We start from the raw sequence: 57,671 nt of genomic DNA on the forward strand, positions 1-57,671 counted from the left end.
CGCTCAGCGCGGTTCTCGTGGTCGAGCCGGCGCCCTTGTTGCCGTGGCCCCCGCCCATCGGGCCCATGCCGCCGCCGCCCGCACCGACCGGGGCGAGTCCGGGTCCACCCGCTCCCGGCGCACCGGCACCGACCGGCAGGGTGTTGCCGACCAGGTTCGACAGCAACGGCGTACTGGGAGTGGTGCCGCCGAGGCCGGGCAGCGACGCGGCCCGCACCAGTCCGGCACCCGTGGACGGTCCCGACCCACCCGCCATCGGGTGGCTCGAGAACGGGTTGGCGCCGATCAACCCCATCTGCGCGACGGGCTTGTCGCCACCCGCGCCCATCTGACTGAACATCGACGTGACCTGTTGCAGCGGCTGGGTGATCTGCTGGATACCGCTGGAGACCTGCTGACCGAACTGCTGCGGCAGCGATGCCAGCTGCGAGCCCACCTGGGTGGCCATCTGCACGCCCTGCTGCATGACCTGCTGCGACATCTGGCTCTGCTGTGTGGCGTTGTCGGCCTGCTTGACCTGGCCGCCTGACTGCTCGGCGGCGTGCTTGCCCTGCGCCACGGCGCGGCCGCCGACCAACTTCCCGGACTGCAGGTGCGCGTGCGCCGACACCATCTCGACCGTCGCGTTGCGCAGCGCGCCCATGGGCGCCCTGGCCGCCGCCTGCGCGACGCCGGCGGCCGCCGTCGCCTCGCCGACCCCGGGCATGACGATCGGCTTCATCGGCATGATCGGCTCGAACAGCAGGTTCAGTGACGTCTCGGCCTGGTAGGCGGTCATCACCCCGGCGGCCTGGTTCCACATCCGCACGAAATAGTCGAACTCGTTCACCGCGATCGGCACGGTGTTGATCCCGAGGAAGTTCGTCGCGTTCAGCACCGCGTTGGTGACGTGGTTCTGCTCGATCTCCGGGATCGGCGGTGTGGTTGCCAAAGCCAGGCTGTAGGAGTTTGCCTGAGCCGTCGCCTGCATCGCCCGCTTCTGCGCCTGCATGGCGGTGGTCCGCAACCACATGATCATCGGCAGCGTCGCCGCGACCGCGCGTTGGCTCGCCGCGCCGCTCCACAGCCCCTGCAGGTTGTTCAGCGATGCGGCGAGTTCGTCGGCCTGGGTCTCCAGCAGGATCGCCAGCCCTTCCCACCCGCCCGCGGCCTGCAGCATCGGCGCGGGGCCTGCACCGAGCATCAAGCGCGCGGTGTTGACCTCGGGCGGAAGCGCAACCCAGGTGGGCGGAAGGGGGACGGGCACCATGACGAGTGCGGCTCTCCTGTCGTATTACGTGCGGCGAACTGCGGTTACAGGGTGCTGGCGTTGGCGGCGTCGACGGCGTCGTAGATGCCGGCGATCTCCATGTAGGCAGCGCCCGCGCGGGCCAGCTCCTCCTGCGCGAAGCCGTTGAGGGCGAGCGCCTCGGCACCCTCGACGGCGAACGACGCGGCGGCCATGGCCGACACCTCGTCTGCGCCTGCGGGCACCAGCGCGGTCACGGCGGCCGTCGCGGTGGTGCCACCTGCCAGGCCGCGGGCGGCGTTCGCGACGACCTGGCCGCCGACGCCGATGGCGCCGGGATTGTGCTGCAGCGGTTCCATGCGTCCTACTCCTTGCTGTCTACGTGATTTCGTTCTCGACTTGTTTGCTGGCGATTGATCGCCCACGTTGCTGTACTGCTCTGGGTCAAATCCTAACGGCCCCGCGGAGGGGTCACTTACACCAATTCCTCTGGGGGATCGACATACGCTGCCTGCACCACCTCCTTCCCGTCCGGTGAGACGAGAAGTGCCTGACCAGGGGGCCGTTTCCGGAGTTTGAACTCACTCGTCGGGAACTCCGACTTCTCCCCGGAAAGGAACAGCGTCGGCGAACCGGCGCCGTACGCCGCGCCGACGAATTTGTCCATCGTGGCGCGATGGGCCTGGCTCATCTGACAGGTCACCACCAGGTGCAGTCCGATGTCCGCCGCCGCGGGCAACAGCGGCGCCAGCGGCGCCGTCGGCGGCAACATGCCCGACGCTGCGACGATCATGTGCCAGTCGTCGACGAGCAGCACGACGTCCGGACCCGTCCACCACGACCGGGACCGCAGCTGTGCGGTGGTCAGGTCCGGCGGTGGCAGCCGCTTCTTCAGGTTGATCGCCAGCGCCTTGATCGACTCCTCGAGCGTCGCGTGGTTGCGGTTGACCGCGCCCGCATCGAGCAGGTGACTCTGCGGCACCGCGTCGAGCAGCGCCGACCGGTAGTCGGCCACCATGAAACGGACCTGCTGCGGGCTGTTGCGCTTGCAGATGGCCTGCGCGACCGCGTGGGCGATGGTCGTCTTGCCCGACTTCGGCGCACCGAAGATCAGCAGGTGCGGCGTCGCGCTCATCCGGTTGTGGGCCACCGTCAGGTCCGACTCCCGCACGCCGAGCGGAATCGTCCACCGCGTGCGGTAGTCGGTGTCGGGTCCCGGTGGATTCGGGTCGAGTTCGTGCAGATGGATCTTGTCGGGCAGCACTCGCACCTGCGGCGCGCTGTCGGTGTACTGGGCGGCGATGTGCTGCACTGCCGCCGAGATCGCCGGCACCATGTTCTCGGCGCTGTGCACGCCGTCGAGCCTCGGCACCCCGATCATCAGGTGGTGCTTCTCCATCGAGATCGCGCGGCCGGGCCGGTTCGACGGGATCTCCCGGGTGATGCGGTCGATCTGCGTCTCGTTGACGTCGCCGAGGCGGAACTCCACCTTGGTGCCCAGGTAGTCGCGGATGCGGGCCTTGAGCTCGGTCCAGCGCGGCGTCGAGATGACCACGTGCACACCGAAGGCCAGCCCCTGGCCGGCCAGATCCTGGACCACCGGCTCCAGGTCGGGGAACTCGCTGACGAACGCCGGCCAGCCGTCGATCACCAGGAACACGTCGCCGAACGGGTCGGCGGCCGCCGGGCTGTTCGGATCCTCACGCATCTCTCGATAGGAGGCGATGGAACCGACCCGGTACTGCTTGAACATCGCCTCGCGGGCCCTCAGGACGGCCTTCACCTCGGCCACCACCCGGTTCACCCGGTCCGGCTCGGCGCGAGTCGCCACACCGCCGACGTGCGGCAGGTCCTCGAGGTACATCAAACCGCCACCGCCGAGGTCGATGCAGTAGAACTGCACCTGGCGCGGCGTGTGGGTGGCCGCCGCCGAGAGCATCAACGTCTGCAGGAACGTCGACTTGCCCGTCTGCGGCGCCCCGCCCACGGCGATGTTGCCGCCCGCCGCGGAGACGTCGATACCCCAGATGTCCTGCCGGTGCCTGCGCGGCTCGTCCATGATGCCGAGACCGAACCGCAGCGGCTGACGCTGGTAGTCACGCTCCACCAATTCGTTCACCGGGGTCGGATCGGTCAGCGGCGGCAGCCACATCCGATAGGCGCGGATCTCGCCCGTCGTCAGCTGTCCGAGCACGACCTCGCGCAGCACCCGCTGTTCGGTTTCGCCGATGCTCATGAAGACGCACCTGCCGCATCGAGAATGGGCGCCGCGGTGAACTGGTGGATCCGCACCCGACTCTGCGTCCTGGCACGGGGTTTCGCCTCACCGTCGTCCTGCATGAGTGCCGTCGGCACGTAGTTGACGCCGGTGTACACACTGCGGAACTTGGCCGGATCCTCCATGCCGACCCGCAGGAACCCGACGCCGCTCTCCTTGTTGGTGATGTACTGCGCCTCCGGCGTGCCGATCACCGCCTTGGACTCGGCGGAACTGGTGGTGCGCAACGCGATCCGGTAGGTGAGGTTCGGTTCGAGCTTGTCGATCCGGACGCCGCCGGTGTTCAGCGACTGCGTGGCCAGCAGCAGGTGCACCCGCAGCGAGCGGCCCACGCGGCAGATCCGGTCGAACAACTGGATGAAGTCCGGATGGTTCTGCAGCAGCTCGGCGAACTCGTCGACCACCACGAACAGGGTCGGCAGCGGAGGCAGATCAGCCCCGCGCTCGCGGTGCTTCTCGTACTCGGCCACACCCGAGAGCGCGCCTGCGGCGCCGACCTGGATGCCGGCCTGCCGCAGGATCGACTGGCGCCGGTCGAGCTCGCCGGTGAGCACCTCGCCCATCCGGCTGACGAGCTCGGCTTCCTCCTCCATGTTGGTGACCACCGCCGCGGTGTGCGGCAGCTTCTCCATGCCCAGGAACGTGGAACCGCCCTTGAAGTCGGTGAGCAGCAGGTTGACCTGATCCGGGTGGTGCGTCGCGGCCAGTGACAGGATCAGCGTGCGCAGGAACTCCGACTTTCCCGAACCGGTTGTCCCGATGAGCATTCCGTGCGGACCGGCACCGAACTCGGCGCCCTCCTTGATGTCGAGGTACATGGTGTCGCCGGACTTCAGCTCGTGACCGAACGGGATCTTCAGCCGGTCTCGGTCGGTGTCGGCGTACATCCGCCACCGTGCCGGCGTCACCTCCTCGATGGTCTGCGCGCCCACCAGCTGGTGCCACTCGGTGGCCACCTTCTTCTGCACCCGGCTCTTGTCGACGATCGTCCCGGTGATCGACCAACCGGCCAGCTTGCGGGCCAACCGGCCGGCCTGGCCCGGCGTCATCCTGTCCGCGACACGGAGCACCGGGCGGAAATTCTGGTTGTGCATCTTGTCGTCCGCGCTGCCGTCGGGATTGACCTTGATGCGGTAGGAGGACTTGTGGGCGCCGAGGGTGATCACGGTGACACCGGCCCGCCCGTCGACCGGGAAGCCGGCCCGGCCACCGGTCAGGTCGACCACGATGATGTAGGGCCCGTTCGGCACGGCGTCCGCGGTGTGCGGGCCCCGGGCGGTCAGATCGCTGAGCCCGTCGGGGCGGGTGAACACCAACCGGGTGGCGCCGGCGGCGTCGGTGTCGCTCTGGTGCTGCACGTGCGGCAGCCACTTCAGCCAGGACCACTGCGGATCCTCGGGGTTGTCCGTCAGCACGCGGATCTGGAGCAGGTCCGGCGGGTGGAAGACCGCGAGGTGGCAGATCATCGCGGTCAGCAGACTCGCCGCACCCGCGAGATCTCCACCGACGGCGATCGTGGGAAAGGTGCGCGTCTGCAACAGCTTCGGGCAATCGTGGATGAGGCCGTGGGTGCGCAGGAACTTCGTCACCCACATGTGGCTGACCGGTTCCAGGTGCGGTTGCGGGGCACCCGAAGGGCCGGCCAGTTCACCGCCGACGTTCGGCTTGAGCAGCCGGTCGACGGCGGCTTCGGAGCCGATCCCGATGCGGGTGGAGGAGAAGAAGTCGGCGTTGGACTGCCGGGACCACTGCCGGTGCGTCCCGATGACGGACAGCAGATCCTCGGGATGCGGCGCGTGGTAGTTGAAGAACGTCACCTGCGCGGCGGCCGAGGAGGTGACGCGGGTGCGCAGCCCCGACAGGTACCGCAGGTACTCCTTGCGGTCGGCGTTGATCTCGGGCACCTTTTTGCCACCCGAGCCGCCGCCCGCCATGAAGCCGACCGTGCCCATCACCATCATCAGCGGCATCATCAGCATGTACGGCGACAGCTGGCGCACGCCGGTGAAGATCATGATCGCGATCATGCCGAGCATGCAGCCGCCCATCACCCACGGCAGCGCCCGCTGGACCCCCGACGGCGGGATCTCGATGCCGAGGTCGTCCGGCGGGGTCACGTTGATCTCACCCGGCGTCAACCGCGGCCCCCGTTTGATGGTCGGGGTGAACTTCTTCGTCGTCACGGGCCACCTCCGGAAGCCGGTGCCGGAGATCCGGCGCCGCCCTCGACTTTTCGCGGACTGGGGTTCGGCGGCAGGGTGTCGTGCTCGAGCAGCGCCGCCTCCTTGGACAGCACCGGCCCGTCCACCAGCAGCTTGACCACCTGCCACGGCGCGGTCTGCGGAGCGGAGAGCCCGAGGTTCTTCGCCGTGTCCTCGTTGGGCAGGCCGTACCGCACCCCCTGCGGGTCGATGTAGTACAGGCTCTCGCCGTAGCGGGGGTCGGGTGATTGCAGCCGGATGTACTGGCCACCGTCGATGTAGACCGTGGCATCGCCGTCGATCTGCTCGATGCCGGTGTTGAGAGCCGACGCGGGCACCGGGAGGCGGCGACCGGCGATCACCGACGTCTTCGGCGCCTGATCGCCCGGCACCCGTTCCCACGACCAGCACAGCGCCGGATCCTCGCCGCGCAGCAGGATGTCGAGCGCCTTGTCCGGCAACGGCGACACGTAGACCTGTTCGGAGATGCCTGCGACCAGGCTCGCCTCGACCGGTGGCGGCTCGATCAGCCCGTAGGAGTTGGTGGCGCGCAACGCCGCAGCGGTGGGGTCGTTGACGCGCGCCACGCCGTCGGGCAGCACCACGTAGTGCTGTTCGCCCTTCTCCGTCACTGTCTTGAACACCGACGCGATCACCAGATTCGGTGGCAGGCCAACGGTGTTGGGCTCACCGGCGCGGGCGATCTGCGGCAGCTGCCACGGTCCCACGTTCGGCAACGCGTTGAACAGGCCCTCCGAGATCGGCGCGGCCTTGGCGGTCACCGGGATCCCCACCGCCGACGTGACCGCACGGTCCGCCAGATCGATGGAGTGCCTTCCGGTGGCGGTGATCAGCCAGTCGGCCCCCTCGTAGGTGACGAGCATGCCCTGATCGGTTCGCATCGGGGCGACCGTCGAGTCGAGCGCGAGGCGCCGCACGATCACCGACGTCTGCACCGTCGGCTTCGCGCTCTCCGGCTTCTCGACGGTGTCGCAGAGCGTCCACATCGACTCGGCGGCACCGGCGACCGGGGTGGCGTACGGGGCGCCCGGGATGCCGATGGGCTGCCCCTTGGACAGCCGGTTCAGCTCGTCGGACTTGACCGCCACCGGCGTGCCGGCACTTCCGAGCACCAGCCGCGCCGAGGTGAGGTTGTACACCGGCCGCAGCTGACCGTTGCCAGGCAGCACCACGTAGAGCTGATTCGTGGCGCGATCCACCAGAAGGCTGTCGCCGCCCCGCTTTCCGAGCGGCTTGAAGTACGCCAGCAGGGCGGCGCCGAGGCAGATCAGCACCGCGATGATGATGCCCGCCGACACCGCGCGGCTGTAGAACTGCAGCGGATCGTCGAACATCCGGGTGTCGCGGCGGACGATCGCGTGCTCCACCCGGCGCAGCAGGAATCGCCAGCCGCTGACCTGCACCTTGGTGGTGAGCCGAAAACCCGCCATGTCAGCCGCTGATGTTCAGTCGGGCGTGCACCGCTGCGATCGCCGAGGCCATGTCCTCGCCGTCGATCTCACTCAATTGTTCGACCCCCAGGTCATCGAAGTCCAGCGAGCGGGACAGCCGCATGTCGCGGTTCTGCTCGCCGGCCTCCACGAGTTGGCGTGCGTACCGGCCGTTGCCTGCGATGTCCAGCGCGGGCTTGCCGCCGAGCGCCCGCTGGCTCAGCAGCGTGGCCGCCTCGTGCACCCGCTTGGCGGCCTCGTCGCTCAGCATCGAGTCATTGGCGGTGGCAATGACTTTCGCGATGTCGACGATCTCATCCGGCGAATACGAGTCGAATTCGATCCGGTTCGCGAACCGCGACCGCAGGCCGTCGTTGGTCTCCAGCAGACGGTCGATGTCGGCGCTGTAGCCGGCGATCACCACCACCAGCCGGTCCCGGTCGTTCTCCATGCGGGCCAGCAGGGTGTCGAGCGCCTCGGTGCCGAACGGGTCGGTGCGTCCGTCGCGCTCCTGCACCAGCGTGTAGGCCTCGTCGATGAACAGCACGCCACCCACGGCGCGGTCGATGGTGCGTGCGGTCTTGACCGCCGACTGGCCCTCGTACTCGGCGACGAAGTCCTTGCGGGACGTCTCGACCAACTTCGGCTCGGAGATCACGCCCAGGCCGGCCAGGATGTTGGCGACCACCCGGGCGATGGTGGTCTTGCCGGTGCCCGGCGGACCGGTGAAGATCATGTGCTTGGACGTCTGCGCGACCTTCATCCCCCGGGCGGCACGGACTTTCGCCATCTGGGTGGCGGCACGGTAGGCCACGATCTGTTCTTTCACCCGGCTGAGGCCGATCTGCCGGTCGAGTTCGGCCTGCGCCTCGGCGAGCAGCCTCTCCCGGCCCGACGTGTCGGCGACCACGCTCGCCGGATCCCACGGGTCGGTGCGCGCCGCGATCTTCTCTGCCGTCGTCGTCGCCAGGCGGTAGTTCGAATCACGAAGCGCCGCAGTGACCTTCGGCTCAGGATGGTTGGCCTGCAACCACTCCAGCAGCACATTGGCGGACTCTTGGTTGCCCTGTGCGCGCCGCGCCATCGCCAGGTACCAGGCGATCGCCGCGGCGCAGGCCTCGCCGACCGGTGTGCCGTTGGCCTCGGTGAGCCGGCGGTCCGCCTCGGTGAACAGGCCGAGATTTGCGGCCGCAACGCCGTGTGCGACGGTCGCCGCGGCGGCCAGGAACTTGTCCGGCCAGCTGCCCGCGGTGCGCACCTGCTCGATCACGTCCGTCCAGCGCTCGCCGGACGCCAGGATGACCGCCTTGGTCCACGAGACCAGGTGCTCGGCGCCCGCGGCGGGCGCGTTCTCGAGCGCCTCCATCGCATCGGCGTAATTGCCCTCCGACGCCTCCTGCACGGCGAAGCCCAGAGTCAGCGCCAACGGCGAGACCACCGGGTAGCTGATGTCCTTGCCGAAGATGCCACCGATCCCGACCCGGGCGCCGAGGGCATTCATCGGGACCTCGGCCGCGCCCGCCAACCTGCCGAAGTTCGACCGCGAGTACCAGGCCCGGAAGAGCGTCACGCGCTCACGGTCACCGCAACGGATCCGCCCGACCCACGCGTCGCACGCGGTCTCGTCGTGATTCGTGATCTCGGTGAAGAGTTCGAGGGCACGTGCCGGGGACGTGGGCAGCATGCCCACCGCGCTGCCGAAGAGGCCCGCCAGATGATCACTCATGGCTACCTTCATAACGGGTCGCGAACACCTCGGCCCGCCGGGCGTCGGCCTGCTCCGGACTGGGCAGCTCCAGGTCCCTGGTCAGGAAGTCGCGGGTGGCCACGTCGCTGTGGCCGTGCTCCCGCATGCCGTCGAGCATGAAGGAGAACTGGGCGGAACGGGCGTCCGTGGTGGCCAGGCCGGCGATCACGACGATCTCCTCCGCGAGGTCGGCCTCGGTCATGCCGACCACCCGCGGGGACAGCTCGACCTGCTGGATGCGCCCGTCGAGGAACGCCGTGACGGTGACCGTTCCTGGCGGGTTGGTCACCGTGAACCCGGTGGCCGGGCCGGCCTCGTCGGAGTCGGGGGCGTCGGGGGTGCCCAGCACGTACACCGTCGCCTCGACAGCATCCTGATCGTCGCTGTCATCGCTGTCGTCGCCGTACCCGCCCGAGGGCAGGTAGTCCACGAGCGCCGCGAGATCGGCCTCGTCGACAGCACCCGCGTCGGACGAGTAGTCGATTGCCGCGAGGCCGTCGTAGTCGTCCGAGGCGTCGCGTGGTGGAGTGTCACCCCCCATGTAGGCCTTCCTCAATCCGCGAACGGGCTGTCCGGGTCGGTCTTCTCGAACCAGCCGCCCGACGGGAGGAACTCGACCAGACCCTCGAGTGCGCGCTGCAGGTTGTCCTGGGTTCCCGGCAGGAAGGAGCCGAAGAGCTCGCCGTTGACGCGCCGGGGAATCGACACGATGCGTCCCTGCCGGGAGTCGAGCACTCCGGCGGCGACGTCAGCCGTGGTGTTGGTGCCGCCGGGATGGCGCTCGGTGGCGGTGATCTCCACCCAGCTGGCCGGCTCGTTGATGATCTCGGCGTAGACGCGGGCCGACGCAACAGGTACGCCGAGTGCGGTGAGCGCTTCGGCGGTGCGGCATTCGGCCAGCCGGGCCGCCACGCCGGTGAGCGGTTCGACGTTCGCGGCCTGGGCGGCGCCGAGCACGGCGGTGACCATTCCGGCGAGGCCGACCTGCGGCGCGATGCGCTGCAGCACCAGCATCTCGTCGTCCCGGGCGGCGACGACGTGGCGTTCACCCTTGCGGACCACGACGAAGCGGACCATCTTGCCCCCGAGATCGCGGCGCCACCAGCGACCCTCGAGGACGCGGTCGGGCCGGCTCAGGGTGTCCACCATCGCCGCGACCTCGGGATGCGGCTGACCGTAGATGTCGAGCACGCCCTGGGCGGTGAGGTCCCGCGCGACCTGCTCCCAGACGATCTCGCGGAGGTCGGGCTGCGGGATGTTGAGCCGGATGCCGAGTGCCACCGGGAAGTCGACCAGGTTCAGCCGGTCGGCGATGACCAGCATGCCGTCGATCGTCACCTCGACGCCGACGACGTCGTCGACGTGGGTGGTGTTCGTGCCCGCCGTCATCGCCGCGACCCTGGGAGTTCGCCGCCGCGAACTCCGGCGCGGCGCGGCGGGTGGACCGCAACGACGGCCATGGGCGGCCCAACCGCGGTGTTCGGCGACTCCGGCTTCCCTGCGCCACTGCGGGCGGCGACATCGAGAACTTTGCCAGAGGTGCCGACTTCGGCATGCGTACCCATATGACCCGACCCCCTTTACCGCATGCGAGCGTACCAGCGAAATCGACACCGCCAACGCACGAATTCACAGGGCGTGACCCCGGCCCGTCAATATTCTCGGCAATGCTACAGCAATGGCCTTGACCACATGGTTCGGCCGATCAAACGGAATAGACACATGCGTCAGCGAACGTTCGGCGGCAGCGGCGGTGCCCGGGTGACCGCCGGGCACCGGGCGGAGCGGCGTGCCGCGGGTGCGTGATCCGGTGGTCGTCCGTCGCTCCCGCAGACGGGCCGCACCTCCCAAAACATGCCAAATGGCTGTATTTGCTGGCCAGCGCGGCTCCGCTGCCACGGCGGAAGGCGGCGCGGGTAGTTGATACTGGGAAGCGGCCGAAGACCGCGTCGTTGAAGTTTTCCGGAGGAGTAATTGCAGTGACCGACCGCGATGACGCACTGCGGCGAGAGCTCGGCTGGACGGGCCCGGAGGAGACCGACTTCGAGCCCGACACCGGACCGACGGGTCCGAGGACGCCGCCCCAGCCGCCGGCCTCGCGCCGGCCGCCCGTCGACTATCTGCCGCCGAGGGACAGTCCTTCGCCGACCACCCCGGATCAGCCTGCTCCGCACACTGCCGACCAGCCGCCGGCGCCCGCCGCCGACGAGGCCCGCCCCGAGCCGATCCGGGAACCCGACCGTCCCCGCACCAGCTTCCGCGAACCGCACGCCGCCGCGCCGCCGCCGCCGCCGCCGGCCCACGATGCCCGCCCGCCCGCGCCGCACCGGCCGGAACCCGGTTGGGGCCCGCCGCCACCGGGACCGAACTGGCAACAAGCCCGTCCGCCCGCCCCGGCGTCACCGCCGCCGGGTCAGCCAGGGTCACCGCCGCCGGGCCAGCCGGCACCACCGCCGCCCGGTGCGGTGCCGCGCCCGTGGCCGGCTGCCCCCTACGGTCCGGACGCCCGCATCTCGGCGCCGCCGCCGAGCGGGTCCTACGCCGACCGCATCCGGGTCAACGACCTGGTGCCCGCCCGCCGGACGCCTCCCCAGCGCGGCTGGCGGCGGCTCGTCTACCGCGCGAGTTTCGGCGCGATCAACCCCGGTCCCTCGGCCGACGAACTGCGTCAGGCCGAACTGGAGGCGAAGATCCGCGGAGCGCTGCGCGGCCATTACAAGGTCGGCGTGATGGGCAAGGGCGGCGTCGGGAAGACGACCGTGTCTGCCAGCATCGGCTCGATCTTCGCCGAACTCCGCCAGGACGACCGGGTGGTGGCGATCGACGCCGACACCGCGTTCGGGAAACTGGGCAGCCGGGTCGACCCGAAGGCACAGGGCTCGTACTGGGAACTGGCCAGCGATCAGCACCTCGACTCGTTCGCCGACGTCCGCAGCAGGGTGGGCAACAACGCGGCCGGCCTGTTCGTGCTCGCCGGGGAGGCCACCCCGGCCCGCCGCCGGGTGCTCGACCCCGCGATCTACCGCGAGGCCACCTCGCGGCTCGACCGGTACTTCTCCATCTCGATCGTCGACTGCAGTTCCACGATGGACTCCCCGGTCACCCAGGAAGTGCTCCGTGACCTCGACGCACTGATCGTGGTGTCCTCGCCCTGGGTCGACGGCGCCGCCGCCGCGGGCCAGACGATGGACTGGCTGGCCAACCGCGGGCTGACCGGTCTGCTGCAGCGCACGGTCGTGGTACTCAACGACTCCGACGGCCACGCCGACAAGCGGACCCGCTCGATCCTGGCCCAGCAGTTCGCCGGCCAGGGCCAGGCGGTGGTCGAGGTGCCGTTCGACGGACACCTGCGCCCCGGCGGCGTCATCGACCGCACCAGCGAGATGTCCCAGGCGACCCGTCGGCGCTTCCTGGAGATCGCCGCGATCCTCGCCTCGCACTTTCCGACTCACGACGATCGGATCCGCGACCGCGGCTGACGAACGTTCGCCAGCAAGCATCGCCTGCCTCCGAAAGTGGTGGTGACGGGGCGCGTTCGCGGAATTCTGCACCTGTCGGACCGCGTCCGTTGGGGCAGCGTTCACGGCGGGCGGGGGTGCCCGCGTGCCTGGCGACCTGCTAACTTCGATTCTGTGACCTCCCTAAGACCGGGGGAGTCGGCATTCGGACGACTCAGGAGTGAACAACTTTGAAGATCACGACCATCAGTAATGCATTGGCCGCAGCAACCTTGGCTGCGGGAGCCGCAGGCGTCATCGCCGCACCGATCGCGGGCGCGGACACCGCCGGAGTCAGCACTCAGGACCTGGGCAACCAGGCCGAACTGCGCGACGGCAACGTCGTGCAGCACTGGACGGTGACTGGCCTCAAGCCCAGCTCGGACACCATTCCCTACCAGGTGCGCGGCACGCTGTGGGAAGCCACCGCGACCGACAAGGCCGTGGCGGGACCGGCGACGCCGATCGTGTCCAACTTCAACGCCCGCGCCGCGGACGGCCAGAACTACCGCGCGCTGTTCCAGGTCGCCACCCCGCAGGGTGTCAATCCGGCAACCATTGCGCAGGGCCAGGAGACCAGCGGCAAGATCTACTTCGACGTGACCGGTCCCGCACCGGACACCGTCGTCTACAACGCCGGTGGGCGTGACCTCCTGGTGTGGGACGAGCCGCCCGCCGCGCCGCAGTCGGCGCCGGACACCTCGAACTACCCCTCGGGCAGCTCGACGGCTCCCGCCGAGGTCGCCGACGAGGCGCCGGCCACCGCCGACGGCGAGGAACTGACGCCCGCTCCGGCGAGCAACGAGGTCGTTCCCGCCGCGCCGGGCTCGTCGGGCACCCCTGTCGCCGTCGGCCCCGACGGCACTCCGCTGCCTGCGGGTAGCGCGGGAACGCCGCTGCCGGAAGGTGCTCCGGTTCCCGCAGGCACCCAGCCGGTTCCCGCAGGCACCCAGCCGGTTCCCGCGGGCAGTGCGGGTACGCCGTTGCCCGCGGGCGCGCCGGCTCCCGCCGGAACGCCGGCCGCTCCCGGTGTTGCGGGCGCTCCCGCACCGGCCGCTCCGGCACCGGGTGCTCCCGTGGCGCCGATCCCGGCCGGGTCCCAGGTGGCCCCGCCGGCAGGCAGCGGGGGCACACCGCTTCCGGGCGAGGGCGTCGCGCCGTCGCCGGTCGTGGTTCCGCCGGGTGCCGTTCCGGCCAGCAATCAGGGCGCCACGTCCTGATCCAGCTCCATCGCACGAGGGCGGCCGCACTGCGGCCGCCCTCATCGCATTTCGCTGCCCTCGACGCTCAGGAGTGCGCGGCCCACCATGAGTAGAGCTGGTCGAAAGACGGCCCGCCGGGTCCCGCTTCGACTGTGCCGATGAACATCTCGTCGACATCGGTCCAGCTGACGGTCGGCCGGCTCTGGTCGAGCACGCACAGCAGCGTCCCGCTGACCTTGTCCGGAGTGGCGTTGCGCCGCCATGGGCCCGGTGACTGGATCCGCCCCGGGCACACCACCACCTGCGACGAGGCGACGAGCGATGCGAAGGCGGCGTCCAGCGCGGCGCGATCGGGATACAGCGTGTAGGTCGAGGTGTCCGGACCACCCGGATCGGTGTTCTTCGCACAGGAGACCCGGGCCACCGCCCCACCGGATACGGACGTCTGCTCGCAGGCCTGCGGCCCGTAACCGCGGGGCACCGCACGCAGCAGCCTGTCCTGGGCCTCGGTGTCGACCGGTGCGGGCTCGGAGGTGGTGGCCGCAGTCGTGTCGGCGGCCGGCGACGGCTTGAACAGCCACATCGCCACGACGACCACCAGGACGACGGCCAGCAGTGCGCCACCGCCGATGAGCAGCACGCGCAGCGGTACGGCGTTCCCCTTCGGGCGTGGCATGACAGGAGGCGGCGCGTGGTACAGGCCTGACCATTGGCCTTCCGCCGCAACGTATTCGGGCGGTGGACCGGCGGCGGGCTCCGCGCCGGGTGCGCCCGCGTCATCCCAGCGGGGCTCGTAGCGGTGAGCGTGTCCGGCGTCGACCACCGGCTGGACGACCGGGTCGCCCGGCGTCTCCCAGCCTGGCGTGACAGCGGGCGTTTCGAAGTGGGCCATCGGCTGGATCACGGGATCGCTCGGCGCTTCCCACGCATCACCGGAGGCCGGCGGCGCCGTGACGGTGCGGTCCTCGGGGTCAGGCGCCGGCTGCGCGGCGGCCGGTACGACATCGGCGGCGTCCGCGTGCGCCGGGGTCTCGCCGCCGAGATTCCAATCGGGATCGAACGACGGCACCGGGAACGGTGGTTCTGCGGTCTGGCCGACGCGCGCACCGGCCGACGACTCCCAGCCACCGTCGAACGACCGGGGATCCGGCACGACGGCGTCCGGTTCGTCGTAGGGCGGCGGCGGCTCGCCCGGCGGAACCGTCTGCGATTCCCACGGATCCGGCGTCGGAGGCGGCGGCGGCCACGTCATGACGGCACCTCGGCCCGGCTCGTCTTCACTTCACAACCCCCCATGGTGACCCCGGTCGGGTCGCAGAACGTGCGGGCATGTGTCTCGGTCGGCTGAACTCGCAGACAAGACTAGTAGGCGGTCACCCCGGCGGCGCGCTCTCATCGCGGCGCCGGTCGATGCGTCCGGTACCTCAAGCGAGCTGGTCGATCAGCTGCTCGATGGCGCTCACCGCCGAACCCGGTACCGGCTCCTCGGCCTCGGCGCAGACGATGTCCGCCTCGTTGACTCCGGCGGCCTGTGCGGTCTCGCCGATGGTGAGGTTGGCGCGGCGCCGGACGGCGTAGAGCCGCTGGCCCAGGGTGGCGTTCGGTGCCGTCGCGCCGAGCATCGTGAGATCGTCGATGCGCCCACGGACCGAGCTCAACGCCTTGATCAACGCCGGGGTCACCCTGCTGATCCGAGCCGCGCGCGCCGCGACCGACTCCAGCTGCCGCAGGTCCGCGAGGATGGCCGACACCCGCGGCGTGAACTGGGGATCGTCGATCGGTGGCAGTGCGTCCGCGGCCGAGGCCAGCGTGTGCACGGCGGTCACGACGGCCTGGGCGACGAGCGGGATCTCGTCGCTCGTGGTGGCGACCGCGGCGGTGGTCTGTGCGGCTTCCTCGTCAGGTACCGGAGTCTGTCCGTCGCGGAGCCGGGCGATGGTCCCCGGCGGCCACCGCAGGACCTCCTCGAGCTTTGCCCGGGTTCGCTCCCGCGGCCAGCTCCGGCCTTTCTCGAAGGCGATCAGCGCACCGGCGTTGATGATGCCGTCGGCAGCCAGGCTGCGCTGACTGATGTCGAGCTCACGCCGTCTTGCGGCGGCGGCGGCACCGGCCCGGACCATTCCTGGATCGACCGCTCCCGTTGCCTCGTCGATCGACTCCGCATTGGTCATTGGACGGCGTATTCCTCGCTGGGGTGGGCGGCGGCTCCGACGTCGCAATACTAGACGTCACCGTAGCGGGCGCTACGACTCGGGTCGGGTACTACGTGTCACAGCTGTTTCAAAGCTACACCTTGCTGCCGTGGTGGCCAAGTGAATCGCTACGGTTCGGCCGATGAATGTATCGCGTGGCCAGCCGAGCGGCGGGCAAATCACCAGCTCAGACGCTTTTCTCGATGGAGCCGTAGCGGGTAGTTGCAACGCTTCGGTATCGCGCTTCGCTTAACTGTTGCATCGCTACGGTTGTTGCTATACATTTCTCCTCATGCGGTGCAGAACCGCCGAGCAGCAGAGGAGCCGAACCCCATGAGCAACGTGACCTTCCTGGAGATCCCGGTCGGAGCCTGCACCCGCGACCCCGAGCGGTGGACCACCACGGCCGACGAGGATGCCAAGGCGATCTGCCGCGGGTGCCCCCGCCGGTGGATGTGCGCCCGCGACGCCGTCGAACTGCCCAAGGCCGAGGGACTGTGGGCCGGCATCGTCATCCCGGAGGCCGGCCGCGGCCGTACCTTCGCGCTGCGCCAGCTTCGTTCGCTGGCCGAGCGCAATGGATACCCGGTGCGAGCGGTCCGCCGGTACTACCCCGAGTCGGCGTAACCGCCCGGCCCTCTGCCCTCCTGCCGCCGCGTCGAGGGGACGGCGGCGGGAGGGCAGAATGCTGTCCACGGAATAGCGCGGGCACAGCCGCGGTTACATGATCCGACGGTGCCGGGCATGCCCCGGGCTCCACCCCATCAGTCGCTACGAGCGACCACTCGCCGAGAGGCGCCATGGCGGCACCGTCCCAGCTTCGACCTATGGCCGGTCCTCGAGACCGGCCATAGTCGTCAGCAGCGCCGCGATGAAGGCGTCGACCTCGTCTTCGTCGTAGCCGCGACGACCCAACGGCGCCTTCGGGAATCGAATACCCCGCACGTCGTCGGCCGTGAGATGGCCCCGGCCGTCGAGGCGCCGGGCCACCAGCGCCAGCAGGTCGCTGACCGACTTCGGGTCATACCCCCGGCGGTTCCACGGACACTTCCCGAAGGTGGCACCGCGGACCTGGTCGGCGGTCAGCGCGCCGGCGGCTCGGCTCATGCCGGAATGGTAGGCCCACACACGTCGCGGAAGTTATCCACAGGGCGCTCGTCCGAGCCGTCGTCATCGTCGGACCCGGGACCTAGCGTGCGAGGCATGACCAACTGGATCAACACCGTCAGCCGCGACCACGTCGAACGTGCCGTCCGCGGCCGCTTCACCCAGGCCAACCACGGCAAGCCGCACGCCCTGCGCAGAATGGCGCGCGGTGACTGGATCGTCTTCTACTCACCACGCACCGCCCACCCCGACGGCGAACCGCTGCAGGCGTTCACGGCGATCGGGCAGGTGGTCGACGACGAGCCCTACCAGGCCGAGCTGCCCGGCGACCAGCAGCCGTGGCGCCGCAACGTCGACTTCCTCGAGTGCACGGAGACGCCGATCCGCCCACTCATCGAGCAGCTCGAGTTCATCGAGAACAAGCAGCGATGGGGCTACAAGTTCCGGTTCGGCGTCTTCGCGATCGGCGACCACGACCTCGACGTCATCCGCGCCGCGATGGCAGGTGTCGCCGCGCCGTAGATTGGCACGGTGAGCAACACCGACCCGGCGCCCGCCGAGGTCGTCTGCGCCGCTCCGCCGTTCGCCGGTGTGCTGCACCCCCGGGACGTGCCACTCGGCGGGCCGCGCGCGATGCGCGTCCGCCGCACACTCCCGCAGCGCGACCGGTCGCTCATCGGCGCCTGGTGCTTCGCCGACCACTACGGGCCGCACGACGTGTCCGGCGGACCCGGTATGGACGTGCCGCCGCATCCCCACACCGGACTGCAGACGGTCAGCTGGCTGTTCAGCGGCGAGGTCGAGCACCGGGACAGTGCGGGAGTGCACGCCATGGTCCGTCCCGGCGAGCTCAATCTGATGACCGCGGGCGCAGGCATCTGCCACTCCGAGGTGTCCACCCCCGCGACCACCGTCCTGCACGGCGTGCAGCTCTGGGTCGCCCTTCCCGAATCCGACCGCGACACCGGCCGCGACTTCGCCCATCACGTTCCGCGGCCCCGCACCACCGGCGGGGTCACCCTGCGGGTCTTCCTCGGCGAGGCCGAGGGCGCGCGCTCGCCGGTGGCGACCTTCACACCACTGCTCGGCGCCCAACTCGACCTGGAACCGGGCGCGGTGGTGGTCCTCGAGGTGGACTCCGGATTCGAGCACGGCGTTCTGCTCGACCGGGGCGACGTGGAGGCGGCGGGAGTCCGGCTCGACGCCGCCGAGATGGTGTTCCAACCTGCCGGCCGGCATGAGCTGAGCATCGTCAACCGTGGCGACGGGCCCGCACGCATGATCCTGCTCGGCGGTCCGCCCTTCGGCGAGGAGCTGCTGATGTGGTGGAACTTCGTCGGCCGCAGCCATGCCGACATCGCCGCCTACCGGCAGGCGTGGGAAGCCGGATCCGACCGCTTCGGCACGGTGCACGGCTACCGCGGCCGGGTACCCCGGCTACCGGCGCCGCCGATGCCCAACGGCACGCTGCGGCCACGGCGCAACCTCAGATGACGACCGGGACGAAGACGACGACAAGGAGACACCATGACCACTGACAAGACCGGGGCACCCACCACCGTCACCGCCGAGGACACCAGGTTCACCATCGCGGTGGACGGCCGCACCGTCGGGCTGGCGGAGTACGCCGACCGCGACAAGCAGCGGGTGTTCACCCACACCGAGGTGGACGGCGAGTTCGAAGGACGGGGTCTGGCGACGATCCTGGTCGCCGAGGCGTTGCGGCAGACGCGCGACGCCGGCCTGCGGATCGTGCCGGTCTGCAAGCTCGTCGCGAACTACGTCGAGAAGCACGACGAGTTCTCCGACGTGGTCGATCCGGTCGACAGGGACATCAAACGCTGGCTGTCCAGCCGGTGAGCCCGGCCCACTAGGGTCGGCGCGGTGATAGCACAGAGCCGCGCCGGGTCCGCGTACTTCCAGCGCGACGGCGACGCCTTCGTCCCCACCCCGTCCGCCCGCGGTCCCTGGGGTGAGTCGGTGAGCGGGAACTTCGTCGGAGGCCTGCTCGGGCATCTCGTCGACGCCGAGCCGGCCGCGGACGACGACATGCATCCGGCGCGTCTCACCGTGGACCTGTTGCGACCGGTCGCGATGGCGCCCGTGCGCGGGCGCACCCGGCTGGTCCGGCGGGGACGGCGGCTGCACCTCATCGACGCCGAACTGCTGCAGGACGACACCGTGGTGGCGCGGGCGAGCGCACTGCTGCTGCGCCGCGGTCCTCAGCCCGACGACGACGCGTGGACGATGCCGATCTCGATGCCGCCGATCCCGCCCGATCCCACCGACGTCGACGGCCGCACCATGCTGCTGTGGGTCTTCGGTGCCGGAGCCGAGCACAGCGGGCCCAGTACCGATCTGAGTGGCTGGCAGCACGGCGGGCCGAAGTCGGTGTGGCTGCGCGACATCACCCCGCTGGTCGACGGCGTCGCTCTGACGCCCTTCACCCGCGCCGCGATCGCCGGCGACTATGCCAGCTCGCTGACCAGCTTCGGCAGCACGGGGCTGCCGTTCATCAACGCCGACTACTCGGTCTCGCTCAACCGGTTGCCGGACGGCCCGCACATCGGCCTCAGCGCTCTGACCCATCACAGTCACGACGGCATCGCCACGGGGGTGGCCGCCATGTTCGACCGTCTCGGCCCGATCGGCAGCGCCACCACGACGGCGCTGGCGAATCCGGGCTTCGCGCCGCCGGCCCGCTAGCGAGGCCTCAGGCCGAGCCCAGATACTGCGCGGTGCTACCACCCAGCGGGATCTCGGGCATGCCGAGCTTGCGGTGGTCCCAGCTGCGCGTGCGCTCCGGCACCACGCGCACGGCGATGCGGTTGTTCATCATCTGGTCGACGAACGGTCTCATGTCGTCGCTGTACGGCCCCGTGTAGCGCTCCCACACGCTGATGCCCACGCGCAGAAGCAGTTCCGGGTCGTCGTCGACGATCTCCGCGCGCCCGTCGATCGACACTCCACGCAGCGTGTTGTAGGTGTCGCCGTCCTCGATCATCACCGTGATGGTCGGATCGCGACGCAGGTTCACCGCCTTCTGCGACTTGGCCTTGGTCTCGAACCAGATCTCGCCGTCGAGCACCGCGTACCACATGGCGACCAGATGCGGCCTCCCGCTGGGGAGCACCGTCGCCATGGTGGCGGTGCGGCTGCGGTCGATGAACTCGGAGATCTCGGCGTCGGACATCACGATCTTGCCGCGCTCGTTCTTGCCCATCGGTAATGCCTATCAGGCGTCGGCGCGCGCGACGGTCACCGGGATGCCGTTGAGCGCACCGTTGCCCGACGGTTCGTCGAGGAAGGTCGGCGGCGACAGCACGTTGGTGTTGACGCCGGGCGAATCGTTGGCCACCGACAGCCTCGTGCCGGGCCTGCCGTGGCCCCAGCCGTGCGGCATCGACACCACCCCGGGCTTGATCGCGTCGGTGACCTCCACGGGCACCTCGATGCTGCCGCCGGCCGAGGTGACGGCGACGCGGTCACCGGTGCTCAGCCCGCGCCGCGCGGCGTCCTCGACGTGCATCAGCAGCGTGCAGCGGTCCCTGCCCTTCATGAGCGACGGCACGTTGTGCAGCCACGAGTTGTTCGACCTCAGGTGCCTGCGGCTGACGAGCACCAGGTCGTCGGGCGCCCGCTCGATCCGGGCGGCCAGCCGGGGCAGGTCGTCGAGCAGATACTGCGGGGCGAGGCGGATCTTGGAGTCGGGCGTGCCGAGGATGGCGGGCACCTGCGGCACCATCGGACCGAAGTTCACACCGTTGGGGGTGGCCTTGAGCCGCTCGAGGGTCAAGCCGTCCGGATCCTCCCCGTAGCGGTCGCCGAACGGACCGGTGCGCAGCGTGAGGTCGAGGATGCGCTCCGGCCCGCCGTGGTCGTAGTGGCGGCGGATCTCGGCGCCGTCGAGGCCCTGGGTGGATGCCAGGTAGTCGAAGAACCCGTCGTCGATGGCGGCCACGTCGACGTCCTCGGCGGGGGTGCCGGTGCACAGTCCGGTCAACCGGATCAGGATCTCCCACTCGTGCGGCCGGTCGGGGTCCTCGGGCGCGAACACCGGCGACGAGTAGTTCGCGATGCTGTTGATCGCGAAGTTGAGGATGAGGTCGTCGTGATGCGGCTGCTCCAACGGCGAGAGGCCAGGCAGGATGACGTCGGCGTGCCGGGTGGTCTCGTTGATCCACAGGTCGACGGCGATCATCGCGTCCAGCGTGGGCAGCACCTCGTCGAGACGGTGCCCGCCCGGGGTCGACAGCACGGGATTGCCCGCGACGGTGATCAGCGCCCTGATCTGGCCGTCGCCCGGCGTGGCGATCTCCTCGGCCATGCAGGACACCGGCACCTGACCGAGCACCTCCTTGGCGCCGCGGACGCGGGTGCGGTAGCGGCCGAACTCGGGCAGCCCGCCTTCCAGTCCCGGTTGCGGCTGAACGGTCAGCGACCAGGCCGCGGCGCGCGGGAACATGGCGCCACCCGGCACGTCGAAGTGTCCGGTGAGGATGTTGACGACGTCGACGAGCCAGCTGGCCAGGCTGCCGAACTCCTGATTGCACAACCCGATTCGGCCGTACACCACCGCGCGCTCGGTGGTGGCGAGCTCGAGGGCGAGTGCCCTGATGCGCTCGGCGCCGATGCCGGTCGGGCCGGCCACCCGGTCGGGCGACCAGTCGGCGGCGGCGTCACGCAACCGGTCGACACCGTCCACGTGATCCTGCATCGCCCCGAGGGAGACGAGGTCCTCGGCGAACAGGGTGTGCACGACGGCCAGCAGCAGCGCGGCGTCGGTGCCCGGCGTGACGGGCAGCCATTCGTCGGCATGGGCGGCCGTCGTGGTGCGTACGGGGTCGACCACCAGGACGCGGCCGATGTCGCCGATGATGCCCATGACGTCGGGTGCGGCCAGCAGCGATCCCTGCGACGCCGCCGGGTTGGCGCCCATCACCACCAGCAGGTCGGTCCGCTCGATGTCGGGTACCGGGAAGCTCCACCAGCCGCCGTACATCAGGTGCGACGACAGGTTCTTCGGCCACTGGTCGACGGTGCCCGGCGAGTAGGTGACCGGCATCCCCGACATTCCCAGCAGCACACCGGTGTAGCGCGCCAGCGAGAAGGAGTGGGCGAGCGGATTGCCGGTGTAGGCGGTGACCGCGCCGATGCCGTACTGCTCGATGACCGGCGCGAGCAGTTCGGTGCAGCGCCGGAACGCGGCGTCCCAGGACACCTCCTGCCACTGCCCGTCCACCTTGATCATCGGCGCCCGGATGCGGTCGGGGTCGTCGTGGACCGCGCCGAGCGTGGCGCCCTTGGGGCAGAGGTGACCGTGGCTCCAGGTGTCGTCGCGGTTGCCCCGGATGCCCGCCACCTTCCCGTCGGCGACCTGGATCTCCAACCCGCACATGGCTTCACACAGCGGACAGGTGTAGAGGTGGCGGCCGTCCTGCCCGACGCCGGCCAGTGGCACGCCCAGTTCGGTGGTCATCGGACCTCCTCGTTTTTGTTGTGACAGACTGTAACGACAAAGGTGTTGGGTGGGAGGCCGAATCGTGGGAACGGCGAACGCGGCTGCGCGGCGCAGGCACGGTTCCCGGCGCGATCCCGCCATCGACGCGGCGGTACTGGCGACGACGCGCGAGTTGCTGATCGCACGGGGCTACGCGGCGACGACGATCGACCTGATCGCCGCAACGGCGGGCGTGAGCCGCCCCGCGGTGTACCGGCGCTGGAGTTCGAAGGCCCAGCTGGTGCACGAGGCGCTCTTCCCCGACCTGGGACCGGAGCAACCCGAGGACGACTTCGCCGCCGAGATCGTCCGGTTGTGTCGCGGAGCGATGCGGATGTACGGCGATGCCGCGGTGCGCGAGGCGATCCCCGGCCTGCTCAACGACCTTCGCGCGGACCGTCATTCGCGGCGGGTGCTCAGCGACCGGTTGGAGGCGGCGGCCCGCGGTGAGCTGGCCGCGCGGATGAACGAGGCGGCCAGGTCAGGGGTGGCCCGCGACGCCGTCGGCGCCGACACCGTCATGGACGTGATCGCCGGCGGTGCCTGGTACGCGGTGTGCGTGCGGCGGGTCCGCGACGTCGACGCCGCGGCGCGCGAACTCGCCGAACTCGTGCTGCGCGGCGTGCTCACTCCCGGTCACCGGTAGCAACGCGTTCGCTGGTTAGCCTGACCAATGCTGACTACTGTGGCCTGCGTGTGGGTGGGGTCGCGGTGTGTCAGGAGTGTCAAACGGTCGACGGTCGGCGGCCTCCGGGTCGGGCTCGCCGTGCTGGGCGCCGCAACGCTGCTGACCGCCTGCACCTCCGAGGTCACCGGTTCGCCGGTCACCGCGGCGGGCCCGCCGCCCGGCACCGTCGACCTCGCGGCCCTTGACGTCGGCAACTACCCCACCAAGCCGGCACCGCTGGGCACCGCGGGAAATCCCAAGGTGGGTTCGATCGTCGAAGCCCAGCGGATGGCCAACTACGTGACCGGACCGTGGGAGGTGGATCCGACCCTGGTCCTGGGGTACATCCGGCAACCGATGGTGCTCCTCCCGGGGCAGGTCTCGGTTCCCATGCTCAAAGAGGTCAACCAGGCCGCCGAGCGCCACCAGTTCGTCAACGGATTCTTCGTCTCGCGCCGGTCGAAGGACGACAAGACGTTCCTGCACAACGCCGTGCTGCGGTTCCCCGATCCCGGCGCCGCCCTCGCAGCGACCGCCGAGATCGCACGGGTGGCCGGCGAGATCCAACTACCGATGCAGACCTCGCCGGCGACGCCCATGCCGATTCCTGGCCACCCTGAGACCGTTGCCACCAGCAGCACACACAACAACGGCCCGCGAGCGTGGGCCACCGTGCGATCGGCGACCCCCCGTGGGCCGTACGTGCTGCTGCAACAGGCACAGGCGGTCGACGTGGCCGCAACTGCGACTCTGGTCGCCAGGACACTCGACCTGCAGGGCCCCCTGATCGACCAGTTCAGGGCGACGGCCCCTGCAGAATTCGCCGACCTGCAGATCGATCCCACCGGCCTGCTGGCCAAGACGTTGCCGATCGCGACCAAGGACGCCACGCTCATCCAGCGGACCGTGTACGAGCGACGAGGGGCACTGCACCTGCAATCCGACCCGGTGCTGTCCGCGGCGACATTCGATCGCGCGGGCATGGACCTGCTGGCCTACGCGAAGACCAACCTGTACCAGGGCCGCGACGAGGCCGGTGCGCAGCTGATGGCCGACGCGTTCGTCGACGAATTGGCGGCCACCAGCACACCCGCGGACGGGGTGCCGAACCTGCCCGACAGTCGCTGCCTCGCCCTCGAGCAAGGCGGCCACTTCTGCTACGCCGTCGCCGACCGCTACCTGATCGAGGTCAACGCGATGCAGCTCGCCGACGCCCATCAACGCGTTTCGGCTCAATACGCCATGCTGATGGCCGGATGAAGATCGCCGCCCCGACAACCATGCTGGTCAGGGCACTGCCGTTGTGGCTGACCGCAGCGATGCTGGTGACCGCCTGCGCGCCGACGGTCATGGGTCAAGCCCTCAGGGACCCCGACGCACCACCGGCGGTCACGCTCGACACCGGCAACTACCCCACCGTCCCGCGGCCTGCACTGGGCGTCGCCGGCCCGAACGGCGCCGCGATCGAGGCCCACCGGATGGCCGACGCCGTCGTCGGCCCGTGGGAGGTCGACCCTTCGCTGCTCGAGATCAATGCGAACACCAGGGTCTGGAAGGAACCCAGAGCGCTGGTGACCTCGATACCCGAGCCGGTGCCGACCATCGCCGCGAACCATCGCTTCCTCACCGGATTCAGCACCTCCCGCTCGTCCGACGCGCCCGGCTCCACCCTGGCCGCGCTGGAGATCGCGGTGATGCGTTTCCCCACGGTCGAGGACGCCGCAGCAGCCGCGGCGACGATGTCGGCGCAGACGGCGGCGCGGTCGCAGCCCGTTCCGCTGGACGGCCACCCCGATGCGACGGCCGCGTCGACCGAAGTGCCCGGCGGCTTGGGCATGTTCAGCTACACCCCGCGCGGCGTCTTCGTCATCTACACCTGGGCGAGGGCGCGCGACGTCAACACCGACGTGGCCGCCAGGGCAACTGCACGCGCACTCGACCTGCAGAAGCCGCGCCTCGACGCGTTCGTCCCCACCCCGCCCGACGAGTTCTCGAAGCTTCCGGTCGATCCCGACGGCGTACTCGCCCTGGCCGTCCCCGTTGCGCCCGGCGACCTCACGGTGGTGCACGGCTCGTGGAATCCCCGTGGCGCGCTGCACTACTCGACCGACCCGATCGTCTCGGGCGCACTGTTCGACAAAGCGCACGTCACGACCGTGGCCAACGCACTGGACACCCTGTACCGGACCGAACAGCCCGCGGACAGCACTGCTCTGCTCGACGGGCTGCTCGCCGAATCCTCGCGCGAACCGAACCCCCGACGCACGGACCTCGAACCGGTTCCCGGCCTGCCCGCCACCCACTGCGTCGACAACGGCGAGGTTCCTCCCGACGCACCGAAAACCGGTTCGCCCCGCTTCGAGTGCCGGTTCAGCGTCGACCGCTATGTGGCGTCGCTGTCGTCGCAGCAGCTCGAGGATCTCCACCAGCGCACCGCCGCCCAGTATCTGATGTTGACCGCGACGTGACCCGGATGAGAACAGGGCAGCCATGCCGTTGAGTGAAGGGACCGTCCTCGGCGGTTACACCATCGAGTCGGTGCTCGGCGCCGGCGGGATGGGCACCGTCTACCGGGCGAAGCACCCGAGCCTGCCGCGGAGCGACGCCGTCAAGGTGCTCAGTGCCGAGATGTCACAGGACCAGATGTTCCGCGCCCGCTTCCTGCGGGAGGCCGACATGGCCGCGACGCTCGACCATCCCAACATCGTCACCGTGTACAACCGCGGCGAGACCGACGGCCAGCTCTGGATCGCCATGCAGTACGTGGCGGGCAGCGACGCCGACCGGGAGACCACGCAGGGTCGCATGACACCCGGACGGGCGGTGTACGTCGTCGGCGAGGTCGCCAAAGCGCTCGACTACGCACACCGGCGGCAGATCCTGCATCGCGACGTCAAACCCGCCAATTTCCTGATCAGCGCCAACGACGACGGTGAGGAGCGGGTCTTCCTCGCCGACTTCGGCATCGCCCGCGCCGTGGACGAGGCCGTCGGGCTCACCCAGACCGGCACCGTGATGGCCAGCGTCGCCTATGCCGCACCGGAGGCCCTCGAGGGCACCCACATCGATCACCGCACCGACATCTACGCCCTCGGGTGCGCCCTCTACCGGCTGCTCACCGGGGCCACCCCGTTCTCGAAATCCGGTGGCCTCTCCGCGGTCGCCACCGCCCATCTGATCTCGCCGCCACCCCGCGTCACCGACCGGATCCCGGCGCTCCCAGGCGCTTTCAACGACGTCATCGCGAAGGCGATGGCCAAGGACCCCAACCAGCGCTACCAGTCGGCCCGCGAGCTGGCCCAGGCGGCGTCCGCTGCGCTGGCGGGAGGACCCGCACCGGGTGGCAGCACACAGCAGTGGGCCACCGCGCCCCCGCCGCACCTACCCGGCCCGCCGCCGCGGTCGCCGAACGACCCGATCACCTACCCCAGCGGCTGGCACCCCGCCAACGATCCGGTCACCGGATCGCGGCCACCCCTGCCGCAGCAGCACTTCGGTCCTCCGCCGGTGGCCCCGCCGAACCCGCCGGCCGCACCGCCGCGGCGCGGCCGCAGGAAACTGGTCGTCGGCGCTGCGATCGCCGCGACGGTGATCCTGGTCGCCGCGATCGCGGGGTTCGTCCTGGCCGGCGGGCCCGACGTGCCGCCCTATGAGGCACAGAGTTTCGCCCACGCGTTCGGCGAGACCGATCTCACCGCCGCGCCCGCCGCCGTCGCCGCGGTCGGCGCAGGCGATGCCGATGCCGTGCTCTCGCTGGGCGTGACACCTGTGGTGGCCTTCGCCCCCAACGCGCAGCTCCCCAGCTGGGAACAGGACAAGGTCGGCCAGTCGACCGACGTGCTCGGCTTCATCGACACCGCCGCGGTGGCGGCCGCCAAGCCCGACGTGATCATCGCGACGAGTGGAGTCGACCAGAACACCTACGAGCGGCTCTCGGCCATCGCGCCGACGATCACCCAACCCGAAGCCACCGATTCCCAGAAGTGGACGTGGCAGGAACAGCTCAAGTGGGTCGGCCGGATCCTGGGCCGGCAGGGCCGCGCCGACGAACTGCTCGGCGAGGTTCGCGACCAGCGGGCCGACCTGGAGAGCCAGAACTCGCAGCTCGTCGGGAAGTCGGTCGAAGCGCTCACCCTGTCCGATGACGGGGTGGCTCAGGTCCTCATTCCGTCCAACGCCGCCGACTACCTCGAGAGCCTGGGACTGCGCTACAACGCCGACCTGCGCCGCGGGCCGGGCGACACCACCACCACCCGCTCGGTCACCGACCTCAGCAAGCTCTACCAGATCAAAAGCGAGGTGCTGGTGGTGATCCGAACCGACAGCGCCGCGGGCGGCGGCGGTTACGACGGCCTCCCGAACGAGGTGAAGGCGTTCACCGGTGACCTGATCATCGTCGACGACAAGAACACCGTGGCCGCGCTGGCACAGCCCGGCGGTTACCTGGCGACCCAGTACCTCGATTCGAGGCTGGTGCCGGCGATGGCGCAGCGGATCAAGTAGCGCTTCCGCCGAGCCGGATGGGCGCGCGGCACCGCTCGGTCACGCCGTGATCTTGTCCGCGATCGCCTGCGCCACCGCGGCCCCGGCCAGGGGGTCTTCCGGTTTGCAGGCACGCACGTCGACCGCGACGTTGCGCCGGACGGTCAGCGCCCGTTCGCACTTCAGCGGCGGGCCGCTTTCGCGTTGCCGCTCAACGGAGATCGTCAGCATCTCGCCGGTGACGGCGGAGGGGCCGAGGACCACGGGTTCGATGTCGTCCGCACCACCACCCCAGTTCACGGTCATCGGCTTCGACTGGCATTCGGCCCACTGGTCGGCCTGTCGCTTGAAGAACGCCCGGGCGCCCGCCTCGTCGGGGAATGCCGCCAGCCCCTGGATCACCTGGTGGAAGGCCTTGGGTTCCTCGCTGACCACCTGGCCGGCCACACCGGTGGTGGGGAACGCGATGTACGTCGCCTTGTTCAGGGTGGCCCACGCGCTGAGGCAGTTCGGTGACGTCGGCGGATCCACCGTGCCGCCGGACGCCAGCACGGCCGACACCCCGGTGGGCACCAGCCCCGACGTCTGCAGGAGGGTATCGAGGTCGGCCGCCGACAGCAGGAACGTGCGAAGCGCCGCCGGGTCGACGTTGCCCGCGGGCGCCGGACTCGTCGACGAGGGTTTCGGCGTGCCACTCGGCGGGGTGCTCGATTTCGGCGGTGGCGGCCAGGTGTTGGTGCTGGGCGGGCCCGAGGCGGTGTCGTCCCCCCGCCCGACGGTGAACTCGTACGCCGCGAACGCACCGCCCGCGACGACGATGCCGGCCAGGAATGCCGCGCCGATCGCCAGTCCGCGCCGGCCCTTCTTCTCGGGCTTCGGCGCGACGGTGATGGACTGCGGCGACGACCCCGGCGGGTACCACCCGGGCGGCTGCTGGAACTGTGGCTGCGGCGCCGGCGGAAACGGCTGGTGGCCCTGGGTGGCGCCGTACGGTGCCGGCGGCGGCGTGCCGGGAGGCCGCTGACGGGCGGGCCAGTCGGCGGTGTAGTCCTCACCCTCGTGGCCGCCCGCTCGGCGCGGATCGTGCGTGTTCATCAGCTCACCCTTCCGGTGGTTTCGGACCAGCTGCCTATCTCTTTGCTGCTGTCCGTGAACGTGGCCCCGAGTATGCCAGAGCGCATCGGTTAGCGCTTCGGTTTATCGGTCGGGATATTGACGGAACTGTAGCATCCGAGGATCGTTGCGGCGGCCCCGCAAACGGAGCGGACCTCCCTCAGCCACTGAGGTAGACCCATCTGAACTGCTGGTATGTACGACCAGCGGCTCTCAGTCAGCGACTCTTCGCGCCGAGGGATTCGCAGCACCGCCAGCCGAAACCGGAGCAGGTGCTTCACATTCGCGATACCGGTGCTACAGTTACGTCGGCGCCGGACGAGGTGCCGGGAAGATTGCGGGACATGCTGACGAAGGGGGTGGCAGAGCGATGACCGACGGCCCTGGCGTTCCCGCCCTGAGGATCAACTGCGGCCTCGACGCGGGCACCTACACGGTGCGCCCCGATGACGGCCCCGTCACCATCGGCCGGATCCCGCCGGCCCGCATCCTGGTCAACGACCCGCGCATCTCCAGCAGGCACGCCCGCGTCGACGCCCTCTCCGGCCACTGGGTGCTCACCGACCTCGGCAGCACCAACGGCACGTATGTCGACGGGCACCGCATCGGCACCACCGCCATCACCGACGGCATGACCGTGCACCTGGGCAACGCCGACGGCATCCCGGTGTCCTTCACCTCGATCGCCGAGCCGGAGGCCGACGACGCCGACACAGGCGACGACCCGGAGGACGACCCGGTGGACGCGGTCGACGAGCGTCTCCTGCGTGCCGGTCAGGCCGTCGCCGAGCGGCGCCGCGAACTCGGGCTGTCCCAACGGGACCTGCTCGCCCTCGGGGTGGCGAAGAGCCAGGGGACGCTGGTCAACTTCGAGAACGGCCGCACATGGCCGCGCAGGAGCAGCCGCGCCCGCCTCGAAGAGGTGCTGAAGTGGCCGCCCGGCACCATCGCCGCGATCGTGGCGGGCGAGTCCGGACCCCCGGCACCCGGCACCGAACCCGCGGACGACAACACCGAGGTGCTGTCGAACACCGTCGAGATGCAACTGGTGGTCGACGCCGCGGAGATCGGGCTGCACGGGATCGACGCGCGCATCCTCACGCTTCCCGGCCTCGACGACCCCGGCTACGTCGATCAGGTGGGCGATCTACTGAAGGAACTGCGCAGGCTCGAGTCGATGATCAGCCGAGCCACCCTGGCGGCCAACGCGGGCGCCGACGTGGCCGTGCTGCTGAGCGAAGTCCGGCGCGCCTACAGCGATCTCATGGGCCGCGCCGCCAAGGCGCCGGGGGCGCCGCTCGGGCCGCGCCTCTACACCGCGCGCCACCGAAGCGAACTGCGCGTCGCCGAAATTGCCTCTGCCGCAGGCGTCGACCCGCGCGTCGTCACCGCCGCCGAAGCCGATCAGGCCGTCGACGCCGCGTCCGCTGAGGCACTGGAATCGGTGATCGCCACCCTCACCCGGCACTGGAGCGCCTGACATGACTTCTCACCGAAAGAGGTCCGCCGCCGCCCTGGGCGTCCTCGCCCTCTGCACCGCGGCGCTGCTCGCCGGCTGCGGCAACGACACCACCGTCAAGGGCACGCCGGTGTCGGGTCTCTTCGACCCCTTCTCCGTCGGCGGCCTGCCGGTGACCGACGGCCCCAGCGACGTCCGCGACGACGCCCCGCCGCCGGTCGGCGAGGTGCGCGACACCGACGGCGGCCAGATCGACCAGTTGATGCTGCTGACCACCAACGACGTCGCGAACTTCTGGCAGCAGAACTACGGGACGCTGCCGGGCGCCTTTCGCCCGGTCCAGAACTTCCTGTCCTACGACTCGCAGGACCCGCAGTCGCCGGAGGTCTGCGGGGCCCGCACGTACAAGCGCCCCAACGCGTTCTACTGTCACCGCGAGCGCCTGATCGCCTGGGACCGCGGCCTTCTCGTCCCCCTCGGGGTCAAATACTTCGGCAAGACGTCCGCGGCCGGGCTGATGGCCCACGAGTACGGGCACGCCGTCCAGCGGATGGCCGGGCTGGTGAACCCGCGCACCCCGACCATCGTCTTCGAGCAGCAGGCCGACTGCTTCGCCGGGGCCTACATGCGGTGGGTCGCCGAGGACGAATCCCCGCGGTTCACCCTGAGCACCGGCGACGGCCTGAACAAGATCCTCGCCGCCGTCATCGCCAGCCGGGACCCCGTGCTCACCCCCGCCGACGCCGAGATGATCGAGGAGGGGCACGGCACCGCCTTGGATCGGGTCACCGCCGCGCAGATCGGCTTCGTCTCCGGGGTCTCCGCCTGCGCCGCCATCGATCTGGACGAGATCTACCAGCGCCGCGGCGACATCCCGATGGTGCTGCAGGCCGACGAGGAGACCGGTTCGGTGAACAGCGGTCAGCTGCCCATCGGCCAGGAGTCCATCTCCTCCCTGGTGGAGGTCCTCAATGTCGTCTACAAGCCCGAGCAGCCGCCGGCCCTGTCGTTCGACACCTCGGCCGTGTGCCCCGACGCCAAGGCCGCCGCACCGGTGACCTACTGCCCGGGGACCAACACCATCGCCGCAGACCTGCCGATGCTCGAAGAGATGGGCAGGGCCGCCAACGAGGACGCCGACGGCGTGCTGCTGCAGGGCGACAACACCGCTTTGTCGGCGGTGACGTCGCGTTACATGGTGGCGCTGCAGCATCAACGCGGCCTGGCCCTCGACACGGCGACCGCCGCGATGCGCACCGCGTGTCTCACCGGCGCCGCCGACCGCGAGCTGGTCGAGCCGATCACGCTGCCGTCCGGTGGCAACTTCCAGCTGACCGCGGGCGACGTCGACGAGAGCGTGTCGGGATTGCTCACCAACGGCATCGGTGCCAGCGACGTCAACGGCTACGCGGTGCCGGCCGGCTTCACCCGCATCCTGGCCTACCGCGCCGGCCTGCAGACGAACGCCGACCGCTGCTTCGACCAGTTCGCGGACGAGTAGCCGATGACGCCGCCAGTGACTCCCGATCTCCGGAGGTACGCGTGACCGACAGAGCCTTGGCAGCTCCACCGCTGACGGTGTGGCTGGGATCGGCGATGTACACGTTCCCGGCCGGTCGCGAGGTCACCGTCGGCCGCGGCGACCAGTGCGACATCCGTGTGGACGTGCCCGAGCGGCAGGCCATCTCACGGGTGCACGCGGTGCTGCGCTACGACGGTCAGCAGTGGGTGGCCGTCGACAACAAGAGCCGCAACGGCATCTACAGCGGGGGCGCGCGCCAGGCGAGGGTGCTCATCGACGACGACGTCGACGTGACGCTCGGCGCCCCCGACGGCCCCCGGCTGACCTTCCGCACCGGCAGCCAGCAGCTCAACGTGATCAGCAGTCCCGTCGCGCCGGGCCCCTGGCCGTCGAACCCGCCGCCGTCGCGGCCGGCGACCGGTGCCATGCCGGCACCACCCGCACACCGGCCGCCGCCCCAGCCACGTCCCGTCCCGCGGCGGACGCCACCCGGCCCGCCCCGGCCCGCCACACCTCCTGCGCCGCAGCCGCCCCGCGGCGCAGCGCCGGTGACCGGCCCGAGGCCGGCGCCGGTGGTGCCACAGCCCGCCCCGGACGAGGATCTTCTCGGCAGGGTGACCGGTGCGGTCAAACGTGTGGTGCGGCCGACGGCAACCCCCGCACCGGCGGGCGCCCTGTCCGTCGGCCGGTCGGCGAGCAACACGATCGTCGTCGACGACGCCCTCGCATCCCGCGTGCACGCCTACCTCGTCGCCGTGCCCGGCGGCATGGAACTGCGCGACAACCGTTCCAGCAACGGCACTTTCGTCAACGGCGAACGCGTCACCAGCATCGTCCTCCGACCGGGTGACACCGTCGCCGTCGGCAACACCGACCTCACCTTCACCGGAACGACGCTGACACCGAAGGCGGCCACCCCGCAGGCCGGCGGTCTGCAGGCCTACCAGCTGGGCCTGGTGGTCGACGACGACAAGTCGCTGTTGTCCAACGTCAGCTTCAGCGCCGGGCCCGGGACCCTGACCGCGGTCATCGGACCCTCCGGCGCGGGGAAGTCGACCCTGATCAAGCTGCTCGGCGGCGCCACCCAGCCCACCACGGGTGTGGTGTCCTTCGACGGGCACAACGTGCAGGCCGAGTACGCCTCGCTGCGGTCCCGCATCGGGATGGTCCCCCAGGACGACGTCGTGCACCGTCAGCTCACCGTCACCAAGGCTCTGAACTACGCTGCGCAACTCCGTCTTCCGCCGGACACCAGCAGCGCCGACCGCAAGGCCGTCGTCGCGCGCGTGCTCGCCGAACTCGAACTCACCGAACACGCCGACAAGCGGGTCGACAAGCTGTCCGGCGGGCAGCGCAAACGCGTCTCCGTCGCGATGGAACTCCTCACCGGCCCGTCGCTGCTCATCCTCGACGAGCCGACCTCCGGGCTCGACCCGGCGCTCGACCGCCAGGTGATGTCGATGCTGCGCCGGCTGGCCGACGCCGGCCGCGTCGTGGTCGTCGTCACCCACTCGCTGACCTACCTGAGCATGTGCGACCAGGTGCTGCTGCTGGCACCCGGCGGCAAGACCGCGTTCGCGGGCCCGCCGGGGCAGATCGCCGCCGCCATGGGCACCAGCGACTGGGCCGACATCTTCGCCTGGGTGTCGACCAATCCCGATGCCGCCCAACAGGCCTACCTCGGCCGCAACCCGTCCGCGGCGAAACCGCCCAAGCCCTCCCCGGCCGCCGGGCCACTGGGGCAACCGGCGCGGACCAGCTCGGTCAAACAGATGCTGACGGTCCTGCGCAGGCAGGGCCGGCTGCTGGTCGCCGACCGCGGCTACTTCCTCTTCCTGGCGGTGCTGCCGTTCATCCTCGGGGCGCTGTCGCTGGTGGTGCCCGGCGACGTCGGGCTCGGCGAGGCCGACCCGCGCGGCTCGTCGCCCAACGAGCCCACGCAGGTGCTGATCCTGCTGAACATCTCGGCGGTGTTCATGGGGACCGCGCTGACACTGCGCGACCTCGTCGGTGAGCGCCCCATCTTCCGCCGCGAACAGGCCGTCGGGCTGTCGGCCGGGGCCTACCTCGTGGCCAAGGTCGTCGTCTACAGCATCGCGGCGGCCGCGCAGGTCGCGATCCTGACCGCCATCGTCGTCGCAGGCAAGGGCGGACCCACCCAAGGTGCGCTGGCGCTGGGCGATGCCACCGCGGAACTGTATGTCGCACTGGCGATCACGGCCATCGTCTCGGCGCTGCTGGGACTGTTGCTGTCGTCGATCGCCAAGTCCAGCGAGCAGATCCTGCCGATGCTCGTCGCCGCGATCATGCTGTCCATCGTCTTCTCCGGCGGGCTGATACCGGTGACCGCGCGGGTCGGCCTCGACCAGGTGTCCTGGTTCCTGCCCGCCCGCTGGGGCTTCGCCGCCTCCGCGGCGACGGTGGACCTGCTGAAGATCGCCCCGCTGGTCACCGTCGACGATCCGCTGTGGCGCCACGAGGCGACGTGGTGGCTGTTCGACATCGCGATGCTGATCCTGCTGGGGATCGCATTCACCCTCGCGGTGCGCTGGCGGCTGCGGCTACCGAGTCTCGGCGCGTCCGCGACGGATGCCGATTCCCGCAAGGGCGTGCCCGGCTGGCTGGTGGCGGTCGTCGCGCTGCTGGCGGCCGCCGCGCTAGTCGCGGCGCTGTCGGTGGTCACACGCGGTGGCGGCACCCGAGATCCGCAGGCGGCCCCCGACATTCCCGAGCAGGGGCCCGCACCCACCCAGGAGGTCATCGCTCCGGCGCAGCTGCAGGGTCTGCTCCTCGACCCGACCGCCGTCGGCTCGGTGATGGCGGCGTTGGCCGGCGCCACCGCCCAACCGCTGTCCCAGTTCGGCACCGCCACGGTGACGCCGCCCGAATGCGCCGGCGCAGCCGACGCCGGGAACACCGCCAGCTACGCCGCATCCGGTTTCACCGGTGTCGCAGGCCGGCGTCTCACCGACCCGGGCGAGCCCCGCGTCGTCGTCGACCAGTACGTGTCGAGCTACCCCGACGCCGACGCGGCGGCGATCTACCAGGACGAGCAGATCAACGCCTGGCAGGCCTGCACCGACACCACGGTCGGCGTCGGCACCCCGCCCGCCGCCGTCCGGCAGTTCATCGTCGGCCCGTCGAACAGCGAGGACGGCCGGCTCACGGTCAATCTCACCGAGGACGGGAACCGTTGCCAGCGTGCGCTGCTCACCGATTCGAATGTGGTGATCGACGTCCGGGCGTGCGGTCCGGACGTGGACCAGCAGGCAGGCGACCTCGCCGCCCAGATCGCCGACAAAATCTCATGACCGGCTCATCCGAATCCCGGAAGGAGGGCTGACCACGCCGACCAGGCGCTGCCCAGAGATTCGTGGGCCGCATACCGCAGGACAACCGATCGACCACCGCACCCCGGGTGCGGAGACCAGAAGGAGAAGTTCCATGAAATTCAGGTTCGCCATCGTGATCGCCGCGGCGATCGCTGCGATCCTCGCGCTCGCGGGTTGCCAGTCCGGCTCCGATTCCGGCAGCGGCGACGGCGGGAGCGGGCAGGACGCCGCCGCCCTGCTGCAGCAGTCCGCCGAGGCGATGCGCGGTCTGACCGGCGCGCACGTCGTGCTCACCGCCGAGGGACAGGTGCCCAACGTCAAGGTGACCACGCTGGAGGCCGACATCTCCAACAAGCCTGCGCCGGTGGGGACCGGCACCGTCACCCTCGACATGGGCGACGCCCCCGGCACCGCGAAGATCATCTACGTCGACGGTCACCTCTACTCCGACATCGCCGAGCCCGGCACGTTCGTCGACTACGGCGACGGCAACTCGATCTACAACATCTCGGTCCTGCTGGACGCCAACAACGGCCTGGCCAACGCACTGACCAAGATCAAGGACCCGAAGTCCGACGGCAGCGAGGACATCGACGGCGCGAAGACCACGAAGGTCAGCGGCACCGTGTCCACCAACGACGTCTCCGCACTGGTCGGGCTGCGCCGCGCACCGGAGAAGGAGAAGACGCTGCCGATCACCGTGTGGATCGCCGACGGGGACCCGCACTACGTGGTCCGCGCGCAGATCGCGCCGACCGACGACGCCAAGCTCACGATGACGTTCTCGGAGTTCGGCAAGCAGGTCACCGCCACCAAGCCCGCCGTCTAGCGGCCGCAACCATTCTCGGAAAGGACATCAGACCATGAAGAAGACCACGTCCCTGCTCGTCGCCGCCGTGGCTGCGGCCTCGTTCAGCACCGTCACCTCAGCGCCGGCCAACGCCGCGCTGTACTACGGCGCGATCGCCTACTCCGGCAACGGAGCCTCGGGCACCGCGTACAACTACTCCAGCCGCAGCGAGGCCGAGACGCTGGCCGAACTGGTCTGCGGCTACACCGACTGCGACACCCTGACCAGCTTCACCGGTTGCGGTGCGGTGGCGCGTAATTCGACGCAGGCGTACGGCGGGTCCGGCCCGACCCTGGCCGCCGCGCAGCGCAAGGCGCTGGCCAGCCTGCGCTCCAGCAGCGGTCCGGGCTACATCGACGCCTGGGCCTGCAACAAGGGCAGCTGACGCGACGGTCGACCGGCCCGCTGATCCGCGCACCGCGGAGCGGCGGGCCGGTTGCTTCGACTCCGAAGGGATCACGTGTACCACGGAAACCGTCCGCCGTACCGGCCGCCGCTGTATCCGCAGCCGAGCTATCCGCCACCGGGACAGGGCTATCCGCCCCCACCACCGGGTCACGGTGCGCCGCCGCCGGCGCGCCCGCGCATGCTGCTCTTCGGACTGCTGGCCGCCGTGGTCGCGCTGTCGATCGCCGGTGCCCTGGCGTTCTTCATGGCCAACAACACGACGCCGCGCTCGTTCGCCAACGGCGGCCGGATCGACATCACCGCAGACACCGAAGTCGTCTTCGTCCGTGGCCAGGATCCGGACGGCGTCCGCTGCACTGCCGCGCGAACCGGCGGTCAGCGGATCACGCTGCCGCACTTCAGCGGATGGCCGAAGACCGTCGGCGGCGGAAGGGGCAGCCGCGGCTACCGCGCCGTGGCGACGCTTCCCGGCGGCGGAAGCTCGTTCACCGTGACGTGCAGCGAAGTCTCGTCGGACAGGCTCTACGTGGGCGAGGCCCCGTCAGTCGGCCCCCTGCTCGTCATCGGTCTCGCCTTCGTGGTACCCACCCTCGCGGTCCTCGCCGTCGCGATCGTCATGCGGCGCAGGATGTACGGGCCGAGCCTCCGGCCGCCACCAGGCACCCGCTAGGCCGGGCTCGGCGCTCAGAGCACGCCGAAGCTCGACGTCACCCATCGGATCGGGTCCGCGCAGCGGAACGGCGCGATGCCGCGGGAGTGCAGCCGGTTGCCGCTCGGCGGCTGGCCGAGCGCCGACACCACGAAGTAGCGGTGCGCCAGCATCATTCCGTTCGACGGGTTCTCGACCGCGGCGACCATGCCGCCGCCGTGCAGCCGGGTCAGCAGGCTGCGCACCTCCTGGTGCAGCAGTTGGCCGTCGGTCTCGTCGTAGTACTGGCCGTCGGAGGTGTCACGCAGGTACGCCGCACCGGCGTTCGACATGATCAGGTTCCACTCGGAGCCCTCGACGTCGCGCAGCACCCGCAGCGCGTCGAACTTCGACAGGATCACCGCCAGCTTGGGCTGCGACGACCCGACGGCCTGCAGCATGTTGTAGAGCACGCCGCGCGGATCGCCGCCGCTGAACATCTGCACCGGCAGCAGGTCCTGCAGCTGGTCGCGAATCGCCTTGACCCGCAATGGATCGAACATGAAGAACACCGCGTCGGCATTGGCGAAGAACCGGAACGGCGGCGCGTGCAGGTCGCCGGATTCCATGTCCTCGCCCGCGACGTCGCGCAACACCAGGAAGCGCCGCACACCGTGCCACACGCCGATGCTGAACATCAACGGCTCCCGTTGATGCGACGCTTGGGTGTCCACGGTTGGTGTCGGCGGTACGAGTCCGCGCTGGATGTACAGCGGTGTCTCGTAGTTCAGCGAGTACGCCGCGGCCGTGGCGCGGGTGACCGGCTCCATCGACACCCCGAGCCGCTCGCACAGCAACTCGAGCTGCTTGACCAGCACCGCGATGTAGAGGCTCTTCCCAGTGGCACGGGCGCCCGCCATCGCGATGCAGATCGCGTGCCCGTTGCGCCAGCCGTCGGGCAGCGTGAAGTGGCAGACCGGGCAGATCTCGATCGCCTGCCCCTGCAGTGCCCGGCTGGCCTCCTCGATCGGCGGCGGCGGGCCGTCGTAACCGACCGGCCGCGCCCACGTGTATAGCGGACCGCACTCGGCGGGGGCGCCGAGGTACGCGGTGGCGACCTCGTCGCGGTAACGGGTTCCGCCGGCCTGTGGGGACAGCGTCCACAGGTGTTCGGCCGGACTGAGCGCGCTGAAACAGCGGGGGCACTTGGACATCAGCGGCCCCACCGGGTCCGGATGGCCGGCGACGACTGCGCTTCGGCGCCACGCGCCAGCAGTCGCCCGGCGACCTTGCGGGCGCGCCGCAGTGCGCCGTCGGACCTGTCACCGGAGAGCTGCGTCATCGCCATCGCCACCGATCCGGCGTCGACGCCGTCGGCGCCCGCCCTCGTCATCAGCACCCGGTTGGCGAGCTGCCAGGACATGTCCACGAGCGGGTCGCCGGTGGGGGCAATCTCGTCGTCGGGATTCCAGCGCAGGGCCGCGACGGCCAGCACCACGGACGGGTTGAGCAGGCGCGCGTCCAGCAGTGCCGTGGCGTGGGCGAACGCCGTGCCCGCCACCGCGGGATCACCCGCCAGCGCGATGCACGCCGAGGGATACGGCTGTCCGGACGCGGCGGCGATGAGTGCGAGCGTCACCAGCCGCTGGGCGCAGTCGGGGTGGATGCCCTCGGGGCCCACCGACTCCGCCGCGATGTCCCACAGCGGTGTGTAGGCCGCCTGATGGGTCGTCGCGTAGCCCTGCTGCACCCACACCTGGGGCTCGATGAGCCTGGCACCGGCGCAGGCGACCGCGACGTGGTCGTCGTTGGCGGCGAGCACCACGCTCGCGAGCCGCGCCAGTTCCGCTGAGTCGGCCGCGCCCATCAGCGTGCGGATGGCGGCCGCGCCCGGCACCGCGTCTCCCGCCGCGGCGAGCAGATCGGCCGGCGGCCACACGGTCTCGGCCGCCATCTGGTCGAATCTTGTTGAGCCGCATGACCGTAGCCACCACAGCGCCGCTGCCCGGTCGGCGGTGTCGGCGGCGCCGTGCCGCAGTGCATACGTCCCGCGCAGCGCGGCCCTGGTCCAGGTCTCGTCGTGTGCCTTCAGCTGCGCGAGCTCCTGGGCCGTGGGTGCGGTGACCCCGTCGGCCAGCCAGTCCAGCACGTCGTCGGGCAACGCCACCGAGCCGTCGGTGCAGTCGGCGTCGGCCAGCAGCGCCGCGGCGAGCGCGAGCCGGGTGGGGGCGCCGACCTGTCCGTCGAGTCCGCCCACCAGCGACGGACCGTGCTGCGTGTCCCGCAGCCACGGCACCACGTCGGCATCGACGGCGGCACGCACCCGGGTGTCGTCGACCCCCGACCGGATCAGCAGGTCGGCCAGCCGCAGCACCCGGTGCGGTCCCGCGGCACGGGCCGACGCCACGGCGGGTCCGATCGCGGTGGCGAGTTCGCCCGGCACCCGCGACCCGCGAAAACCGCGGTCGCTCACCGGAATCGGGCCCGGCTGCGCCAGCCACGCGTCGTCCGCCACGGCGCGCCGCAGGTAGGTGACATCGGCGAGCTCGCCCGCCGGTCCGGCCGATGCGCGTTCGACGGCCTGCCAGGCGTCGCGGGTGCTGTTGCCCAGCACCCAGTGCATGACCCCGGAGATGGTGCTCGCCACCGCGGGGTCGCGGGCCGCGCCGGGCGGCGAGTGTGAAGCGATGACGACGCGGGCCTCGGCCTCCGCGTCGGAGAACTCGTCGTACTTGGCCACCGCCATCGCCATCGGCCACGCCGGATGCAGTCCGACGTCGCCGGCCTGCGCGGCGAAGTGGTCGATCTCGTCGAGCACCAGCCGCGCCGACTCGGCGTCCAGCAGCACCACCTGCGCCATCGCCGACCACGCCGTCACGGCGATGGTCTGTCCGCCCGCGGTGCGGTGCGGCTGGCCGTCCAGTTCACCGAGCCACAGCGTGTCGGTCTCGCTGATCACCAGCGCGTCGGGGGGCAACCGGTCGACGTCGTCAAGCGGCACCGCGGTCAGGTGCTGCTGGCCCTGCACGGCGAGGCCGAGCTGTTCGGCCCGGTCGAACGTCGAGAAGTTCAGTGTGCCTGCGGTTCCCGCCGACATCAGGAAGCTGACCAGCCCGATCCACTGGGCGGCGGACTCCGTCGACTCGACGCCGAGCACCACCGGCCTGCCGCCGGCCAGCGCCGCGGCGACGGCGTCGAGCAGGCCGAGCAGTGTGGCCAGCCGCCACGTCGACGGATCGAGCGCGAACGCCACCACGCTCTCCCTGGTGACCACGCCGCCCGGCTCAGGAGCGCCGTCGGGCAGCGCCGCGCCGGCCACCGCCGGCGGTCCGTATGGGCAGAGCCACCGCGGCGAGCGCCACCATTCGATGGGCCGCCGGGGACTCCGGTCGGGTGCGCGGTCGAGCACCGCGTGGGCGAACACGTTGCCGGGCCTGCCGGTGCTGTCCGGACCGGCGGGCACGGTGTGCCAGTAGCCGGCGGCGTCGCGGCCGACACGGCGGAAGGCCAGCCGGCGGGGTCCCTCGGCGAGCTGCTCGGTGGTCGGATAGGCGGGCAACGGCCGCACCGGGTTGAAGACGGTGCGCACACCGGAGACGAGGGTCTGGATCTCCTCGGTGGTCAGCGCGCCCGCGGTCTGTTTGACCTGCCAGCCGCCGACGGTGCCCGCGGCGTCGAAGGACGTGTAGCTGAGCTGGCCGTACCGTGTGGTCACGGGGCCGCCGGGGTGAGTCGCAGGGTCTCGACCGGCGGATCCAGCAGTGCGATCACCCGCAGCCGCAACGGTGCCGGGGTGTTGACGAACAGCCGGATCCAGCCCTGCCTGCCGCGCAGGTTCGCCGCCCACAATTCGGTGCCGCCGCTGGTGCTCAGCTGTGACCATCTCAGCTCCTTCGAGGGCTGCGCGGCCAGCTGACCGTGCTCGTCGAGCGGCGCGACATCGACGGGTTGCCCGTCGTAGATGGACAGCGGGATTCGCTGAGGATTGTTGACCAGCACGAAGACCGGCGAGCCGGGCAGGTCGTACTCCGAGCGCATCGCGATGGTCGCGGTGGTCGGTTGACCGTCGGGGCCGCGGCCGATCCGCACGCCGTACTGCAGCCGTAGCAGGCCGTGGTAGTCGATGCTCGCGGTGGCGCCCATGATGCGACGGCCGCCGGAGAACGCCACCGGGGCCAGGTGCAGCGAGCAGCCGCCGAGCGGGAGCTGGCCGGCGAACTGCATCCCGCCGTACCGCTCGTACTCCTCGAGGGTGATCTCGAACGAGGTGCCCGACATCGCGGCCCGCGCGTCGTAGCCCTTGGGCGCGACGTACACCACCACCGCGGCGGCGCCGTCGGGCCAGTCGAAGGTGAGCACCTGCTTGTTGCAGTACTCGGCGAGGTCGATGTCGCGGATGAGGCCGGTGCGCACCGTGGAGAAGGTGGCGCCCAGCCGGGCCCGGTCGCCGATCAGCGTCACCGGGGTGAAGTACGCCCGGCTCCATTCGTTCGGCCATGAGACGCCGACCATCGTGGTCCGCACATTGCCGTCGGCGTCGCGCTGCTCGGCCACCGGCTGCGTCAGCCGCATCTCGTCGGCCAGCCCGACCTGTTGCAGTGCGCCGCTGGGCAGTTCGGTGGCGTCGGCGCCTGCGCTGGGGCCGTCCTCGGTCCGGTAGATCACCACCTTGCCCGCAGGCGGGTTCGTCCAGGTCAGCTCGAGCATGGTGCCGTCTTCGCTGCCGCCCGAGACGCCCAGATCGGTCACCGGCAGCAGCACCGCGGAGACCTCGACCTCGAATGCGGTGGCTTCCGACAGCCGCAGCACGCCCTCGACGGGCGCCGCGCACCGGGCCCGGTAGAGGTAGCGCCTGCCGCGGTCGACTCCGGTGTCGACGAAGCCGTTGAGATTGTCGCCGTCAGGCAGGATGCGGTACTGCGGCCCATCCTGATCGGCGTCCTCGGCGGGCACCCGGTAGAGATAGACCGCGCTCACACCGGCGGGCACCGACCACTGCCCGATCACCCGGCCTGCGTCCTCCCGCACCACGAACTCGGCCAGCGGGCTGATCAACATTCCCGAGGCGTGCAGCACCGGCTGGGCGGCCAGCGCCTCGGCGTGGGTGGCGCCGGCGTTGGCCCACACCTGGAAGCTGCGCACCGCCGAGGACGCCGTGCGTTCGTCGGTGGCCGACAGCTCGGCGGTGACGGCCACCAGCTCGGCGCGGTCCGGCGAGTGGGGCGGGCCGTCGTCGCCGCTCACCAGGCGGTAGAGCACGACGGCGCCCGGTGTCGTTTCATATGCGGGCCAACGCAATTCGAGCGCACCGCGGCCCCCACTGACATCACGGCGGCGGAACAACGCGATCGGGTGCACCTCGCCCGCGGGGGCGGTGCCGTCGAAGGCGGCGAAGTTGGCGGCAGCGGGTGGCGGCTCGTCGAACGGCACCGGATCGGTGGCGGCGAAGCCGCCGGTGTCGGTGCCAGTGCCGGCTTCTGTGGTGTGGTGCCTGCCGGTGGTGCCGGTGCTCACCGGGGTGGTGCCACCGGGATCGGCCTCGAGCTCGCGCAGCACCCTGGCCATGTCCTCGGCGTGCTCGGCGGCCGAGCCGGGGAGCATCGCGCGGACCTGGTCGACCTCGGTGCGGCCCGAGCGCAACACCAGGCGCAGGTGGGCTTCCTTGAAGCTGCGGGCGGACACCGCACCGGAGTCGATGAGTTGCTGGCGCCATTCGAGCAGCGACTGCAGCCGCGGATCGTCGTCGACGGGGTGCGGATCGGTCATCGGTGGCACACCAGCGCGATGTTCGGACCGAGGGGGGATGTACGGGCAACGGGTGGCTCGAGCACAGTGCCCCCGGGCTGCATCACAGCAGTGTATCCGAGTGTGCTGCAGCCCACCTGCGCCTATTTCACCCACGCCCGGTTCGACAGCAGCCGCAGCCCGTTGAGGGCGACCAGGATCGTCGATCCCTCGTGACCCGCGACGCCGAGCGGCAGCGGGAGGTGGCCGACGAGGTCCCAGGTGACCAGCGCGACGATGACCGTGGCCGCGATGACCAGGTTCGCCACCACCACTCGCCGGGCCCGCCGGGCCAGCGCGACGACGGCGGGAACGGCGCTGAGGTCGTCGCGGACGGTGACGGCGTCGGCGGTCTCGATGCTCAGGTCGGCGCCGCTGCGGCCCATGGCGATCGAGGTGTGCGCCGCGGCCATCGCGGGCGCGTCATTGATCCCGTCGCCGACCAGCAGCACCCGCCGGCCGTCGGCCTGCAGGGCCCGCACGACGTCGACCTTGTCGGCGGGCATCAGCCCGGCGCGGACATCGGCGATGCCTGCCGCATCGCCGAAGTGCTCGGCGGCGAGGCGGTGGTCACCGGTCAGCACGACGGGATCGCCGGCGGTCAGCTCGCCGATCGACGCGACCGCACGCGCGGCGTCCCGGCGCAGGCGGTCCGTGAGGCCGAGCATCCCGACCGCCCGATCGTCGACGGTGAGCACCACGACGGTCGCGCCGGTCGGTTCGAGCGCGGTCACGGCCGCGATCTCGCCGAAGCCCGCGCCCGCCAGCACGGCGACCCGGTGGCCGTCGACCTCGGCGCTCACCCCGCGGCCCGGCAGCGCCCGGAAGTCGTGCGCCCGGGGAACGGTCAGACCGCGGCGGCGGGCCTCGGCGAGGATCGCCCGTCCGATCGGATGCTCGCTGTACTGTTCCGCGGCCGCGGCGGTGCGCAGCAGATCGTCGGCGCCGTCACCGTCCAGCGCCGTCACCTCGGTGAGCACCGGGGTGCCGTGCGTGAGCGTCCCGGTCTTGTCGAACGCCACCACGGTGGTGTCGGCGAGCCGTTCCATGGCGACCGCCGACTTGACCAGCACGCCGTGCCTGCCCGCGTTGGCGATCGCCGAAAGCAGCGGCGGCATGGTGGCCAGCACGATCGCGCACGGTGACGCCACGATCATGAACGTCATCGCGCGCAGCAGGGTGGACTGCAGATCGGCACCGGCGAGCAGCGGCACGACGAACAACGCGGTGGTCGCGACCACCACCGCGACCGAGTAGCGCTGTTCCACCTTCTCGATGAACAGCTGGGTGTGCGCCTTGGTGGCCGAGGCCTCGGCGACCATCGCCACGATGCGGGCCACCACGGTCTGCGAGGGCTCCCGGTTGACCCGGATCCGCAGTGCGCCCGGCCCGTTGAGCGTGCCCGCGTAGACGTCGTCGCCCGGCGCCTTGGTGACCGGCATCGGCTCACCGGTGATCGACGCCTGGTCGACGTCGGACGCGCCCTCGGTCACCGTGCCGTCGGCCGAGATCCGCTCCCCCGGCCGGACCATCACCTCGTCGCCGACGACGAGATCGGCCGCCGCCACCGTCGTCTCTTCGCCGCCGGAACCGATACGGACCGCGCGTTCGGGCGCCAGGTTCAGCAGGCTGCGCACCGAGTCCCTGGTACGCCCGGTCGCGACGTCCTCCAGCGCCCCGGACGTGGCGAAGATGACGATCAGCAGGGCGCCGTCGAAGATCTGGCCGATGGCGGCCGCGCCGATCGCCGCGACGATCATCAGCAGGTCGACGTCGAGGCGCCGCTCGCGCAGCGCCTGCAGTCCCTCGAGCGCCGGGGCCCAGCCGCCGGTGGCATAGCAGGCGAGGTAGAGCGTCCACCACACCGCGTCGGGCAGGCCCGCGAGCTGGGCGACCGCGCCGGCGCCGAACAGCCCGAGCGCGACCGTCGCCCATCGCACCGAGGCGACCGACCAGCAGGCGGCGCGCCAGCCGGACGGCGTCCCACGACGGGTGGGTGCGGCGGCTTCGACAGTCGTCATCACGCCTAGATGTATACATGTACAGGTCTACATGTGTCATCTGTCCGGGTGGACCCGTGTTTCAATGAACGCATGGGTCATGGGGTGCAGGGCCGGTCGGCGCCACCGGCCGCACTCGACGCGTCCTCGGCCGCCATGATCGCCGAGACCCTGCAGGCGCTGGCCTCCCCCAACCGGCTGCGCATCCTCACCCGACTGCGCCAGTCACCCTGCACGGTGACCGAGCTGTCCGCGGCCGTCGACATGGAGCAGCCGGCCGTGTCGCACCAGTTGCGGCTGCTGCGGGCGCTGGCACTGGTGGCAGGCGACCGCAACGGCCGCAACATCGTCTACCGGCTGTACGACAACCACGTCGCGCAGCTGCTCGACGAGGCGGTCTACCACATCGAGCACCTCCGGCTCGGCGCCCGCGACACCACTGCCTGATCAGCCGTACGGCGGATACGGGTTGTCGCGCAACATCTTCGCCAGATGCAGGGCGTTGCGGGCAGCGGACGCGGTGGTGCTCTCCACGGCCTCGGGCGTCTCGTCGAGGTCCTTGTAGTCGGTGCCGCCCATCGCCTGGTCGTTCCAGTAGGTGCAGCCCTGCGCGGGGATCGTGTAGCCGATGTCGTTGAGCGCCTGGAACAGGTCGGCGACGATCTTGTGCGCGCCGTCCTCGTTGCCGACCACCGTCGCCAGCGCCACCTTGCCCACCTGGCGCGGCCGGCCCGCGTCGTCGGTCTCCGACAGCTCGGCGTCCAACCGCTCGAGCACCCGCTGGGCGACGCTGGACATGTGGCCGACCCAGGTGGGCGTCGAGACCACCAGGATGTCGGCGGCGACGATCTTCTCCAGGATGGTCGGCCACTGGTCGCCGTCGCCCATGTCGGCCTCGGTACCGGGCGCCACCGCGTAGTCGACCACCCGCAAGCTCTCGCACTCGGCGCCACCGTCACGCAGGTGCTTGAACACCTGCTCGGTGATCACCGAGCTGCTCGACTCGTCAGGGCTCGGCTTGAGCGTGCAGACCAGACCGAGGGCACGCAGTGGCTTGTTCGCTGATGAGGTCATGGTCCCCGGCGTACCCGGCCGCCCTGGGGGTAACCGCCGTTGCACCCCGCGCCGCGCAGAGAATACGATTCTCCCTGACCGCGAATCCGTCTTCCCTCGGAGTGCTCATCACCACGACGCTCGCCCTCGACGTGCCCCGCCCGGGTGTCGCGTTGCTCCGGCTGAACCGGCCGACGCGGCTGAACGCCATCAACGGCGAGATGCGCGACGAATTGATGCAGACGCTCGCCGCGCTGGCCACCGACATGACCGTGCACGCCGTAGTACTGACGGGCAGCGGTCGCGGCTTCTGCTCCGGCATCGACGTCCGCGACTTCGGGCCCGGCACCGTCGCAGCCGACGCCCCGGCCATCGACCGGCTGCGCTTCCAGGAGTCGATGGCGGCGCTGCCGACCGCGGTGCGCGACCTCCCGCAGCCGGTGATCGCCGCGGTGAACGGGCCTTGCGTCGGCGCGGGCCTTGCGCTGTGCCTGGCCTCCGACATCCGGATCAGCGCCACCACAGCGACATTCGGCAACGCGGCGATCCTGCTCGGGCTCTCCGGCGCCGAGATGGGCATGAGCTACCACCTGCCGCGGATCGTCGGCACCAGCGTCGCCGCCGACTGGATGCTGACCGGCCGCACCGTCACTGCCGAGGAAGCCGACCGCCGCGGACTGGTCAGCCAGCTCGTCGAACCCGACGCACTGCTCGACCGTGCGCTCGACCTCGGCGCGGCCGTCGCCGGCCTGTCCCCGCTGGGCGTGCAGCTGACCAAACGCGCACTGCACGTCAACACCGATGCCGGTGATCTGCACGCGGCGCTCGAATTGGAGAACCGCAACCAGGTGCTCACCCATGCCACCGACGACGCGGCGGCACGCAGACAGAAGTGGTCGTAACCACAGTTCGACGGAAGGACATCGCGTGGCCTGGGATTTCTGTACCGACCCTGAGTGGGCAGCTGAGCTCGAATGGGTCGAGGACTTCGTGCGCTCCGAGTGCGAACCGATCGACTACGTCGTCAAGGAGTCGCACGACCTCAACGACCCGGTGCGCCAGGCCCTGATCCCGCCGCTGCAGCAGATCGTCAAGGACCGCGGGCTGTGGGCCACCCATCTCGGACCGCATCTCGGCGGGCCGGGCCACGGTCAGGTCAAGCTCGCGCTGCTCAACGAGATCCTCGGCCGGTCGGAGTGCGCGCCGATCGTGTTCGGTTCGCAGGCACCCGATTCCGGCAACAGTGAGATCCTCGCGCACTACGGGACGCCGGAGCTGAAGGCGCGTTACCTCGAACCGCTGCTCGACAACCGCATCATCTCCTGCTTCTCGATGACCGAGCCGCAGGGCGGCGCCGACCCGAAGGTGTTCACCACCACCGCGACCGAGGACGGTGACCACTGGGTGATCAACGGCGAGAAGTGGTACTCGTCGTTCGCGTCGATGGCGTCGTTCATCATCGTCATGGCGATGACCGACCCGGATGCCCCGCCCTATCAACGTTATTCGATGTTCGTGGTGCCGGGTGACACGCCGGGCATCAACGTGCTGCGCGATGTCGGCCTCGGGTACCAGCCGCTCGGGGGCGGCGGACGGGAGGGCTACGTGCGGTACGAGAACGTCCGGGTGCCTGCCGATCACATGCTGGGCCCGCGGGGTGGGGCGTTCGTGGTCGCGCAGACCCGGCTCGGCGGCGGCCGCATCCATCACGCGATGCGCACTGTCGGGCTGGTGCGGCGCATCTTCGACATGATCACCGAACGCGCGGTGTCGCGGCACACCCAGGGCGAGGTGCTGGCGAACAAGCAGATGGTGCAGGAGATGATCGCCGACTCGTGGATGGAGATCGAGGCCTACCGCCTGCTGACACTGCAGACCGCCTGGAAGATCGACAAGTTCAACGACTACAAGGCGGTGCGGGCCGACATCTCCGCTGTCAAGGCGATGATGCAAAAGGTGCTGCACGACGTGTCGGCGCGGGCCCTGCAGATCCACGGGTCGCTGGGCACCTCACATGAGATGCCGTTCGTGCAATACATGACCGAGTCGTTCGTGCTCGGTCTGGCCGACGGGCCGACCGAGGTGCACAAGGTGACATTGGCGCGGCAGCTGCTCAAGGACGTCGAACCGTCGCCCGACGCCTTCCCGTCCGAACACCTGCTCCGGCGCCGCGACGCCGCGGAGGCCAAGTTCGCCGACCGGCTCGCCGGCGTCGCCAGGGGCTGACAGTCAGGCGGCAGGCGCCAACGCCACGTGGAACCGTTCGACGAGACCGCGGGCGGGATGGTCGGCCGTCGTCGCGGCGCAGGCCTGTTGGCTGTAGGTGACGGCGCGGTCGAGATCGTCGAGCGATCCATGGTGGGAGTGCCTGACCCAGAACGCGAATCCGAGGTGGGCGAGCAGCCACGGCCGCAGGGCGTCGTCGCGCGACGTCTGCGTCAGTGCCCGTTCGAGGAACCGGGTGGCGACGGCGAGGTCGGCGACCGCGCGGGTGCGCTCGTAGTGGGCCACCCACGCGATGCCGAGAGCGGCCGCCGCGGTCTGCTCCAGCAACTGGTGCATTACGGCGAGGTCGGCGGCGGCGCCGGTGCGGCGGTACCGGGTGAGGTACGCCGCCGCGAGCATGAATGTGCCGAACATGACACCAATCTATGCCGCCGCCCGCCCTACCGATCACACCTTCTTCGCCGGCCGGGTGCGGTCAGGCCAGCAGCGCCCGCGCCCGCGCCAGCAATCCCGGCAGCACCGGTGCCATCGCCTCGAGTTCCGGTCGTGGCGACGTGCGCCTGCGATTGTGCTTGACGATCAGGCCCCAGGTGGCCGCCGACTTGAAGCACGCGAGCGCCATGAACCATGCGGCGTCGGACACGGCGCCATACCGCTCGAGCAGCTCGTCGCGCGGCGGTACCGCTCCGGCGTGGGGTGACCGCCGGGAGTAGGTCGCCGGATCGGCGTTGACCAGGAACCAGCCCAGGTCGATGCGCGGATCGCCGACCGACCAGATCTCCCAGTCGATCACCCCGGTCACCGAGCCGTCGACGGCGAGCAGATTGCCCAGCCGGAAGTCGCCGTGCACGATGCTCGGCCCCATCGGTGCGGGCAATCCGGCGCGCAGTGCGTCGGCCGTGTCCGGCCAGTCCGGTGCCAGTGACCGGTCCACCGTCTGCAGCGTCGCACACCAGCGGTCGATCTCCGCCGCGGCGCCGACCACCGGTTCGCCGTGCGCCCCGATGTCCGCGGGCGTCAGCCGGTGCAGTGTCGCCAGGACATCGGTGGCATGCCGGAACCGTTGAGCGACAACAGGATTTGCCGCCTCGCCGGGTGGGTCGAAGAGCGGTTCGAAGCTGTCACCGGCCAGGCGGGTCATCACGAACAGCGGCGGCACCGCGGGTGGGTCGCCCGCGTCCTGCAGCAGCACCTCGGGCACCGGCACCGCGGTCGGACCGAGCGCGGAGATGATGCGGGCCTGCCGGATCACGTCGCGATGGGCGGTGGGCGGCACCCCCGGCGGCGCCACCTTGACCACCACGCGGCGCCCGTCGAGGTCACCGGCGAAGGTGAGGCTGGACGCACCGCCCGCCAGCGGCCGCAGACCGGAGACGCCGCGCGGGGCCAGCCGGTCGGCGAGTCCGTCGGGCAGGGTCAGGACAGTGCCCCGATCTCCCGCAGGAACGACTGGGTGCGGGCGATCCGGCCGGTCAGCGTGGCGGGGTCACCGGTGCACAGCGCCAGTGCGGTCTCGGTGATCAGCGAGATGTCCTCGGTGTCCACCTTGGCGAGGTCGAGCGCCCCGGCGCCCTCGGTGGCGACGGGGTTGGTGGGGGCGGCGGCGTTGACGGCGATGCCGTCGGCGTGCAGCTCGGCGGCCAGGCTCAAGGTCAGCCGGTTCAGGGCCGCCTTCGCGGTGCCGTAGATGCCGAAGCCCGCACTGCGGTCGAACTCCGAGAACGGCGGCCCCTCGGGCAGGTCGCCCCCGACCGATGTCAGGTTGAGCACCCAGCCGCGGCCGCGCTCGCGCATGGCGGGGATGGCCAGCTGGGTCAGGTGCAGCGGGGCGAGCACGTGCATCTCCATCATCAGCCGGACCCGCCGCTCGGGGAACGTGTCGAGCGGGCGGAGGAACGTCACCGCTGCGTTGTTGACCAGGATGTCCGGCGCGCCGATGCGCTCGACGACCTCGGCGAACATCCGCTCGCGGTCGCCGGGGTCCGAGAGGTCGGCGGCGACCGCGATCCCCGATCCGCCTGCGGCGGTGATCTTCTCGAGCGTCTCGACCAACGAGCCGGAGTACTTGGGGTCCGGTTCGGCTGTGCGGGCGGTGAGCGCCACCACGGCGCCCTCGGCGGCCAGCCGCTGGGCGATCGCGCTGCCGAGGCCCCTGCTGCTGCCGGTCACCAACGCGACCATGCCGGCACAACGTCCCGCCACCGCGCCCACCTCCCGATCCGAGAACGCCTTATCCATTTACGAGAATGACGTTACCCTCGGGGCGGTCGAGAAGGAGTGAACATGCCGGAATGGTGGCTGTACCTACCGCAGAGCAGGCAGGGCATCGACGACATCGTCATGCGCGCCCGGGTCGCCGAGGCGAGCGGATTCACCGGCATCGCGATGCTCGACCACCTCGAGACCCCGATGGCCCCCGACAGCCCGATCTGGGAGGCGATGATCACCGCGACCTGGGTGGCGGCCCGGACCGAGCGGCTGCGGGTCGGGCATCTGGTGCTGTGCGACCCGTTCCGGCACGCGGCGACGCTGGCCAAGGAGGCGGTCACCCTCGCCGAGGCCTCCGGCGGCCGGTTCGAGCTCGGCCTGGGTTCCGGGTCGATGCCCGACGAGCTGGCGCGGTTCGGGTTCGGCACCGCCACCGGACGCGACCGGGTCGCGGCGCTCGCGCAGACGCTGACCGACCTGAAGCGGTACTGGGCCGGGGCGCAGCAGCCCGTCCCGAGCGCCCCGATCCCGCTGCTGCTCGGCGGGGTGGGGCCGCGGATGCTCGGCCTGGTGCGTGAGCACGCGGACTGGTGGAATCTGCCCGCCGGCTACGTGCACCGGCTGCCGGAGCTGCTCCCGCAGATCGGCACGGCGCGGGCGTCGGTGCAGCAGATGGTCGGCTTCGTCGGCCGCGACGCCGACCGCGACGCCGTCATCGAGAAGAGCCGGCGGCGGTGGGGCCATCTGGGTTCCGGGCTGGTGTGCGGCGATGCCGCCGAACTCACCGACCACTTCGGCACGCTGGCCGAGCAGGGCGCACAGCGCTTCTACGTGTGGTTCGCCGACTTCGCCGCGCCGGACACCGTCCGCGAGTTCGGCGAGACGGTCGTCGCCGCGCACTGAACCCCGTACCCATGGGCCCCGCGACGCGTTGATCAACGGCGCCTCACAGGGCATCGGCGCAGCTCTGGTGACCGCCTACCCCGGCATGGGCTATGCCGTGATCGCCAATGCCTCGAGCCGAAGCCCGGGAATGACCGTCAACTACCGAAGCGCGAAACGCGATACCTGGCAATGTCTTCGTCCGCGTGATCACCACGCAGTCGCACCCCCGTCGATGGCGATGTTGGCGCCGGTGATGTACGACGCGCGATCCGAGGCGAGGAAAGCCGCGGCCTCGACGATCTCCTCCGGCTGAGCGAACCGCTTCAGGAAGGTCTTGCTCGTGATCGCGTCGCGGGCGACCTGGTCGTCGCCCAGGTCCCGGTCACTGGCTGGCGTCAGGACGGGTCCGGGGCTGATGGCGATGGCCCTGATGCCATGAGGTGCGCCCTCGAGCGCGAGTTGGCGGGTCATTCCCACGACCCCGGCGTTCGCGGCAGCATGCGCCACCATCGGTGGAACACGCCCCGCGATCGCCCCGGCTTGGGAAGCGACGTTGAGGATGACGCCGCCTCCGCGGCTGACGAGGTGAGGCCAGGCGAACTTCGAGACGAGGAACGGGATGTCTAGTTCACCGGCGATCGTCGCGCGCCACTGCTCGAACGTAAAGTTCGGCATCGGCCCGAAGTGCGCAATCGCAGCGTTGTTGTAGACGACGTCGAGACCGCCGTACACAGCAGCCGCGCGCTCGACGAGTCTGCGGACCTGCTCTTCGTCAGTCAGATCTACCGGAGCGACTCCCGTCATCTCACCGCCCGCGCTTCGCACCAGGCGGACGGTCTCGGCGTTGGCGGCGGTGTCGATGTCGGCTCCGATCACCAGCGCGCCTTCACGTGTGAACACCTGCGCGGCCGCACGTCCTTGACCTCCGCCCGTGCCGGTGATGAGAGCCACCTTGCTGTCCAGAATGCCCATGATGGGTCTCCTGCCGTGTCGTTGTCGTCACGCCGCCGGCGAGGCCTCGGCCGGGCTGCGAAGCGTCTTCAGCGCGCCCGCCCACGCCTCGAGCTGGTTCAGCATCAGAGGTAAGAAGTCGTCGTGCTGGGGTCCGGGGGTGAACCTCGTGAAGTCGGTGAAGTCGGTGAACAGCGAGAAGGTCATCTGCTGGCGCACGTGCGCCACCTGCAGCTCGCTCAGGATCGCGCGGAGGTGCTCCGCCGCGCGAGCACCGCCGACCGATCCGTAGGTGACCAGCGCGGCCGCCTTGTTCTTCCATTCGACATTCAGAAAGTCCAGAGCGTTCTTGAGGACGCCAGAGGTCGAGTGGTTGTACTCGGGACTCACGAAGACGAAGCCGTCGAACTCGGCGACCTTGGCCGCCCATCGCTTCGTGTGCTCCTTCGTGTACTGCTGCATGGACGCCGGCGCTGGTTCGTCGAGGAGCGGAAGGGGGTAGTCGGCGAGATCCAGCAGCTCGTAGGTCACTCCTGGACGGCCGGCAGTCTTTTCGATCACCCAGTCGGCGACTCCCTTGCCGTTCCGACCCGGCCGCGTGCTGCCGAGAATCACGCCGATCTTGAGGTCACTCATGAGAATCCTTCTTTCTTCGCCGGCGTGGGTCGACCTCAACCTGCGAGACACCCCACGCTTGAACGTTCATATGTCTACCTGCTGCACATATGAACATTCAAGCGTTCCGGTAGCATTCCCAGCGTGGCCGATGACACAGTCCAGTGGCTCGACGATCGGGAGATGACGGCGTGGCGGGCCCTGGTGGAGACCGTGGCCCGGTTGCCCACCGCCCTCGACGTCCAACTGCAGCGCGACTCCGATCTCAGCTTCCTCGAGTACTACGTGCTGGCTGCACTCTCCGAAGCACCGGACGGCACCGTCGGCATGTCCACCCTCGCCGTGCTGACCAACGCCGAACAGTCCCGGCTGTCCCACTTGGTGACGCGGCTCGAGCGGCAGGGCCTCGTTGGACGCGAACGAGACCGCGCCAACGGTCGCCACATCAACGCCGTCATCACCGCCACCGGCCGTGCTCGCATCGAGGAGGCGGCTCCCGGGCACGTGGCGAACGTCCGGCGACTCGTGTTCGACGCGCTGTCCGCCACAGATGTGCAGACGCTGTCGCGGGCCTGCCGGCGCATCAACGAGCAAGTCGGCCCCTACTGACGGTCGGGTGGGCGAGGCGGTGTTGGCCGCGCAAATGTTCGACTAGGTCGCGCAGCGTCCTCGCTCTCGCGGAATAGCGCACACCAGGAACACGTGCACGCCGCCAGTAGCGGTGCCGGTAACGTGCGGCGGGTGAGCACACCGGTCTCCCGCGCGCGCTGGATGCGTGGCGGGCTGGTCGGCGTCTGCTCGACCGTCTTCACCACCGGCGCGCACGCCGCTGCCGGCGGCAACCTGCCCAAGGGCTCCGCGCTCGTCGTCGCCGCGCTGGTCTGCCTCACCGTCGGCGGCGCGGTCGGCGGCCTCCAACTCACCGGGCGCCGCACCCGGCCCGCGGTGCTCACCGCCGCGCTCGCCGTCGCCCAGCTGCTCGGCCACCTCGTGATGGCAGGCGGACATCACCACGTCGGCGGCGCCGGGCTCAGCCCGGCCATGGTCACCGCCCACCTCGCGGCCGCCGTGGTGCTCGGCGTCGCGATCTCCTCGGTCGAATACGCCTACGTGGTGGCCGCTTCGGTGCTGCGCTGGTTGCGCCTGTTCGCCACGGCCGTCGCCGGCCCCGTCCCGGCGGTACGCCGCTGGACGACGAATGTCGTTGTGGTCCTTCCGGTTCTGCCGCATTCCGGTCTCGGAATGCGCGCGCCGCCCGCGGGTCTGCTCTCGGCCGCCTGACGGCCACCCTTCGCCTTCGTCGCCGCCGTCATACCGACGCGGCGTCTTCCCATACCCGCTGACCGCCGCACGAGCGGCATCACGTCGGCGGCGCCGCATCGTGTGCCGCGCCGCCCCGGCCCGAAGGGCTCACACCTGTCATGACCACCACCCCGGACGATGACGTCCACGCCCCACTCGACCCGTCCGGCGCTCCGCCGGCCCGGCAGCGGTTGCGCGGCCTGCGCCCGCTGCTCATGCGCCTGCACTTCTACGCGGGCGTCTTCGTCGGCCCGTTCATCCTGATCGCCGCCGTCACCGGCCTGCTCTACGCGCTAATCCCCCAGATCGACACCTTCGTGCACCGCCACGAGCTGACCGTCGCGCAGGTCGGCGACCAACGCCTGCCGCTGTCCGACCAGCTCGCCGCCGCACGCGCCGCCCATCCGGAGGGCACCGTCGCGAGCATCCGGCCGCCGGCCGCGCCGGACGAGACCACGTGGGTGCGCCTCGCGGTCGACGACGTACCGCCCGATTACGCCCGCACGGTGTTCGTCGATCCCTACTCCGGGGAGGTGCGCGGCGCGCTGACCACCTACGGGCAGTGGCTGCCGACGCGCGCATGGTTCGACGAACTGCACCGCAACCTGCACCTCGACGCCGTCGGGCGCAACTACAGCGAGCTCGCGGCGAGCTGGCTGTGGGTGATATCGCTGGCCGGGCTGGCGCTGTGGGTCCTGCACCGGCGCGACACCCGCAAGCTGCGGCGGCTGGCCACACCGGACCGCGACAAGAAGGACCGGCGGCGGACCATGTCCTGGCACGGCGCCGTCGGGGTGTGGGTGGTGGTCGCGCTGCTCGGCCTGTCGGTCACCGGCATCACCTGGTCGCGCTACGGCGGCGAATCGGTCGACCTCATCCAGGCCCGGCTGAACAGCTCGGCGCCCGCCGTCGACACCGCACTGACCGCCGCACCGGGCCCGGACACCACCGCGGGCGATCACCACCACGGCGGCCACGGCGGGGCGGCCGCCACCGACAGCGGCGGCGCCGACGTGGTGCTGCGCGCCGCCGAGCGGGCCGGGCTGCAGGGGCCGATGTGGCTGTCGCCGCCCGCCGAAGCAGGCGAGGCGTGGCAGGCCGCGGAGAACAAGCGGGACTGGCCGACCCGGGCCGACGCAATCGCGGTCGACCCGGGCAGCGGCGCCGTCCTCGACCGGGTGAACCAGGCGGACTGGCCGTTCCTGGCCAAGCTCAAGGACTGGGCGATCGACGCGCACATGGGCGTGCTGTTCGGCGTGGCCAACCAGATCGTGCTCGCCCTGGTGGCCGTCGGGCTGATCACCGTCGTCGTCCGCGGTTATCTGATGTGGTGGCAGCGCAGGCCCACCCGAGGATCGGCATGGGCCGCGGGCCGGCCGCCGCTGCGCGGGACGCTGCGCAACCTGCCGCCCGCCGCGACCACCGCGCTCGTCGTCGCCGCGGTGGCGGTGGGCTGGTTCCTGCCCCTGTTCGGGCTCAGCCTCGCGGCGTTCCTCGTGGCCGACCTCGTGGTCGGTGCGGTCAAGCGACGCGGGGCGGCCGCCGATGCGTAGGGCACTGGCGTGCGCCGTCGCGGCGGGCCTGCTGCTGAGCGGGTGCACGTCGCAGGACGGCCACCACGAGGAGTCGATGGCCGCCACGGTCACCTTCACCGAGCAGTGGGTGAGCGCGTCGGACGCCGGGATGGTCGCGGTGTTCGGCACCCTCACCAACACCGGCCACCACGACGCCCGCCTCGTCGGCGGTGAGTCGCCGGCCGCCGGCCGGGTGGAGGTGCACGAGGTGGTGGCCGACGGCGGCGGGAAGTCGATGCGGCCCAAGGCCGGTGGGATCGCGGTGCCCGCGGGCGCCGCCCACGAGCTGACCCCGGGCGGCGACCATCTGATGCTGATGGACCTCAGGGAGCCGATGCGGCCCGGCGCCGACGTGGCGCTGACCGTGCTCTTCGACGACGGCTCGGCGCTGCCGGTCACCGCGCAGGTGCGCGACTTCCCCGGCGCCGACGAGGAGTACCACCCCGCCGCGTCGCCACACCACCATGGCTGAGCGGTTCGCGGTCAACCGGCGGCACCTCCTCACCGGGGGTGCCGCCGCACTGGCCGCCGGTGCCGCGCTCACCCAGTGCAGCGCCGCTCAGTCCGCCACCCCGGCAACGGCATTCGGGAGCTCGGTCGAACCGTTCCACGGGCCGCACCAGGCCGGCGTCGCCACCGCGCCGCAGGCGCACGCGCTGTTCCTGGCCCTCGACCTGCGCGCCGACGAATCCCGCAGCGCCCGTGACACCCTGGCCGCCGTGTTGCGGCTGTGGACCGCCGACGCCGCCCGGCTCACCCAGGGCCGGCCTGCGCTGGCGGACACCGAGCCGGAACTGGCGCAGCGGCCGGCCCGCCTCACCGTCACCGTGGGTCTGGGGCCCGCCGTGTTCGACCGCACCGGCCTGGCGCGGCTGCGGCCACCGACGGTCGCCGATCCGCCCGCCTTCCACACCGACCGGCTGGACGCCCGGTTCTGCGGCGGCGACCTGCTGCTGCAGATCTGCGCCGACGACCCGATCGCCGTCTCGCACGCCAGCCGGGTGCTGCTGAAGAACGTACGGGCCATGACGATCCAGCGGTGGCGGCAGCGCGGGTTCCGCAACGCCCACGGCGCCGACCCGTCGGGCGGGACGATGCGCAACCTGATGGGCCAGCTCGACGGCACCGCGAATCTGCATGACGACGCGGCGTTCGACCGGCTGGTGTGGGACGGCGGCGAGGCGCAGCGCTGGTTCGCCGGCGGCACCGTGCTGGTGCTGCGCCGGGTGCGCGCCGAGATGGACACCTGGGACGAATTGGACCGCACCAGCAAGGAGCTGGCGGTGGGCAGGCGGCTCGACAACGGCGCCCCGCTGACGGGCAGGCACGAGACCGACGAGCCCGACCTGACCGCGACGGCCGGCGGCATCCCGGTGATCCCGCCCAACAGCCACGTCGCGCTGGCCCGCCACCGCAACGACGGTGAACAGTTCCTGCGCAGGCCCTACAATTACGACGACCCGCCCGCGGGTGACCGCACCACCGACAGCGGGCTGATCTTCGCCGCGTATCAGCGGGATCCGGCCGTCCAATTCGTGCCGGTGCAGGAGCGCCTCGCCGAGGCGGACGCACTCAACGAGTGGACCACCACCGTCGGGTCGGCGACGTTCGCGGTGCTGCCGGGGGTGGAGGAAGGCGAACACCTCGGACAGGCATTGCTCGAGAGTCGCTGAGCGCCGGTACCAACGCCACCCGATCTGCGGCCAGGAGTGAGAAACTCACCGCTGGAGCAAACCGCTCCGCAGGGGTGTGCGAACGGAGCCGGTGTGCAGTACTCACTGCTGGGTCCGCTGCGGGTGACGGCCGACGGGGGTCGCATCGAGCTCGGCGGGCTACGCCAGCGGGCGGTGCTCGCGGTGCTGCTGATCTCCGCCGACGCGGTGGTCGACGTCGACGTGCTGATCGACAAGGTGTGGGACGGCGCCCCGCCCAGCAAGCCGGTGAGTTCCGTGCGCGCCTACGTCGCGAATCTGCGCCGGGTGCTCGGCGACGGCCGCAGCCCCGATCGGCTGCTCACCGAGGGTCACGGCTACCTGCTGCGCCTGGGTGACGACTCCCTCGACTGCCAGTCCTTCGAGGCGGCCACCGATCTCGGCCGCCGCCTGCTCGCCGACGGCGATCCCGAGGCGGCGTTGCCGCACCTGTCCCGGGCGCTCGCCCTGTGGCATGGCGAGCCGCTCAGTGACTTCCGGAACCTGTCCTTCGCGGT

The 57,671-nt window shown here is 70.7% G+C and carries 50 protein-coding genes and 1 pseudogene (2 of these 51 cut by a window edge); 27 read left to right on the top strand and 24 right to left on the bottom strand.

Annotation, left to right across the window (positions count from 1 at the left end):
* From ACPCHZ_RS04120 to ACPCHZ_RS04155, 8 genes and pseudogenes are all read right to left on the bottom strand, one after another.
* Positions 1-1,249: the 5' portion of a PPE family protein gene (locus tag ACPCHZ_RS04120; protein WP_423483564.1), read on the bottom strand. It extends 53 nt beyond the left edge of the window; the window shows 1,249 of its 1,302 coding nt (coding positions 1-1,249); its start codon is at positions 1,247-1,249; the stop codon falls past the left edge of the window.
* A gap of 44 nt (positions 1,250-1,293) precedes the next feature.
* A complete protein-coding gene (locus tag ACPCHZ_RS04125; RefSeq protein ID WP_364977798.1) occupies positions 1,294-1,587 on the bottom strand; it encodes a PE family protein in 294 nt (97 codons plus the stop codon).
* Positions 1,588-1,686: 99 nt separating this feature from the next.
* Positions 1,687-3,464, bottom strand: a pseudogene (gene eccCb, locus ACPCHZ_RS04130) (type VII secretion protein EccCb); the annotation flags it as partial.
* Positions 3,461-5,689 carry a type VII secretion protein EccCa gene (gene eccCa, locus ACPCHZ_RS04135; RefSeq protein WP_423483565.1) on the bottom strand — a complete coding sequence of 743 codons (2,229 nt, stop codon included), beginning with the start codon at positions 5,687-5,689 and terminating at the stop codon, positions 3,461-3,463. The gene eccCa and the pseudogene eccCb, both read right to left, overlap by 4 nt.
* On the bottom strand, positions 5,686-7,158 hold the full coding sequence (gene eccB / locus ACPCHZ_RS04140) for a type VII secretion protein EccB (RefSeq protein ID WP_423483566.1): 1,473 nt from the start codon (positions 7,156-7,158) through the stop codon (positions 5,686-5,688). Before eccB ends, eccCa begins: the two co-directional genes overlap by 4 nt.
* Before the next feature lies 1 nt (position 7,159).
* The gene (gene eccA, locus ACPCHZ_RS04145; RefSeq protein ID WP_423483567.1) at positions 7,160-8,884 is read right to left on the bottom strand and encodes a type VII secretion AAA-ATPase EccA; all 1,725 of its coding nucleotides are present in this window, start codon (positions 8,882-8,884) and stop codon (positions 7,160-7,162) included.
* A complete protein-coding gene (locus ACPCHZ_RS04150; protein WP_423483568.1) occupies positions 8,877-9,446 on the bottom strand; it encodes a YbaB/EbfC family DNA-binding protein in 570 nt (189 codons plus the stop codon). The genes eccA and ACPCHZ_RS04150 overlap by 8 nt, the downstream gene beginning before the upstream one ends.
* 11 nt (positions 9,447-9,457) lie before the next feature.
* A complete protein-coding gene (locus ACPCHZ_RS04155) occupies positions 9,458-10,294 on the bottom strand; it encodes an ESX secretion-associated protein EspG (RefSeq protein WP_423483569.1) in 837 nt (278 codons plus the stop codon).
* Between the two features lie 590 nt (positions 10,295-10,884).
* On the opposite strand from ACPCHZ_RS04155, the gene ACPCHZ_RS04160 reads away from it, so the two are divergent.
* Both ACPCHZ_RS04160 and ACPCHZ_RS04165 read left to right on the top strand, forming a co-directional pair.
* Positions 10,885-12,384: a MinD/ParA family protein gene (locus tag ACPCHZ_RS04160; protein WP_423483570.1), complete on the top strand. Its 1,500-nt coding sequence runs from the start codon at positions 10,885-10,887 to the stop codon at positions 12,382-12,384.
* Positions 12,385-12,593: 209 nt separating this feature from the next.
* Positions 12,594-13,622 carry a DUF1942 domain-containing protein gene (locus tag ACPCHZ_RS04165; protein ID WP_423483571.1) on the top strand — a complete coding sequence of 343 codons (1,029 nt, stop codon included), beginning with the start codon at positions 12,594-12,596 and terminating at the stop codon, positions 13,620-13,622.
* 67 nt (positions 13,623-13,689) lie between these two features.
* Here ACPCHZ_RS04165 and ACPCHZ_RS04170 read toward each other — a convergent pair whose 3' ends face one another.
* Positions 13,690-14,856 (bottom strand): hypothetical protein, encoded by a 1,167-nt coding sequence (locus ACPCHZ_RS04170; RefSeq protein ID WP_423483572.1) that lies wholly within the window; start codon positions 14,854-14,856, stop codon positions 13,690-13,692.
* A 172-nt stretch (positions 14,857-15,028) separates the two neighbouring features.
* Positions 15,029-15,775: a transcriptional regulator gene (locus ACPCHZ_RS04175; RefSeq protein WP_423483573.1), complete on the bottom strand. Its 747-nt coding sequence runs from the start codon at positions 15,773-15,775 to the stop codon at positions 15,029-15,031.
* Positions 15,776-16,129: 354 nt separating this feature from the next.
* Between ACPCHZ_RS04175 and ACPCHZ_RS04180 the strand changes: the two genes are divergently transcribed.
* Positions 16,130-16,423 (top strand): WhiB family transcriptional regulator, encoded by a 294-nt coding sequence (locus ACPCHZ_RS04180; RefSeq protein ID WP_264014862.1) that lies wholly within the window; start codon positions 16,130-16,132, stop codon positions 16,421-16,423.
* A gap of 198 nt (positions 16,424-16,621) precedes the next feature.
* Here ACPCHZ_RS04180 and ACPCHZ_RS04185 read toward each other — a convergent pair whose 3' ends face one another.
* Positions 16,622-16,903, bottom strand: a complete 282-nt coding sequence (locus ACPCHZ_RS04185; RefSeq protein WP_423483574.1) for a DivIVA domain-containing protein — start codon at positions 16,901-16,903, stop codon at positions 16,622-16,624.
* A gap of 96 nt (positions 16,904-16,999) precedes the next feature.
* On the opposite strand from ACPCHZ_RS04185, the gene ACPCHZ_RS04190 reads away from it, so the two are divergent.
* The 4 genes from ACPCHZ_RS04190 to ACPCHZ_RS04205 are packed head-to-tail and all read left to right on the top strand — an operon-like array spanning position 17,000 to position 19,609.
* Positions 17,000-17,425 (top strand): EVE domain-containing protein, encoded by a 426-nt coding sequence (locus ACPCHZ_RS04190; RefSeq protein ID WP_423483575.1) that lies wholly within the window; start codon positions 17,000-17,002, stop codon positions 17,423-17,425.
* Between the two features lie 9 nt (positions 17,426-17,434).
* On the top strand, positions 17,435-18,397 hold the full coding sequence (locus ACPCHZ_RS04195; RefSeq protein WP_423483576.1) for a pirin family protein: 963 nt from the start codon (positions 17,435-17,437) through the stop codon (positions 18,395-18,397).
* A 33-nt stretch (positions 18,398-18,430) separates the two neighbouring features.
* On the top strand, positions 18,431-18,763 hold the full coding sequence (locus ACPCHZ_RS04200; RefSeq protein WP_423483577.1) for a GNAT family N-acetyltransferase: 333 nt from the start codon (positions 18,431-18,433) through the stop codon (positions 18,761-18,763).
* Positions 18,764-18,790: 27 nt separating this feature from the next.
* On the top strand, positions 18,791-19,609 hold the full coding sequence (locus ACPCHZ_RS04205) for an acyl-CoA thioesterase domain-containing protein (RefSeq protein ID WP_423483803.1): 819 nt from the start codon (positions 18,791-18,793) through the stop codon (positions 19,607-19,609).
* Positions 19,610-19,616: 7 nt separating this feature from the next.
* Here ACPCHZ_RS04205 and ACPCHZ_RS04210 read toward each other — a convergent pair whose 3' ends face one another.
* Together ACPCHZ_RS04210 and ACPCHZ_RS04215 are read right to left on the bottom strand one after the other, a co-directional pair.
* Positions 19,617-20,126: a pyridoxamine 5'-phosphate oxidase family protein gene (locus ACPCHZ_RS04210; protein WP_364977831.1), complete on the bottom strand. Its 510-nt coding sequence runs from the start codon at positions 20,124-20,126 to the stop codon at positions 19,617-19,619.
* A 12-nt stretch (positions 20,127-20,138) separates the two neighbouring features.
* The gene (locus ACPCHZ_RS04215) at positions 20,139-22,382 is read right to left on the bottom strand and encodes a molybdopterin oxidoreductase family protein (RefSeq protein ID WP_423483578.1); all 2,244 of its coding nucleotides are present in this window, start codon (positions 22,380-22,382) and stop codon (positions 20,139-20,141) included.
* Positions 22,383-22,443: 61 nt separating this feature from the next.
* Here ACPCHZ_RS04215 and ACPCHZ_RS04220 point away from each other — a divergent pair, with 61 nt between their 5' ends.
* From ACPCHZ_RS04220 to ACPCHZ_RS04235, 4 genes are read left to right on the top strand one after another with little or no spacing between them, the layout of a single operon-like run.
* Positions 22,444-23,049 (top strand): helix-turn-helix domain-containing protein, encoded by a 606-nt coding sequence (locus tag ACPCHZ_RS04220; protein WP_423483804.1) that lies wholly within the window; start codon positions 22,444-22,446, stop codon positions 23,047-23,049.
* A gap of 27 nt (positions 23,050-23,076) precedes the next feature.
* Positions 23,077-24,330 (top strand): DUF7373 family lipoprotein, encoded by a 1,254-nt coding sequence (locus tag ACPCHZ_RS04225; protein WP_423483579.1) that lies wholly within the window; start codon positions 23,077-23,079, stop codon positions 24,328-24,330.
* Entirely contained in the window at positions 24,327-25,538 is a 1,212-nt protein-coding gene (locus ACPCHZ_RS04230) for a DUF7373 family lipoprotein (RefSeq protein WP_423483580.1), read from the top strand. Before ACPCHZ_RS04225 ends, ACPCHZ_RS04230 begins: the two co-directional genes overlap by 4 nt.
* A gap of 22 nt (positions 25,539-25,560) precedes the next feature.
* Positions 25,561-27,573: a serine/threonine-protein kinase gene (locus tag ACPCHZ_RS04235; protein WP_423483581.1), complete on the top strand. Its 2,013-nt coding sequence runs from the start codon at positions 25,561-25,563 to the stop codon at positions 27,571-27,573.
* A gap of 39 nt (positions 27,574-27,612) precedes the next feature.
* Here the strand turns inward: ACPCHZ_RS04235 and ACPCHZ_RS04240 are convergent, their stop codons facing one another.
* Positions 27,613-28,647 (bottom strand): sensor domain-containing protein, encoded by a 1,035-nt coding sequence (locus ACPCHZ_RS04240; RefSeq protein ID WP_423483582.1) that lies wholly within the window; start codon positions 28,645-28,647, stop codon positions 27,613-27,615.
* A gap of 388 nt (positions 28,648-29,035) precedes the next feature.
* Here ACPCHZ_RS04240 and ACPCHZ_RS04245 point away from each other — a divergent pair, with 388 nt between their 5' ends.
* The 6 genes from ACPCHZ_RS04245 to ACPCHZ_RS04270 all read left to right on the top strand — a co-directional run bounded on the left by ACPCHZ_RS04245 (position 29,036) and on the right by ACPCHZ_RS04270 (position 36,906).
* Complete coding sequence (locus ACPCHZ_RS04245; protein ID WP_423483583.1) at positions 29,036-30,145, top strand: FHA domain-containing protein; 1,110 nt, start codon at positions 29,036-29,038, stop codon at positions 30,143-30,145.
* A 1-nt stretch (position 30,146) separates the two neighbouring features.
* Complete coding sequence (locus ACPCHZ_RS04250; RefSeq protein WP_423483584.1) at positions 30,147-31,625, top strand: peptidase; 1,479 nt, start codon at positions 30,147-30,149, stop codon at positions 31,623-31,625.
* 41 nt (positions 31,626-31,666) lie between these two features.
* Positions 31,667-34,957 (top strand): ATP-binding cassette domain-containing protein, encoded by a 3,291-nt coding sequence (locus tag ACPCHZ_RS04255; protein WP_423483585.1) that lies wholly within the window; start codon positions 31,667-31,669, stop codon positions 34,955-34,957.
* 133 nt (positions 34,958-35,090) lie between these two features.
* Entirely contained in the window at positions 35,091-35,807 is a 717-nt protein-coding gene (locus tag ACPCHZ_RS04260; protein ID WP_423483586.1) for an LppX_LprAFG lipoprotein, read from the top strand.
* A gap of 34 nt (positions 35,808-35,841) precedes the next feature.
* Positions 35,842-36,213: a DUF4189 domain-containing protein gene (locus ACPCHZ_RS04265; RefSeq protein WP_423483587.1), complete on the top strand. Its 372-nt coding sequence runs from the start codon at positions 35,842-35,844 to the stop codon at positions 36,211-36,213.
* Between the two features lie 75 nt (positions 36,214-36,288).
* A complete protein-coding gene (locus tag ACPCHZ_RS04270) occupies positions 36,289-36,906 on the top strand; it encodes a hypothetical protein (RefSeq protein ID WP_423483588.1) in 618 nt (205 codons plus the stop codon).
* A gap of 14 nt (positions 36,907-36,920) precedes the next feature.
* On the opposite strand, the gene ACPCHZ_RS04275 is transcribed toward ACPCHZ_RS04270, so the two are convergent.
* From ACPCHZ_RS04275 to ACPCHZ_RS04290, 4 genes are all read right to left on the bottom strand, one after another.
* Positions 36,921-38,078 carry a hypothetical protein gene (locus ACPCHZ_RS04275; protein ID WP_423483589.1) on the bottom strand — a complete coding sequence of 386 codons (1,158 nt, stop codon included), beginning with the start codon at positions 38,076-38,078 and terminating at the stop codon, positions 36,921-36,923.
* On the bottom strand, positions 38,078-40,579 hold the full coding sequence (locus ACPCHZ_RS04280) for a hypothetical protein (protein WP_423483590.1): 2,502 nt from the start codon (positions 40,577-40,579) through the stop codon (positions 38,078-38,080). The genes ACPCHZ_RS04275 and ACPCHZ_RS04280 overlap by 1 nt, the downstream gene beginning before the upstream one ends.
* Positions 40,576-42,630, bottom strand: a complete 2,055-nt coding sequence (locus ACPCHZ_RS04285) for a hypothetical protein (protein WP_423483591.1) — start codon at positions 42,628-42,630, stop codon at positions 40,576-40,578. Before ACPCHZ_RS04285 ends, ACPCHZ_RS04280 begins: the two co-directional genes overlap by 4 nt.
* 122 nt (positions 42,631-42,752) lie before the next feature.
* On the bottom strand, positions 42,753-44,669 hold the full coding sequence (locus tag ACPCHZ_RS04290) for a heavy metal translocating P-type ATPase (protein WP_423483592.1): 1,917 nt from the start codon (positions 44,667-44,669) through the stop codon (positions 42,753-42,755).
* 72 nt (positions 44,670-44,741) lie between these two features.
* Between ACPCHZ_RS04290 and ACPCHZ_RS04295 the strand changes: the two genes are divergently transcribed.
* The gene (locus ACPCHZ_RS04295) at positions 44,742-45,095 is read left to right on the top strand and encodes an ArsR/SmtB family transcription factor (RefSeq protein ID WP_423483593.1); all 354 of its coding nucleotides are present in this window, start codon (positions 44,742-44,744) and stop codon (positions 45,093-45,095) included.
* On the opposite strand, the gene ACPCHZ_RS04300 is transcribed toward ACPCHZ_RS04295, so the two are convergent.
* A complete protein-coding gene (locus ACPCHZ_RS04300; RefSeq protein WP_423483594.1) occupies positions 45,096-45,722 on the bottom strand; it encodes a flavodoxin family protein in 627 nt (208 codons plus the stop codon).
* A 101-nt stretch (positions 45,723-45,823) separates the two neighbouring features.
* Here ACPCHZ_RS04300 and ACPCHZ_RS04305 point away from each other — a divergent pair, with 101 nt between their 5' ends.
* Both ACPCHZ_RS04305 and ACPCHZ_RS04310 read left to right on the top strand, forming a co-directional pair.
* Positions 45,824-46,603, top strand: a complete 780-nt coding sequence (locus tag ACPCHZ_RS04305; protein ID WP_423483595.1) for an enoyl-CoA hydratase/isomerase family protein — start codon at positions 45,824-45,826, stop codon at positions 46,601-46,603.
* 25 nt (positions 46,604-46,628) lie between these two features.
* The gene (locus ACPCHZ_RS04310; protein WP_423483596.1) at positions 46,629-47,927 is read left to right on the top strand and encodes an acyl-CoA dehydrogenase family protein; all 1,299 of its coding nucleotides are present in this window, start codon (positions 46,629-46,631) and stop codon (positions 47,925-47,927) included.
* A gap of 3 nt (positions 47,928-47,930) precedes the next feature.
* Here ACPCHZ_RS04310 and ACPCHZ_RS04315 read toward each other — a convergent pair whose 3' ends face one another.
* From ACPCHZ_RS04315 to ACPCHZ_RS04325, 3 genes are all read right to left on the bottom strand, one after another.
* On the bottom strand, positions 47,931-48,341 hold the full coding sequence (locus ACPCHZ_RS04315) for a hypothetical protein (RefSeq protein WP_423483597.1): 411 nt from the start codon (positions 48,339-48,341) through the stop codon (positions 47,931-47,933).
* 61 nt (positions 48,342-48,402) lie between these two features.
* Complete coding sequence (locus tag ACPCHZ_RS04320) at positions 48,403-49,347, bottom strand: phosphotransferase family protein (RefSeq protein WP_423483805.1); 945 nt, start codon at positions 49,345-49,347, stop codon at positions 48,403-48,405.
* Entirely contained in the window at positions 49,344-50,165 is an 822-nt protein-coding gene (locus ACPCHZ_RS04325; protein WP_423483598.1) for an SDR family NAD(P)-dependent oxidoreductase, read from the bottom strand. Before ACPCHZ_RS04325 ends, ACPCHZ_RS04320 begins: the two co-directional genes overlap by 4 nt.
* A gap of 45 nt (positions 50,166-50,210) precedes the next feature.
* Here ACPCHZ_RS04325 and ACPCHZ_RS04330 point away from each other — a divergent pair, with 45 nt between their 5' ends.
* Positions 50,211-51,038 carry an LLM class flavin-dependent oxidoreductase gene (locus ACPCHZ_RS04330; protein WP_423483599.1) on the top strand — a complete coding sequence of 276 codons (828 nt, stop codon included), beginning with the start codon at positions 50,211-50,213 and terminating at the stop codon, positions 51,036-51,038.
* Between the two features lie 189 nt (positions 51,039-51,227).
* Here the strand turns inward: ACPCHZ_RS04330 and ACPCHZ_RS04335 are convergent, their stop codons facing one another.
* Positions 51,228-51,992, bottom strand: a complete 765-nt coding sequence (locus ACPCHZ_RS04335) for an SDR family NAD(P)-dependent oxidoreductase (protein WP_423483600.1) — start codon at positions 51,990-51,992, stop codon at positions 51,228-51,230.
* A 27-nt stretch (positions 51,993-52,019) separates the two neighbouring features.
* Entirely contained in the window at positions 52,020-52,607 is a 588-nt protein-coding gene (locus ACPCHZ_RS04340) for an NADPH-dependent FMN reductase (protein WP_423483601.1), read from the bottom strand.
* Between the two features lie 123 nt (positions 52,608-52,730).
* On the opposite strand from ACPCHZ_RS04340, the gene ACPCHZ_RS04345 reads away from it, so the two are divergent.
* The 6 genes from ACPCHZ_RS04345 to ACPCHZ_RS04370 form a co-directional block, all read left to right on the top strand.
* Positions 52,731-53,195, top strand: a complete 465-nt coding sequence (locus tag ACPCHZ_RS04345; RefSeq protein WP_423483602.1) for a MarR family winged helix-turn-helix transcriptional regulator — start codon at positions 52,731-52,733, stop codon at positions 53,193-53,195.
* 132 nt (positions 53,196-53,327) lie between these two features.
* Positions 53,328-53,867, top strand: a complete 540-nt coding sequence (locus ACPCHZ_RS04350) for a hypothetical protein (protein WP_423483603.1) — start codon at positions 53,328-53,330, stop codon at positions 53,865-53,867.
* A 140-nt stretch (positions 53,868-54,007) separates the two neighbouring features.
* Positions 54,008-55,441, top strand: a complete 1,434-nt coding sequence (locus ACPCHZ_RS04355) for a PepSY-associated TM helix domain-containing protein (RefSeq protein WP_423483604.1) — start codon at positions 54,008-54,010, stop codon at positions 55,439-55,441.
* Positions 55,434-55,934 (top strand): copper chaperone PCu(A)C, encoded by a 501-nt coding sequence (locus tag ACPCHZ_RS04360; protein WP_423483605.1) that lies wholly within the window; start codon positions 55,434-55,436, stop codon positions 55,932-55,934. The genes ACPCHZ_RS04355 and ACPCHZ_RS04360 overlap by 8 nt, the downstream gene beginning before the upstream one ends.
* Positions 55,927-57,135 (top strand): Dyp-type peroxidase, encoded by a 1,209-nt coding sequence (locus ACPCHZ_RS04365; protein ID WP_423483606.1) that lies wholly within the window; start codon positions 55,927-55,929, stop codon positions 57,133-57,135. The genes ACPCHZ_RS04360 and ACPCHZ_RS04365 overlap by 8 nt, the downstream gene beginning before the upstream one ends.
* 93 nt (positions 57,136-57,228) lie before the next feature.
* On the top strand, positions 57,229-57,671 hold the 5' portion of the coding sequence (locus ACPCHZ_RS04370; protein ID WP_423483607.1) for a BTAD domain-containing putative transcriptional regulator. Its footprint extends 2,551 nt past the window's final position; 443 of the gene's 2,994 nt are visible here — the first part of the coding sequence; its start codon is at positions 57,229-57,231; its stop codon lies off the right edge, out of view.

The organism is Mycobacterium sp. NPDC050041, from assembly GCF_049541695.1.
In the GTDB taxonomy this organism is placed as follows: Bacteria; Actinomycetota; Actinomycetes; order Mycobacteriales; family Mycobacteriaceae; genus Mycobacterium.

Coding starts and splice junctions, on each gene's coding strand:
- ACPCHZ_RS04125 (WP_364977798.1), bottom strand. CDS start 1,587: ATGGAACCGCTGCAGCACAATCCCGGCGCCATCGGCGTCGGCGGCCAG.
- eccB (WP_423483566.1), bottom strand. CDS start 7,158: ATGGCGGGTTTTCGGCTCACCACCAAGGTGCAGGTCAGCGGCTGGCGA.
- eccA (WP_423483567.1), bottom strand. CDS start 8,884: ATGAGTGATCATCTGGCGGGCCTCTTCGGCAGCGCGGTGGGCATGCTG.
- ACPCHZ_RS04150 (WP_423483568.1), bottom strand. CDS start 9,446: ATGGGGGGTGACACTCCACCACGCGACGCCTCGGACGACTACGACGGC.
- ACPCHZ_RS04155 (WP_423483569.1), bottom strand. CDS start 10,294: ATGACGGCGGGCACGAACACCACCCACGTCGACGACGTCGTCGGCGTC.
- ACPCHZ_RS04170 (WP_423483572.1), bottom strand. CDS start 14,856: ATGACGTGGCCGCCGCCGCCTCCGACGCCGGATCCGTGGGAATCGCAG.
- ACPCHZ_RS04175 (WP_423483573.1), bottom strand. CDS start 15,775: ATGACCAATGCGGAGTCGATCGACGAGGCAACGGGAGCGGTCGATCCA.
- ACPCHZ_RS04180 (WP_264014862.1), top strand. CDS start 16,130: ATGAGCAACGTGACCTTCCTGGAGATCCCGGTCGGAGCCTGCACCCGC.
- ACPCHZ_RS04185 (WP_423483574.1), bottom strand. CDS start 16,903: ATGAGCCGAGCCGCCGGCGCGCTGACCGCCGACCAGGTCCGCGGTGCC.
- ACPCHZ_RS04190 (WP_423483575.1), top strand. CDS start 17,000: ATGACCAACTGGATCAACACCGTCAGCCGCGACCACGTCGAACGTGCC.
- ACPCHZ_RS04200 (WP_423483577.1), top strand. CDS start 18,431: ATGACCACTGACAAGACCGGGGCACCCACCACCGTCACCGCCGAGGAC.
- ACPCHZ_RS04210 (WP_364977831.1), bottom strand. CDS start 20,126: ATGGGCAAGAACGAGCGCGGCAAGATCGTGATGTCCGACGCCGAGATC.
- ACPCHZ_RS04215 (WP_423483578.1), bottom strand. CDS start 22,382: ATGACCACCGAACTGGGCGTGCCACTGGCCGGCGTCGGGCAGGACGGC.
- ACPCHZ_RS04225 (WP_423483579.1), top strand. CDS start 23,077: ATGCTGACTACTGTGGCCTGCGTGTGGGTGGGGTCGCGGTGTGTCAGG.
- ACPCHZ_RS04230 (WP_423483580.1), top strand. CDS start 24,327: ATGAAGATCGCCGCCCCGACAACCATGCTGGTCAGGGCACTGCCGTTG.
- ACPCHZ_RS04235 (WP_423483581.1), top strand. CDS start 25,561: ATGCCGTTGAGTGAAGGGACCGTCCTCGGCGGTTACACCATCGAGTCG.
- ACPCHZ_RS04240 (WP_423483582.1), bottom strand. CDS start 28,647: ATGAACACGCACGATCCGCGCCGAGCGGGCGGCCACGAGGGTGAGGAC.
- ACPCHZ_RS04245 (WP_423483583.1), top strand. CDS start 29,036: ATGACCGACGGCCCTGGCGTTCCCGCCCTGAGGATCAACTGCGGCCTC.
- ACPCHZ_RS04250 (WP_423483584.1), top strand. CDS start 30,147: ATGACTTCTCACCGAAAGAGGTCCGCCGCCGCCCTGGGCGTCCTCGCC.
- ACPCHZ_RS04260 (WP_423483586.1), top strand. CDS start 35,091: ATGAAATTCAGGTTCGCCATCGTGATCGCCGCGGCGATCGCTGCGATC.
- ACPCHZ_RS04265 (WP_423483587.1), top strand. CDS start 35,842: ATGAAGAAGACCACGTCCCTGCTCGTCGCCGCCGTGGCTGCGGCCTCG.
- ACPCHZ_RS04275 (WP_423483589.1), bottom strand. CDS start 38,078: ATGTCCAAGTGCCCCCGCTGTTTCAGCGCGCTCAGTCCGGCCGAACAC.
- ACPCHZ_RS04285 (WP_423483591.1), bottom strand. CDS start 42,630: ATGACCGATCCGCACCCCGTCGACGACGATCCGCGGCTGCAGTCGCTG.
- ACPCHZ_RS04290 (WP_423483592.1), bottom strand. CDS start 44,669: ATGACGACTGTCGAAGCCGCCGCACCCACCCGTCGTGGGACGCCGTCC.
- ACPCHZ_RS04295 (WP_423483593.1), top strand. CDS start 44,742: ATGGGTCATGGGGTGCAGGGCCGGTCGGCGCCACCGGCCGCACTCGAC.
- ACPCHZ_RS04300 (WP_423483594.1), bottom strand. CDS start 45,722: ATGACCTCATCAGCGAACAAGCCACTGCGTGCCCTCGGTCTGGTCTGC.
- ACPCHZ_RS04315 (WP_423483597.1), bottom strand. CDS start 48,341: ATGTTCGGCACATTCATGCTCGCGGCGGCGTACCTCACCCGGTACCGC.
- ACPCHZ_RS04325 (WP_423483598.1), bottom strand. CDS start 50,165: ATGGATAAGGCGTTCTCGGATCGGGAGGTGGGCGCGGTGGCGGGACGT.
- ACPCHZ_RS04330 (WP_423483599.1), top strand. CDS start 50,211: ATGCCGGAATGGTGGCTGTACCTACCGCAGAGCAGGCAGGGCATCGAC.
- ACPCHZ_RS04335 (WP_423483600.1), bottom strand. CDS start 51,992: ATGGGCATTCTGGACAGCAAGGTGGCTCTCATCACCGGCACGGGCGGA.
- ACPCHZ_RS04340 (WP_423483601.1), bottom strand. CDS start 52,607: ATGAGTGACCTCAAGATCGGCGTGATTCTCGGCAGCACGCGGCCGGGT.
- ACPCHZ_RS04355 (WP_423483604.1), top strand. CDS start 54,008: ATGACCACCACCCCGGACGATGACGTCCACGCCCCACTCGACCCGTCC.
- ACPCHZ_RS04360 (WP_423483605.1), top strand. CDS start 55,434: ATGCGTAGGGCACTGGCGTGCGCCGTCGCGGCGGGCCTGCTGCTGAGC.
- ACPCHZ_RS04365 (WP_423483606.1), top strand. CDS start 55,927: ATGGCTGAGCGGTTCGCGGTCAACCGGCGGCACCTCCTCACCGGGGGT.